Below are 56,322 nucleotides of genomic sequence, written 5' to 3'. Positions count from 1 at the left end.
TAAAAAGCCCAAAAAACTTAGTCGAATAGCTCTGGGGATCGCGGTCAGCCTAGGAGGCCTCATGTCCACTCCCGCCTTGCGTGTCGTGCACGAAACCGGGCCTGGACCGGACCTGGAGGCCGCCGAAGCGGCGGCCGCGAACCTTCTCACCGCGCTGGGCATCTCGCTGGATTCCGAGAGCCTCCGCGGCACCCCCGGCCGGATGGCGCGCGCGTACGCCGAGCTTTTCACCCCGCGATCGTTCGACCTCACGACCTTCCCCAACGACGAGGGCTACGACGAACTCGTCCTCGCCAGGGGCATCCCGGTCCGGTCCGTCTGCGAGCACCACCTGCTGCCGTTCGTCGGGGTGGCGCACGTCGGTTACCTGCCCGGCGAACGGATCCTCGGCCTGTCCAAGCTGGCCAGGATCGTCGAGCACTTCGCCTGCCGTCCGCAGGTTCAGGAACGGCTCACGAAGCAGGTCGCCGACTGGCTCGACGAGCAGCTCCAGCCGCGCGGGGTCGGCGTCGTGATCGAGGCCGAGCATTCGTGCATGACCCTGCGCGGTGTCCAGGCCGTCGGTTCGAGCACCGTCACCTCCACCCTGCTCGGCACGCTGCGCGAGGACGCCCGTTCACGCCAGGAGTTCTTCGCCCTCACCGGTATCAACGGCTGACAGCGGGTTCCTCCGCGTAGGCCGCGGAAATGACGGCGCGGTCGAATACCCGCCAGGTGACCGCGGAAACGATCATCGCCACCACGAAGCCCACCCAATACGGCGTCGTCAGGCCGAATTCGGACGCCACCACGCCGCCGAGCAGCGCGCCGAAGCAGGTCCCGCCCGCGATGATGAACAGGCTGGTACTGCCGACCCGGCCGAGCATCTCCGGCGGAGTGAGCCGCTGGCGCAGGGAGCTGGCGACGATGCCCCACAGCGCGCCGTGCACCCCGAACAGGAACAACACCACCCCGACCACCGTCGCGCTCGTGCTCGTCGCCAGCACCAGGTGCGTCCCGGCCTCGATCAGCAGGCCGATCCGCAACGTCCAGGTCGGTGTGCACCAGGCGATCAGCCGGTCGCCCGCGATCGAGCCGAGCAGGCCACCCACCGCCATGCAGGTGAAAAGCAAGCCGTAGCCGACGGCCCCCAGGTCGAGCCGTTCCTTCGCCAGCAGGACCAGCACCGAGGTGGCCGCGACGAGTGTCAGGTTCAGCAGGCCGATCAGCCCGACCATGGTCCGCAGCAGCCGCTGGCCCGCGAGCCAGCGGAACCCTTCGGCCGCCTCCGACCGGATCGAGCGCCGCTGCACCGGCTCGCCGTCGGGCCGGGACCGGTAGGCACCTCCGATCAGGCCAAGCAGCAGGGCGCTGACGGCGTACGTGCCGGCGTTGACGAAGAACGGGATGCTCGCCGCGACGCCGAACAGAAGACCGCTCAACGGCCCGGAAAGCATGCCGTGGGACAGCGTCGTCCCGGCGTACAACCGGCCGTTCGCCCGCTCCAGCAACGTCTTCGGGACGATAGAGGGCAGCATCGCGCCGCTCGCCGTCCGGAACACGACCTCGCCCGCATTGATCACGAAGAGGACGGCGTACAGCAAGGCGACGCTGACGTTGCCCGTCGTGATCGCGACGGCCAGCAGCGCGACCGCGGGTACGCGGATCCAGTCGAGGGCGATCATCAGTTTCCGCCGGTCCACCCTGTCGACCAGCACTCCGCCCGGCAAGGCGAAAAGCAGCCAGGGCAGCCACGCCACCGCGAACCCGCCGGACACGACGAGCGGGTCTTCGGTGCGGGAGGCGATCAGCAGCGGTGCCGCCACCGTCGCGAGCCTACTGCCCAACGCGGAGGTCGTGCTCGCCGCCCAGATCTTCGCGTACCTGCTGTCGAGCTTCTCCCCAGCCATGAGATCCAACGTAGCGATCGGTGACCGAGCGGATGCGGAGTTTCACCCAGAGCTGAGAGGGGGCCCTCTAGACTGCCCTTCCGTTCGGCCTTGGGAGGGGAGCACGGATGGTGCTGGTGCGCGACGTCGATCCGTCGATTCTGCTGGTGGGCAAGAAACCAGGGGAAAACCCGGGCCCCTACCTTCCCCGGGACATCGACCGGCCGCTCGCCGAGGCGCTCCAGACCGTGCAGTTCACCCTCATCGTCTACGAGGTCTATTCAGGTGCCAGGCGGTCAGCCTGGGAAGCCTTGAGCGCCACGCATAGCCGAACGGAACTGGTCATCGAGCCGGAGATCGACGATCTCACGACGGACCAAAGCGACGGCCCGGCGGTGCTCTGGCTCGACAGGAAGCTGCCTCAAACACTCGGACGCGACCCCGCCGCAGTGGCCAAATGGCTGGCCAGGGATCCTGCGCGCCGAGTTCTGGGCCTCGTCGGCGACAGCCAGTACGAGCACCCAGGCCTGCGTGCGGCGATTGACGAACTTCGGCCGTTTGTTCTCCGGGTGAACCCGAAACTCTCGGATCGGGAGCGCGAGTTAGCCGACGCGATGTTCCCCGGCCTGAAGCCTGTCCACGCGATCGACGAAATCGCCGTCGTCCTGAACAGTACCGTCTACCATAGTGTCCGGACTCCAGACCCGTTCGCCTCGCACGTCGCCGATTACCGGCCCGACACCGACGACGGCGTCGACCGTCTCGGCATCGGCACCGACGTCCGCATGCTCGCCGACCTGGTGGTCTCGCGGATGATCACCCCTCCCCTGTCGATCGGCCTGTTCGGCAGCTGGGGTTCCGGCAAGAGCTTCTTCATGCGCCAGATGCAACTGCGCGTCCGCGACCTCGCGGATTCCGCGCACGAGGCCGAGATCGCGGCCGACGAGCACGGGAAGTCCGTGTCGTCCTACTGTTCCAGCGTCCGCCAGATCAGCTTCAACGCCTGGCACTACAGCGAAGCGAACCTTCTCGCCAGCCTCGCCACCCACATCTTCGACAACCTCGCCGCGAGCGGTGCCGAGAACGACCTTCAGCGCCAGGCCGACGCGCTCGCGGAACGCCGCAAGACCGAGAAGACCCTCCTCGGCAGGCTCAGCGCGGTCCGCCTCGAACGCAGAACCCTGACAGCGCAACAGAAACAAGCGAACCGCAGGAGGCGTAAACCGCGTGAGTACGTCCGCGCGGTCTTCGACAGCCTCACCGAAACGGACAAGGCGTGGATCGCGTCCAGGCTCGGTGTCGACCGGCCGACGGCCGAAGATCTCGAACGACTGGCGCAGGAGACCGGTGGATTGCGTTCGGACGTCGCCGAATTCTGGCGGCGGCTGCGCCAGGATCCGGTGCCCCTGCTGGTCCTGATCGGCGGGCTGGTGACGGTCCTGGTCGTCACGCTGCTCGTCGGCCGGTCGCAGGTCTCCGGCGTGCTCGGCGGGCTCACCCTGGTGAGTTCCGCGCTCACCGTGGTCCTGCGGATGCGCGCCAGCGCGGGCCGGATCCACGAGGCGCTCGACAAACTCGGCGGCCCGTCCGACGAAGACGAGGAGACCGAGCGGCGTCTGGCCGAACTGGACGCCGAATCCGAACGGCTCGAAAAGGCCGTCACCGAGCTCGCGCCGGGGCTGGACCTCGTGTCGTTCGCCGAGTCCCGGGTTTCGGACTACGTCGAACATCTGGGCGTGGTCTCGTTGCTGCGCAAGGATCTTGAAACGTTCGCGACCATGCTCGCCGAGGTGCCGCACGGTTCCGGGAAGATCGAACGGACCGTCCTCTACATCGACGACCTCGACCGCTGCCCGCCCAAGGTCGTCGTCCAGGTCCTGGAAGCCATCCATCTCCTGCTGGCGCTGCCGGTGTTCGTCGTCGTGGTGGGCGTCGACCCGCGGTGGCTCAAGAAGGCCGTCGAGCAGCACTACGAGCAGATGCTCGGCGACGACCCGGAAACCTTCGCCGAGAACTACCTCGAGAAGATCTTCCAGGTGCCGTTCACGTTGTCCCCCATGGACGATCCAGGGTTCGCGGGGCTCGTGCGCGGGCTCGCCGCCAGTGAGGTTCAGGACGCCGCACCGGAGCCCGCGCCCGCCCGGACGGATCAGGCCACCGGCGACCGCGCTCCGGTCGCGGTGGAGCCTCCTCGTCGCGAGGAAGCACCGCCACCGTCGTCCGGACAGTCCACAATAGACCTTCGACCTCCTAGGCTGGTGGTCTCGCCGGCGGAACTGGATTTCCTGCCGACGCTGGCCCCGCTCATCCGTTCCCCGCGGGCCGCGAAAAGGCTCCTGAACCTGTATCGCCTCCTGCGGGCTCGCCTCGCCGGAGAGGATCTGGCCGAATTCCTCGCCGACGGCAGCCGCGAGGCGCCGTTCCGCGCGGTGATGGTGCTGCTGTCCGTACTGGTCGGGTATCCGGAGGCGGTCTCCTGGTTCTTCGCCGTCCTCGAAGGGGCAGACCCCGACGACAACGCGCTCGACGTCGTGTCGGGACTGAACGACCACGAACTGCGGCCGAAGCTCGAACGCGGCCTGTCCGGCGGATCGTGGCCGGAGCGGGCCGCGTCCTATCAGCGCTGGCTGCCGCTGGTGAACCGGTTCTCGTTCGCCCGCGACGACTGATTCCGCGACCGCTCGATGTCGGGCCCCCGGTAGAGCCGCTCCGGGATCTTCGCCAGCGTCGACGGGTGGACCTGCGGGCCGAGGCCGTAGAGCTTCTGGAAGCTCATGATCAGCGGCCGCCAGCGATCCGGGTCGATCCGGTCGTCGGTGCCCGGCATCCGCACGTCGTCGTGGACGTGAACGCGCTGCACGCGGACCTCGAACACGAGGATCCCGCCGCGTTGCGCCGCGTCGTCCTCGGCGAGAGGGTGCACGGCCTCGACGACGGCCTCCATCGTCACCGGACATTCCGCGACCCGCGGCGGCGCGACCGTTTCCGACGCGACGGGAGTGAGCCCGGCTTTGCCGAACTTGTCCGCTTCGTACCGATAACCCCGCTCGTACTTGCGGTCCGGGACGGGATCCGAGCCGGTGGTCAGCGCCAGCCTGTCGACGGCGGCCGCCATGGCGTCGGAAGGGAGATTCAGAACACATTCACGGTTGCGCATGAGATTCTGCGCGGTCTTGGATTTCGCGCCCAGTCCGAGCATGCCGCGCCACCCGAGCCAAAACGCCGATGACATCGGAGCGAGGTTCGGGGTACCCGCCTGGTCGACCGTCGAGAGGAGCACCACAGGGGTGCCGAAATAGAGAATTCCGGGCTCGATACGGGTGTGCGCGGCCTCGGCCGCCGAGGTGGTAACTGTCACGTTCGCCAGCTTCGCCGGGTCTCGCCCGAGAGGCTGGCGTGAATCGGACGTCGCGATCAACGCTTTCGCCAGACGGCTTCCCGCCGCCCGAGCGCTTACCCTTTCCGAAGTGGTTCCCTTGGGCGAGCGCGAACCCGCGATCGTTCGGAGTATTGCGTTCGGCCGATTGCTGGTAAGTTCGCCGAACTCGAACGACGAAGGAGGCGCCGGCAGCTGCCCGGTCAACACCCGAACGCGCGTGGTGAGGCGAATCGCATGCGAGACGATGTGGTCCAGGCGAGCTCGATTCTCGGGCATGCTCCCGGCCAGGTTTGGGAAGTCATCGGCGATCCCGAGTCCTACTCGAGGTTCGTCGCGGAGGTCAGCTGGTGCGAGATTCAGCAGCCCGCCGAACGCGGACGCGGTCCGAAGTGCCTTGTCCGGCTGGAACCGCGGCCGGGCACGCTGGTCGTCGGCGACATCGAGGCCCGGGTCTGGCGGCCGGGTGAGCACGTCGTCTGGTGCGGCGTCGAGGACGACGGGAACTGGGTCTCGATCGAGCTGCGGCAGACCGCCGAGGGCGGTACGGAACTCCTCGCGCAGCTGATGCTCCCGGCGAAGCATTCGCATCTGGTGTCCGCCTCGTCGTTCAAACGCGGCGTCCGCGCGATGGCCAGGCGGATCGATCTGCACCTTTCGGGGCGGGCGGCGTCACCCCAGGAGGAACCGGCGCCCACCAAGGCGACCACGCTGCACACGGCGAGCACGCTGATCAAGGCCGGGGTGATCGCGGCCGCGCGGCCGGACAAGATCGCCCGTCAGCTGACCTCGCTGTCGCAATGGGGTGCCACCGTCGCGGGCGGCTACGGCGCCAACGCCGCCCGGGTGCCCGACGACGTCGCGCTGCACGACGAACGCAACGTCCGGACGTTCAAGCAGACGGCGGATCGCAGCAACCAGCTCGCGAACGCGCTCGCGGCGCGCGGGGTCCGCTCCCGCGACCGGATCGCCCTGTTGTGCCGCAACCACGCCACGATGGTCGAGGCGCTCATCGCGTGCAGCAAGCTCGGCGTGGACGCGATCCTGCTCAACACCGGGCTTTCCGCCGGCGCCGTCGCGGACGTCGTCGGCCTGCACAAACCGGTCGCGGTGCTCGCCGACGACGAGTTCTCACAGGTCATCGCGGGGATCCCCGGCGACTTCCTGAGGCTGTCCACGTGGCCGGAAACCGAGAACGGCTACCCGACGGTCGACCAGCTGATCGCCGGGGTGCCCGCCACCAAACTCAAACCGGCGGACCGGATCGGCAGGCTCGTCGTCCTCACCTCGGGTACCACGGGCACCCCCAAGGGCGCACGTCGTCCGACGCCGAAGGGCCTCGCGACGTCGGCCGCCATGCTGGACCGCATCCCGCTCCACAGCGGAGACCGTTTCGTGGTGGCCGCGCCCCTGTTCCACAGCTGGGGGCTGGCCGGGATGCAGATCGGGATGGCCGTCCGCGCGTCGTTGTCGCTGATCCGCCGCTTCGACGCCGAAGAGATCCTGAGGACCATCGCCGAACACCGCTGCGGCGTGCTGTTCGCCGTCCCCATCATGTTGCAGCGCATCCTCGATCTGCCCGAACGGATCCGCACCCGGTACGACCTGTCGTCGCTGCGGATCGTCGCCAGCAGCGGATCCGCGTTGCCGGGGACGATCGTCACCGAGTTCATGGACACTTTCGGCGATGTGCTCTACAACTTCTACGGCTCGACAGAGGTTTCCTGGGCCAGCATCGCCACCCCCGAGGACCTCCGCGCCGCGCCGACCACCGCCGGCCGCTGCCCGCCCGGCACCCGCGTCGCCATCCTCGACGACGACCACAACCGGGTCCCGCCGGGCTGGGAAGGACAGATCTTCGTCGGCAACGACATGCTGTTCGAGGGCTACACCGACGGCGCCAGCGTGCCGCGCGCGGAAGAGCTGATGGCGACCGGCGACGTCGGCTACCAGGACGCCTCGGGGCGCCTCTTCGTCACCGGCCGGGCGGACGAGATGATCGTGTCCGGCGGGGAGAACGTGTCCCCTCGCCCGGTCGAGGAAGCCATCGTCGCGCTGCCCGGCGTCCACGAAGCTGCCGTGATCGGTGTGCCGGATCGCGAGTTCGGGCAACGGTTCGCGGCGTACATCGTCCCGAAACGGGGTGCCCGGATGAGCGCGGAGGACGTCCGCGCGTACATCCACCGGCGGCTGGCCCGCTTCGCGGTGCCGCGGGACGTGTACTTCGTGGAGGAACTGCCGCGCAACGCGACCGGGAAGGTGCTCAAACGGTTGCTGAAGGACGAGACCTGGCCGATCGACCAGTAGCGTCCTTTGTGGACTCAGCCCGCGGGAACCGGCGAAACCGAGGAGATGCAGTACTTGTCGCCCGCCTCCCGCCGGACCTCCATCGTCCCGGTGAACTCCGACTCGTAGTTCAGCGTTCCGGACATCGTCACCACGATCAGGTCCGGACTCGCCTCACGCGGGTCTTTCGCGGTGAGCGACGCGTTGCGATCGCCGTACTCCTTCGCCGCCTGACGGACCTTGTCCTTGGCGTCCGCGCAAGCCGACTCGGCGGCCTTGTCGGGCTCGTCGCCGAACACCGCGAGCATGAACTTGCCCGCCAGCACCGGCCCCCAGTCGAGGCTCAGCGGGGTCTGCGTCGCGCTCGCGGTCTTCGAGGACTTGCTGTCGCTCAACAGGAAACCGGGTGCCACGAACGCGAGGATCACGAAGACGACCACCACGAGCGCGGCACCGCCGCCGATCAGCCCGATCAACAGGCCGTTGCCCTTCTTCGGCGGCTGCTGACCGGGGAACTGCGGCGCGCCGTAGCCCGGTGGCGGGTAACCCTGCTGGGGGTACTGCTGCTGCGGGTACTGCTGGGGTGGCGGTTGCTGGGGGTAGCCCTGCTGCGGTTGACCCTGGCCCCACTGCGGTCCTTGCGGTCCCTGTGGATACGACATCGATGATTCCTTCCCCGAGCAACCTGTGCGCCGGAAATCTACCGTCCCCTTCGGACAGTCGAAAACCAGCTCCAGACACGGAGGTGCGAAGGGCGAGTTTCCTCGGCTAAGCCGAGGGAAGGGGGCCTTCACGCGCAGCCCTTGTGACTACTGGTGCGGCTGGGGCGTTCGCGGCGATCGCGAGGGCAGTGAAGGCCTCCTTCACTACCCTCAGGGTAGGCAAGGAGACCTTCACGGACCCGGACCCACGCTCGGCCGCGACGACCACCCGCACCGAAAGCCACCTCGCCTATCCCTCGAAAAGCGTCATGTCCACTCTCGACGGTCTTTAGAATCGGGCCATGAGACGGCTGGCGGTGGTGGTCTTCAACGGGGCGTCGCTCGGCGCGATGTCCTTCGCGTTCGGGGTGTTCGAAATGGCCTCGGCCTTCGGGGAGCTGCCCGACCTCGAACTCAAGGTCGTCGGCGGCGAACCGGACGCCGCGCTGCGGGGTGGCGGCCTGACCGTCCCGGTCCCCGAAGACCTCGACGCCGTCCGGGACGCGGACCTGGTGCTGGTCCCGAACTGGCGGTCGCCGATGGAGGATCCGCCGGAAGCGGCGTTGGAGGCGCTCCGCGCGGCCCATGACCGGGGTGCCCGGGTGGCCGGACTGTGCAGCGGCGCCTTCGTGCTCGCCGCCGCCGGGCTGCTCGACGGGCGCCCCGCGACCACGCACTGGGCGATGGCGCCGCTGCTCGCCGCCCGGTTCCCCGCCGTCCGGCTCGACGAATCGGTGCTCTACATCGACGACGGCGACATCCTGACCGCGGGCGGTGGCGCCGCCGGGATGGACCTCGGCCTGCACCTCATCCGCTCGTGGTGCGGCGCTGAGGTGGCGAACCGGCTGGCGAAGGGCATGGTCGTGCCGCCGCACCGGCCCGGCGGGCAGGCCCAGTACATCGAATCGCCGATGCCGGAACTCGACGAGGGCGACCCGGTGTCGGAGACGATGGCCTGGGCGCTCACCCGGCTCGACGCCGCGCTCCCGGTCGAGGAGCTCGCCAGGCGGGCGCATATGAGCAGGCGCAACTACGACCGCCGGTTCCGCGAGATCACCGGCGCCGCGCCCGGTACGTGGCTCACTCACCAGCGGGTCATCCGCGCACAGCAGCTGCTCGAATCCACCGACCTGCCGGTCGACGAGATCGCCAGGTACTGCGGGTTCTCCTCCTCCGCCGCGCTCCGGCCGCACTTCCGGCGGCAGGTCGGGGTGACCCCGGTGGCCTACCGGGAGACGTTCGGGACCAGGCTGGGGGTCCTCGAACCGATGCTGTCCTGAACGGACTGTCTCAAAACCGACCCCCGTTGGCGAAAACACCGCTCACGGCCGGGCACCGCGGCGGGCCACGATCAACGGCATGACCGAAAACAGCCGTTCCTTCCTCAACCGCCGGTCCATGCTCACCCTCGGCGCGGGTGCCGCGGCCGCGCTGGTCGCCTCGGGCGGCATCGCCGAGGCAGCCCAGGCGGGTCAGCCCGGCACTCCCGGCGACGCGGAACTCGCCCGGTCCCTGCCCGGCGGGTTCCGCAGCGAGTACGCCCAGGTCAACGGCGTCCGGCTGCACTACGTCGCCGGCGGCCGGGGCGAACCGCTGATCCTGGTGCCGGGCTGGCCGGAGACCTGGTGGCAGTACCGCAGGATCATGCCGACGCTGGCGAAGCGGTACCGCGTGATCGCCGTCGACCTGCGGGGCATGGGCGGATCGGGCAAGCCGCAAGGCGGCTACGACAAGAAGACGATGGCTCGCGACATCTTCGAGCTCGTCCGGTCGCTGGGCTACCGCAAGGCGCACATCGCCGGGCACGACATCGGCGCCATGGTCGCGTTCAGCTTCGCCGCCAACCACCCCGACGCGACCAAGACCGTCACGCTCATGGACGTCTCGCATCCCGACGAAAGCCTGTACCAGATCCCGATGCTGGCCCCGCCCGGACAGCCGGTGAACGTCTGGTGGTTCGCCTTCAACCAGGTCGCCACGCTGCCCGAACAGCTGCTGGCCGGCCGCTCGCGCTTCCTCATCGACTGGATGCTCGATCACCTGACGGCCGATCCGGCCTCGGTCGGCGACCGGGACCGGGCGATCTACGCCGCCGCGTACGACCGTCCGGATGCGATCCGCGCCGGGAACGGCTACTACCAAGCGTTCGGCAAGGACATCGAGGACCAGAAGGCCTACGGGAAGATCACCGCGCCGATGCTGGGGTTGGGTTCGGAGTTCAACTACGACTACCTCGCCGCGGTCCTGCCGTCCAAGGCCACCGACGTGCGGGTGCGGAAGATCTCCGGTTCCGGCCACTTCGTCGCCGAAGAGCAGCCGAAGACGGTCATCGACGAACTGCAAACCTTCCTCGGATGAGGCCTATACCCCGAACGGGTCAACGGCGCGCTCCGAACGGCTCAATTCACTCGGTCAGGTGAAAGACGCGGCCAGGCGTCATTCTCGCGACGGGACCCCCTCTTCTCTGGTGTGTCGGTACCGGCCGGGCAGCCCCCCGAACGGCCGGTACCGACATGGAAGTACCGATCAGGAAGTACCGCTCAACCGATCCACCAGCGGGCCTTGTAGATCCACGCGCCGTGCAGCGCCAGCTCGGCGCGTGGAAAGGCCAGCCGGACGGTGTCCGTGCACCAGGTGCACAGGTGCCCGTCCTGGATCGAAGCCGTCAGGATCTGTCCGGTCCGCGGGTTCGTCGAGACACTCTTCACGTGCGGCCGGTCGATCTCCCGTGCGCCCGCGAAGCGCTGGGTGAACCCGCCGCTCGTCTTCGAGAACTGGTAGACGCCCGCTTCCGTGGTCACCCACAGCAGGTCCGGCCGGTGCGGGACCAGCTGGAGGTCGTGCCCGCCCTTGCTCGGCACCGGTACGCGCCGCTGCTCGGTGATCACCGGCGCGGCGGGGGTGCCGCCGACGCTCACCGCGACCAGGGCGTCGGTGCCCAGCGCCCACAACACGTTCCGGCCCGCGTCCCATACGACGCCGTGCGCCCCCACCAGCGGGTACTCGGCGTAAGTCGTCGAGCGCTGTCCCTGCGAAGCGGTGTAGATCCGCACCCAGCCACCGGTGCTGGCCGCCACCGCGACGTTGCCGTCCGGCAGCAGCTCGATGCTGTGAGGGTTGGCGGACCCTCCTACGTTGGCGGCCCAGTACGCCCGGTCCCCCGCCGGGTAGGGCACGACGGCCGCGAAGCCGCCCGAAGCCGAGGTGAGCAGGTACTTCTCGCCCTGTCGTTCGGCGAGCTTCGCGTCGCTCGGGTTGCTCCACGATCCGGCGAGGTCCGCGAGCCCGTTGGCGGCGTTCGGCGCCCACGACCAGCTCACCTTCCGGTCCTGCCAGGAGGCCCGGTCGGCGGGCAGGACCAGGATCCGCTTCGACGCCTGCTCGGTGATGACGATCGAACCGCGATCGCGTGCGGCCGCGTCCGCCACCGCCGGCGCGGACGCCGCGACCGAAAGGCCCACGACGGCCAGCGCCGTCAAGGAATTCCTCATGATCTTCATACGGAGACTGAATCCGGCCGGTCTTGCGGGCGATGCGTGCCCCCAATGTGGCATTGGGGGCGCTCAACGTCCCCAATGCCACATTGGGGACGGGAGAGCCGACCACTCGCGAGGGGGAGGTGGAAGGGCCAGTCAGAGGATCGCCTCGGACCTCCTCAACAGGACGTCGCCGACCTGACGTCGGGCCGTCATCGGCATCGGGCGGCCGTATCCGAGGCGCACCACCGCGTGGGGACGGCCGAGGTCGGCGAAGATCCGGTCCATCGCGATCCGCGTCTCCGGGGTTTCGAACGGCCTGCCGACGAACGACGTCGCCAGGCCTGCCGCCGTCGCGGTCAGCAGGACCCGTTGCAGCACCATCCCGGCCCGAAGGTCGGCGGTGGGGCCGTCGTCCGCGGTCAGGATCGCGCCGAGCACCGGCTCACCGCCTTCCGTGGCGGCCGAGAAGAAGGACTCCTGCGCGGGGATCCCGTGTGGTGACGGCGGTTTCGTCGGCGCCGGGACGCCGTCCGGGGCGTTGGCCACGCGCCGGGTCCACAGCGCGACCTCGGCCTGGAACGCGCCGTTGCGCGCCTGCGCGGCTTCGGCCCGGTGCAGCACGCGCGCGACAGCGTTCGCCCGATCGCCTCGGCCGAACAGCTCCAGCAGCCCGCCTTCCACCAGTGCGGCCGCCCGCAACGTCGTCCGTGCCCACGCGGGCACCGGCCGGTCGAGGAACGGGCGGCGGTTCGTGTGACGACGGAAGACGGCTTCGGCCAGTTTCCGCTCCTCGGGTGAGGAGAACCGATCGCCGTCGACCAGGAGTTCGGCGAGCAGGCCGGGCTCGTCCGGCGACGGCAGCGTCCGGAGCGAGAGCGTCTTCCCGTTGGAGCGCAAGGAGACGACCAGGTTGAAGATCGCGGCACCGCAGGAAAGACGCGCCTCTCGGGCCTCCGGGTCCGCGAGCCGGAGCACCCGCGCGCGGTCGAGCCACACCTCGATCCGGTCCCGGTCGGCGACGAATCGCCAAGGCTGGGTGTTGAGCGGGGACGGCGCGCGGACGGCGGCCGCGACCGCCTGGTCGACATGGTTCGGCAACGGGATCTTCATCGTGGGCTCCGATGGAAGGGGATTGATCCACCTTCGGCCGGGGTATCCGGCGACCGCAGCGGCCGCCGGTCACGAATCCCGGGGACTTTCGCCCCCGATTCCGGGGAGCGAGGACTTAGGACCCTGTGCCCTGAACGGCCGCGATGGGAGTCTCGATGACCGGAACGGAGCCGACGATGACGGACAAATGGACCATTGACGTTTCCCTGCGCCACGAGCAGTACCGGGTACGCGCGGAGGCGTTGCTCCGTCTGGAAGACGGTGGTGAGTTCGTCGGTGTCGGACTGGCGGAAGCCGGGCTGAGAGAAAGTTCGAACTCCCAGATCGGCGCCTATCTCGCGGTGACGCGGGCGCTTTCGGATCTCACCGCGGAGCTGCTGGAGACCGTCGCCTCCGACGTCGCCCGCTCGATCGAGGCCGGCGGGCTCCTCGCCGGGCAGTCGGCGAACTGACCGCGGTCACCGCAAGGGGGCGGACCACTCGATCCTGGTGCCGCCCTCTTCCCGTGTCTCCACCAGGAACGTCCCGCCCGCCTTTTCCGCGCGGTCACGGAGATTCCGCAACCCGCCGACCGTGCCGGGCGCGCCGACGATCCCGCCGCCGTCGTCGGTGACCACGATCCGCAGGACGTCGTCCTTCACGGCGACGCTCACCGAAACACCGCTCGCACCCGCGTGCCGGACGACGTTGCCGACCGTCTCCCGCACCACGGCTTCGGCGTTTTCGGCGAACAGGAAGGGAATCGAGTCGAGCGGTCCGGATAGGCTGACCGTCGGGTGGATCGAGGTCTCGTCGGTGAGTTCGGTGATCGAGTCGTAGAGGCGATGCCGCAGCCGCACCCCTTGCTGGCCTGCCTCGCCGCCGTGGAGGTCGAAGATCGCCGTGCGGATCTCGTGCACGATCTCGTGCATCTGGTCGATGCTGTCGCCGATCCTCCGCTGCAGTTCCGGCGAGTGCGTACGGCGGTGCGTGCTCTGCATGGCGAGACCGACCGCGAACAACCGCTGGATCACGTGGTCGTGCAGATCCCGCGCGATCCGGTCCCGGTCGGCGAGCACGTCGAGTTCCCTTGCCGTGCGCTGCTGCGCGGCCAGCTGGAGCGCGAGCGCGGCCTGGTCGGCGAACGAGGCCACCACCGGCAGCTGGGCGAGCTCGAACGGGACCGCGTCCGGGTTCCGCACCGCCATCAGCACGCCGGACGTGCGTTCCCGTGCCCGGAGCGGCACGACGAGCGTCGGGCCGAAGCTCAGTTCTCCCTCGGGACCGAGCACCAGTTCCGGCACACTGCGCGGGGTCCGGTCGCGATAGACCGCCCCCGGCAACGAAGCGGCGACGCTGATCCTCACCCCGGTCAGTTCCGCCGCCCGCGCGCCCGCGCAGACGGCGATGGTGAGTTCGTCGGCCTCCTCCTCACCGTCCGGGCTGACGTCTAGCCTGCCGGAACCGGGCAGTGCCAGCAAAGTGAGGTCGGAGCAGGTCAGTTCCAGTGCCCGGCTGGCGATCAGGTTGAGCGCCTCGACGGGGTCGGTGCCGCCCAGCAGTTCCGTGGTCACCTCACTGGTGGCGGCCTGCCACTGCTGGCGGATCCGCGCCTGCTCGTAGAGATGGGCGTTCTCGATCGCGATTCCGGCCGCGGCGGCGAGCGCCTGGACGACCACTTCGTCGTCGTCGGTGAAACTCTCACCACGTTTTTCGGTCAGGTAGAGATTTCCGAACACCTCGTCGCCTACCCGGACCGGCACTCCGAGGAAGGACCGCATCGGCGGATGGCACGGCGGGAATCCGACCGACGCGGGATGCCGCGAGATGTCGGCCAGCCGCACCGGTTTCGCCTCGTCGATGACGAAACCCAGCAGTCCGTGGCCTTTCGGGAGATGCCCGATCTGTTGCTTCGTGTCGCCATCGATACCGAGATAGACGAATTCGGCGAGCGAACCGTCGTCCGCGATCACGCCGAGCGCGCCGTAGGTGGCCTCGCCGAGGTCGATCGCGGCCTGCACGATCCGGTGCAGCGTCGCGTCCAGTTCCAGGCCCGACGCGACGGCCAGCACCGCTTCGAGCAGGCCGTCCATCTTGTCGCGGGTGCCGATGAGCCGTTCGATGCGGTCCTGGAGATCCCGCAGCACCTCGCGAACGCGCAGCTGGGAAAGCGCGCCGGTGACCCGGTCGTCACTTCCGCCGAGCCGGTCCTGACCCGACATCCTGCTGCGCCTCCGAAGATCGGGACAACCACGGCCGTGGTGACTTTCTCCTCTTACGTCCTCGCACCGCGGGCGGGGACCGTCTCATCGAGACAACCGTATGCCCGTGGCGCAGCGACGGGGGAAACCATGACCATACAAGTCACCGGGGTCGGGCGTTTGAACTCCGAACAGGTGAATTCCGTGCTCCGGTCGGCCACACTCGCACCGTCGACGCACAACACCCAGCCATGGCTCTTCCGGTGCGCCGGCACCGGAATCGAACTCCACGCCGATCCGCGCCGTATCCTCCCCGCCACGGATCCGGACGGGCGTGAACTCGTCCTTTCGTGCGGCGCCGCCCTTTTCACCCTCCGGACCGCGATTCACGCACTGGGCTTCCATCCCGCGACGACGCTCATGCCGAGCCGCGCCGACCCCGATCTGCTCGCGGTCGTCCGCCCGGTCGCGGAACGCACGCCCGATCCGAAGGTCTCCCGGCTCGCCCGCGCGATCACCCGCCGCCGGACCAACCGGCGGCCGTTCCTGCCCAGCGCGGTCCCGCGGTCCACGCTCGCCACCCTCCGCCACGCCACCGAACTGGAGCACGCGTGGATGCCGAGCCTCGACGCCGAACAGTGCGGTCATCTCCGTGATCTCACCTCTCGCGCCCGCCGGGTCCAGCTCGCCGATCCCGATTTCGTCGCCGAACTCGCCCGCTGGACCGGATTGGGCGCGGGGGCTCGCGACGGGGTCCCCTCCTACGCGACCGACGGCTCCCCCGCCGACGAAAGCTGGCTACTGGACGGATTCGGCGGCGCCGGCAACGGTTCGCGACCGGATCCACTGGTGGTGGTGATCGGGTCGCTGACCGACGAACGGCTCGACCGGCTCCAGGCAGGCCAGGCACTGCAACGCGTGCTACTCACCGCGACGGGCGCGGGCCTCGACGCGTCGTACATCTCGCCGCCGGTCATGGTCCGCGCCGCCCGCGACGAACTCCGGAGGCTGCTCGGTTGCGGGGTGTGGCCACAGGTGCTGCTGCGCGTCGGCTACGGCCTGCCGCTGCCGTGGACCCCGCGCCGCCCGCTGGACGACGTCCTGCTCGAAACGCTCGTTTCCGCCTGAGCCGGCGGAACTCTCACTGCCGTCGCAGTTCCGTGGCGAGCACGGCCGCCTGGGTGCGCCGCTGCATGCCGAGTTTCGTCAACAGCCGGGAGACGTAGTTCTTCACGGTCTTCTCGGCGAGGAACATCCGTTCCGCGATCTGCCGGTTGGTCAGCCCCTCGCCGATCAGCTCCAGCAACGTGCGTTCCTGTTCGGAAAGCCCTGCCAGCGGTCCCTTCTTGGCGGCGTCGTCGCGGAACTTCGCCATGAGCGTCGCGGCGGCCCGCGTGTCCAGCAGGGACCGGCCGAGACCGACCTCCTTGACCGCGGCCACCAGGTCCATCCCCCGGATGTCCTTGATCACGTACCCGCTCGCGCCGGCCATGATCGCGTCCAGCATCGCCTGTTCGTCGGTGTAGGACGTGAGCATCAGGCATTTCAGCTCGGGGATCTTGGATCGTAGTTCCCTGGCGAGTTCCACGCCGTTGCCGTCCGGCAGCCGCACGTCGAGCACCGCGACGTCCGGTCGCAGCGCCGGGATCCTCGCCAGCGCCTGGGAAAAAGTGGCGGCCTGGCCGACAACGCACAGTCCAGCGTCCTCCTCCAGCATGTCCGCGACCCCTCGACGGACCACCTCGTGGTCGTCGACCAGAAACACCCGGAGCATTCCGACCTCCACGGTTTCCCTCCTCGAAGGAAGAGCGTACGGCGCACGGCCGGTCACTGCGACAGGCCAAAGGGCCCTGTTAGGCACCCGTTCGAGTGGCTGCCGCCGACCGGACCAGGTTCATTTGCATCATTCGAGTCAGGACGTTCTGTTCTTCCCGGAGCAGTTCCGCCGCTGCGACGATCACGTCATGTCCGAGACCACGCTTTCGCCGGCCGCTTCGTCCGGCTCTCCCGACCCGACCGACGACGTCGCGGCCATGCGCAACCGTCTCCGCTTCTACCGGACCCGGGCCGAACAACTGCAGTACGCGCTGGACCACCGCCTGCCCATCGAACAGGCCAAGGGAATCCTCGCCGAGCGTTACCAAATCGACATCGACGCGGCGTTCGAGCTGCTGCGTTCGTTCTGCCGCAACAACAACATGAAGATCCACGACGTCGCCAGGACGCTCGTCGAGCAGCCGAGCGAGGGAGACCGACGAATCTCTTGCTGAGCCACGCCATGCTCGGAGGGGGGCCCGCGACCGCCACCGGCGCCACCGACAGCGCGGGCACGGATTGGGTGATGAACCGAACGCCGCCCCCCAGACTCCGGGTGCTCGTCGCGGACGACAACCCGGTCATCGGCGATGCTTTGCGCGCTCTTCTGGAAACCGAGCCGGACATCGACGTGGTCGCCGTCGCGCTGAACGCGGGAGAAGCGGTCGCGCTCGCGGAACTGCTGGTCCCCGAGGTCGCCGTGCTGGACGTGCGGATCCCCGGTGGGGGCGGCGCGTGGATGGCGAGGGAGCTCAGGCGCCGGGTGCCCCAGACTCGGTTGTTGGCGTTCTCCGCGCACAGTGATACCCGGTCCATCGCCCAGATGGCGTCCGCCGGCGTCACCGAGTACCTCGTGAAGGGCAGCCCGAACACCGAGATCGTCGCGGCCATCCGCCGCCTCTGCGCGAACAGCGCCAACGGGACGGAGTAGCCCGGACGTCAGCCGCGAGCCAGCGTTCCATACAAGCCAGCAGTTCCTCCGCGTTCACGGGTTTGGTGACGTAGTCGCTCGCCCCGGCGGCGAGGCTCTTCTCGCGGTCCCCTTCCATCGCCTTCGCGGTCACGGTGATGATCGGCAGGCTGGCGAACTTCGGCATCTCGCGGATCGCCGCCGTCGTCGCGTGGCCGTCCATCTCCGGCATCATCACGTCCATCAGGATCAGGTCGATGTCGTCGTCGGACAGCAGTTGCTCGATTCCCTTGCGGCCGTTGGGCGCGTGCACGACCGACAGGCCGTGCAGTTCGAGCATGCCCGAGATCGCGAACACGTTGCGGGCGTCGTCGTCGACCAGCAGGACCTTGCGTCCTTGCAGACGCGGCGGTCCGGCAGGCGGATCGGCGGCGTTCGCCGTCTCCTCCAGGGTCGCCGGAGGCCCTTCGGGTTGATGCATCAGCGGGAGGATGCCTTCGAGCTCGCTGGCCGAGATGTGCAGCATGATGCGCTCCCGCAGCGTGTCCAGTGACGGCAGCAGTTCGACGGGATGGACCCGCGCGTGGCTGTGCAGCAGCCGGTCCTGCGCGGCGCTGAGCTTGCGCGTCGCGTACGCCAGCACCGGAACCTCGACAGGATCCGGCCCTTCGGCGAGCCGTTTGAGGAAGGTCAACGCACTCGTTCCGGGGATGCTGGTGTCCAGCACGACGCAGCGATAGCTGTCGCGCTTCAATTCCTCGAACGCTTCCGCCGGACTGGCCACCGCCCGGACCTGGACGGACCCGTGACTGTCCGCGACATCGGCCGCGACCCCGCGGGCGAGCAGGGTCAGCAGGCTGTTCTGCTCGCTTTCCACCACCAGGACCCGCCGCTCCGCCTCGGCGTTGTCCGCACTGGGCTCGCCGCCAGGGCCCGGGTGCGCGGTGAACCGGGCCACCGGTAGGTAGAGGGTGAACGTACTGCCCGTCCCCAGCACGCTGTCCGCCCGGATCTCGCCGCCGAGCAGGTACGCGACCTCGCGGCTGATCGACAGGCCGAGCCCGGTCCCGCCGTACTTGCGGCTGGTGGTGCCGTCGGCCTGCTGGAAGGCGCCGAAGATCGAATCGAGGTTCTCTTCGGCGATCCCGATCCCGGTGTCGATCACACTGAAGGCCACCAGTGACTCGTGCGGCGACCCGCTCGCCGACCAGACGATGGTGTCGACCAGCTTGACCCGCAGCTCGACGCTGCCGTCTTCGGTGAACTTGACCGCGTTCGACAGCAGGTTCCGCAGCACCTGCCGGAGTCGCTGCTCGTCGGTGAACAGCAGTTCCGGCACGTCGGGCTCCACCGTGACCTGGAAGTCCAGCCCTTTCTCCGCGGTCAGCGGGCGGAACGTCGTGCCGACGTAGTCGAGCAGCTGGCGCAGCGGGAACGGCTCGTGGTGGATGTCCATCTTGCCCGCCTCGACCTTCGACAGGTCGAGGATGTCGTTGATCAGTTGCAACAGGTCGGTGCCCGCGGACTGGATCACCTTGGCGAACTCGACCTGTTTGGGAGTCAGGTTCTGGGTCGAGTTCTGCGACAGGACGCCGGCGAGGATCAGCAGACTGGTCAACGGCGTCCGGAGTTCGTGCGACATGTTGGCCAGGAACTCCGACTTGTACTTCGACGCCAGCGCGAGCTGCTGCGCGCGTTCTTCGATTTCCTGTCGCGCCTGCTCGATTTCGAAGTTCTTCACCTCGATGTCTCGGTTCTGCTGCGCGAGCAGTTCGGCCTTCTCCTCCAGCTCCGCGTTGGACACCTGGAGTTTCGCCTGCTGCGCCTGGAGTTCCTCCGATCGCGCTTGCAGTTCCTGTGCCAGCCGCTGGGACTCCTCCAGCAGCGAGTCTGTCCGCGCGTTGGCGATGATGGTGTTGACGTTGACGCCGATGGTCTCCATCAGTTGTTCGAGGAAATCCTTGCGGACGGCGGTGAACTCCCCGAACGACGCCAGTTCGATGACGCCGAGCACCTGGTCCTCGAAGACGATCGGCAGCACGATCAAGGTGACCGGCGGGGCGGAGCCGAGGCTGGACGAGATCTTCACGAAGTCCGGTGGCGTCCGGTCCACCACGATCGGTTTCTTGGTCTGCGCGGCCTGCCCGATCAGCGACTGCCCCATCGCGAAGTCCGACGGTGAGCCCGGGTCCTCGCTGTGCCCGTAGCTGGTGATCAGCCGCAGCCGCATGCCGTTCTCGCCGGACTCGGTGAGGAAGAACGTCCCGTGTTGCGCGCCGACCAGCGGGGTCAGCTCGTTCATGATCAACGTCGCCACCACCCGCAGGTCCCGATGCCCCTGCATCAGGCCCGAGATCCGCGCGAGATTGGTGTTGAGCCAGTCCTGTTCCTCGTTCGCCCGCGTGGTCTCGCGCAGCGACTGCACCATCGCGTTGATGTTGTCCTTCAGTTCCGCGACCTCACCCTGTGCCTCGACGGAGATCGACCGCGTCAGGTCACCGGTGGCCACCGCGCTGGTGACCTCGGCGATCGCGCGGACCTGACGTGTCAGGTTCCCGGCCAGCTCGTTGACGTTCTCGGTCAGCCGCTTCCAGGTGCCCGAAACACCTTCGACCTCGGCCTGCCCGCCGAGCCGTCCCTCGCTGCCGACCTCACGGGCGACCCGCGTGACCTCCGCGGCGAACGCGGAGAGCTGGTCGACCATCGTGTTGATGGTGGTCTTGAGCTCCAGGATCTCGCCCCGCGCGTCGACGTCGATCTTGCGGGAAAGGTCGCCCTGGGCGACCGCGGTGGTCACCTGGGCGATGTTGCGGACCTGGCCGGTGAGGTTGTTCGCCATCGAGTTGACGTTGTCGGTGAGGTCCTTCCAGGTACCGGCGACGTTCGGCACCCGCGCCTGCCCGCCGAGGATGCCTTCGGTACCGACCTCGCGCGCCACCCGGGTGACCTCGTCGGCGAACGCCGACAGGGTGTCGACCATCGTGTTGATCGTCTGCGCGAGTGCCGCGACCTCGCCCTTGGCCTCGACGGTGATCTTCTGGGACAGATCCCCTCTCGCGACCGCGGTGGCGACCTGGGCGATCGAACGCACCTGGTCGGTCAGGTTGTCCGCCATGACATTGACGGACATGGTCAGGCCCTTCCACGTGCCCGACACACCCTTGACGTCCGCCTGACCACCCAGCCGTCCGTCCGTCCCCACCTCACGCGCCACCCGCGTCACCTCGTCCGCGAACGACGACAACTGGCCGACCATCGTGTTGATCGTGTCCTTGAGTTCCAGGATCTCGCCGCGCGCGTCGACGCGGATCTTCTGGGACAGGTCGCCCTTCGCCACCGCCGTGGTGACTTCGGCGATGGAGCGGACCTGGTCGGTCAGGTTGTCCGCCATGACGTTCACGGACTCGGTCAGGCCCTTCCACGTCCCCGACACACCCTTGACGTCCGCCTGACCACCCAGCCGCCCCTCCGTCCCCACCTCACGCGCCACCCGCGTCACCTCGTCCGCGAACGACGACAACTGGTCCACCATCGTGTTGATCGTGTTCTTCAGCTCCAGGATCTCGCCCCGCGCGTCCACCGTGATCTTCTGTGACAGATCACCCTCTGCCACCGCCGTGGCCACCTGGGCGATGGACCGCACCTGCGCGGTGAGGTTGCCGGCCATGAAGTTCACCGACGTCGTCAAATCCCGCCAGGTCCCCGCCACCCCCGGTACCTGGGCCTGTCCGCCGAGCGCGCCCTCGGTCCCGACTTCCCTGGCGACCCGGGTGACCTCGTCGGCGAACGACGACAGCTGATCCACCATCGTGTTGATCGTGTTCTTCAGCTCCAGGATCTCGCCCCGCGCGTCCACCGTGATCTTCTGCGAGAGATCACCCTTCGCCACCGCCGTGGTGACCTCGGCGATCGACCGCACCTGGTCGGTCAGGTTGCCCGCCATGAAGTTCACCGACGTCGTCAAGTCACGCCAGGTCCCCGCCACGCCGGGCACTTCCGCCTGGCCGCCCAGCCGGCCTTCGCTGCCCACTTCGCGGGCCACCCGGGTGACCTCGTCCGCGAACGACGACAACTGATCCACCATCGTGTTGATCGTGTTCTTCAGCTCCAGCATCTCGCCTTTGACGTCGACGGTGATCTTCTGCGACAGATCACCCTTCGCCACCGCGGTCGCGACCTCGGCGATGTCGCGGACCTGGCCGGTGAGGTTGCCCGCCATCGCGTTCACCGAATCGGTGAGGTCCTTCCAGGTTCCCGAAACCGAGGGCACCGCCGCCTGGCCGCCGAGCTTTCCTTCGGTCCCCACCTCGCGCGCCACCCGGGTGACCTCGGAAGTGAACAGCGCCAACTGGTCGACCATCCCGTTGAAGACGACCGCCATCTCATCCATCAGGACGTCGTCCACCTGGGGCAACCGGGTGCTGAAATCGCCGTCGCGAACGGCTTTCAGCCCCTTCAACAACCGCTGCAAGCCTTCGTCGTCGATCGCTCCGCGCTTGTTTCCTGGCTCCGGCATCGAGGTGCCTCCTTTGTTCTGGTTCCCCCGCGGGTCCAGAGGGATACCGTCAATTCCGCGCGGACCAGGGAGGCCCCAGCGGAATCCAGAAGGCCACGGACGTACCTTCGCCGGGTCCGCTGGAAATCCGGAACCATCCTTGCGCCGCTTCCGCGCGCTCACGCATCGACGCCATTCCGATGTGTTCGCCCGAGACCACTTCGCGAGAACCCTCGACGTCCGCCTTCATCCCCTCGCCGTTGTCGGCCACCTTCACCAGAAGGCCGCCGTCCTGCCCTGTCAGTGAGACCTCGACCGCGGTGGCGTTCGCGTGCTTTCGCACGTTGACCAGCGCCTCCTGCAGGATCCGGAAGGCCGTGACGACGATGTCGGGCGGTGGTTTGGCGGTGAAATCGTTTCGCAGCGTGCACTCCAGGCCCCAGCCGGTGACGACGTCGTCGAGGTACTCGCGGACCGAGGCGACCAGATCGTCGTCGTTCAGCGCGGGCGGCCGCAATTGGGCGACCAGGATCCGCAAGCGCCGGATCGCCCCTTGAATCGCCTCGTCGAGTTGTGCCAGCGCGGAATCCCGCCGTTGCGCGGCGAGCATCTGCAACCGCATGCTCACCGCGATCATCGACTGGATGGAATCGTCGTGAACATCCCACGCGATACGGCGACGTTCGGTTTCCTGTGCCCGGACGAAATGCGCGAAAGCCCGTCGCCGCCCGGTCGTTTCCTCCTGCGATTTCCGGTGTTCGGTGAGATCACGGGTGACTTCGCCGAAACCGACGAGAGCGCCTTCCCGGTCCCGCAAAGCGGTGATCACGGTGTTGGCCCAGAACTTCTCACCGCCACGGCGGAGCCGCCAGCCCTCGTCCTCGTGGCTCCCCATCTCGGCCGCGATCAGCAGTTCCTCGGCCGGTTTTCCGTCGGCGATGTCCCTCTCGGTGTAGAAAACAGAGAAATGACGGCCGAGGATCTCCGCTTCGGAATACCCCTTGATCCGCTCCGCCCCCGTGTTCCAGCTGATCACGCGGCCGTCCACGTCCAGCATGTAAATGGCGTAGTCGACGACGCTGTGCACGAACAACTCGAAGAGCACAGCGTTTCGGTGATCAGGCGCCTGTTCCGATGGCAGCATGGCCATAGTGCAGCTTGGCACTCGGATACCTGTCACCGCTACGGCCGTTCGAGGAGGCCATTCTTCCGCGCGTGCGCGACGGCTTCGAGTTTCGAATGAGTGCCGGTCTTCACCAGGATCCGCTGCACGTGATTTCGCACGGTATTCCGCGCGAGCCGCAACTCCTCGGCGATCCGGTCGGTTCCCGCGCCGTCGGCGATCAGCCCGAGCACCTGCCGTTCCCGCAGGGTCAGCACCGGGCCGAGCCTGCCAGTGTTCCCGGCCAGCATGGCGAGGGCACCGCTGAGCAGTTCCGGCTCGATGACCACGTCGCCCGCCGCGACAGTCCGGATCGCCGTGACCAGCTCGTCGAGGAGACCCGATTTCAGCAGCAGACCGGCCCCGCCGACCTCCAGGATCCTGGCGGCGATGGCGCTGTTCGCGTCGCCGGTCAGCACGAGCACCCGGCTCGACGGCGAGATCGCCCGGAACCCTGCGATCGCCTCGATCCCGTCGCCGTCCGGGAGCCGCCGGTCGAGCAGGACGATGTCCGGCAGGTGCTCCCGCGCCGCGATCATCCCGTGGGAGAGGGACTCCACCGAGGCCACCAGATGGATTTCCGGGAATTCCTCGAACGCCGCGCCGAGCGCCTCGGCCACCATCTTGTGGTCTTCGACGAGCAGCACCCGGATCGGGGCCGCGGCCGGGGGCATGGGCCGCGGAAAGGTCGGGTTCGACATGCACCTTCTCCGTGTTCGTGGTCTCGCCGGGACCATTGTCCGGCAGATTCCCGGAAATCAATCCTGCCCACGGCCGCATTCACCCGGGTGCGGTTCCACCGACCAGCGCGACCGGGCACCGCGCGCGGCCCAACAGCCCCTGCGCCGTGCTTCCGAGCCCGCCGCCGGCCGAGCCGATGACGATCAGCCCCGCGTGCGGGACCGCCCGGATGAGGGCACGGGCCACGTTGCGGTCGCGGACGACCACCAGCCGGAAGACGACTCCGGGATACTTCTCGCGCCAAGCCGCCACCCGGTCCGCCAGCGCGCGTTCCTCAGCCGCTTCGACACTCGCCAGTTCGGCTCCGGCATCGAGGACGCTGTCGTGCCAGGCGTGCACGACGACCAGGGCGGCATTCCGCGCGGAAGCGCTCTCGAGCGCGAAACCCAGGGCACGTTCGCTGTCGCCGGACGGATCGACGCCGACGACCACCTCGCCCCGATGGGGAGCGGTGAGGCCGCGGACGACGACCACCGGGCATCTCGCGTGTCCGGCCACCTCCGTGGCGACCGCGCCGATCGGCGCTCCGCGCAGGGCCCCGAACCCGTGGGTTCCCAGCACCAGCAGCGACGCCGACCTCGACGCCGCGACCAGTTCGTCGATGATGCCGCCGGGTTTCACCTCGTGTTCGGTGGCCACCGCCGGTTCGGCTTCCCTCGCGACACTCGCGGCGGCGAGGTTGTCCTGCGCGGCGCCACCTTCCCAGCGGCGGCCGTCGATGTGGAGGAGCTTCAGCGTGCTGTCCCGTCTCGCCGCTTCACCCGCCGCCCAGCGCACCGCCGCCCGGGACGACTGCGAGGCGTCCACGCCGACGACCACGGCGGTGCGCCGCTGGATCCCGGTCATCACCGGCCTCCCGTCCCGCCGCCGGAACCGGCGGACGTCCGCCGACAGCCTGCCCTCCGGCGCGGCGCCGGCACAGGGCATGAAGTCCTTTTCCCAGAACGAGGACGGAAGTTCCGGCGGGCATTGTCCCACCGCCCCCGCCGGTCCTGCCGGTTCGACGCCAACCCGTGACCCGGGGTACCCGTCCGGCGACCGAGAGGGGTCTTTGTGCCCTCGATGGCACAACCTTCGGCGCTGACCGCGACGGCTCGCGATACCGCATCGTCGAAGGTGACGAACAGTCGGAATCCTCGCGCGGAAAGGGTGATCGGGACGTGACCACGAGAATCGCCGAGACCCGCCGCCGTCCCGGCACGCACGCCGGCACCACTTGGCCGCTGGTCTCCGCCGAACTCGAAAAGCTGCCGCGAGTGGTGGCTCGACCCGAGACCCACGTTCCGCCACTCGACGAGGTAATCGCCGCTGTCCGGCGTCTCGAGGACACGGCGCCCGCCACCCGGCGCCGATACCACGTCCTGCGATGGACCACGCGGGACCGGCGCGTCCAGCGGCTACGCGGCTGGCTCAGCGGCGTAGCCGGCTGACCGGGCGGGCGTCCGTCACACCGGACGCCACCGGCCGATGTCGGACTCCATCGGCACGATCCGGATCAGCGACGAGCGGATCTTCAGTTCGATCGCGCGATCCCGGCCGCGGGTGCCGCGTGGGGCATAGGGGTAGAAGGTGCCGCGTTCCCGTCGGTAGACCATGGTCAGCCTCGGGTGACGCATGTCCCGCAACTCGGCGAAGTCGACCGTCGTGTGCAGCAACCAGGACGCGAACCCGGCCTGAGCCAGCCTCTCGTTGACGTCGACGAGATCGTCGAGGAGCCAGCCCAGATCCCCGTTCTCCCGCCAGCAGCGCACGATCGTCCGCCCGTGCGCGTCGTGGGTGACCAGGTTGCGGCGGGCCGAGTCCCCGGCGAGTCCGGCGACGATCTCCGCCTCCGTCCCCTCGCCCGGCCGGCCTTCGGCGACGAAACAGACCGTCCCCGACCCGGTCGGCGCCAGCCCGTACCCGGACCGCAGCGTCAGCACCGCCGACCTCAAATCCAGCAACGGAAGCAGGCTCGGCCGCACCGAACGACTCTTCCCGAGTAGGCTTGCCAGCAGCGCCATGACCTCACGCATCCTTTCCTCTGCGTGAAGCTTTTCCGATCGGGCCCTCGCGCCCTAGGGCCGCACGGTCGCGCGTTCACCGGGACAAGTCCCCGGTTCCGGTGACCAACGGCCCTACCAGCGATTGCCGGGGTATTTCCCGGCAATTGTCACCGGTTCCGGCGCCGAAGAAGTTTCTCGCTGTCCAGCGTACCCGCCACGAACTCGCGCGCCACCTCGGAAACCTTCCTGTTCGAACTCCGGGCGAAGGCTCGCAGGCGTTGAAAGGCGGCTCCGAGGTCGACACCGGCGCGCTCGGCGAGCATTCCTTTCGCCTGCTCGATGATCACCCGGCTGTCGAGCGCGTTCTGCAACTGCCCCGAAAGGGTCCGGTAGTGGTGCAATTCCCGCTGTTGCAGGAGACACAGGGCGGCGACGTCGGCGAGCGCCTGGCCGAGCCGGCGGTCTTCGGCGCTCAGAACCGCGGTTTCGGCACTGAGCAACGCTATCGAACCGATGGTTTCCTCCATCGCGCGCATCGGGATCGCGGAAACCGCGGTATAGCCCTGTTCCACCACTCTCGCCACGTAGCCGGGCCAGCGCCGGATCTCGGCGGGAAGGTTCTCGACGGCGACCTCACTCCCGGTCTCGAAGGACTCGAGCGCGGGCCCCTCCTCGACGACCGGGGGACAGCGTTCCAGTTTCAGCCCCGGCAAGAAGACTTCCATCGAATCGATCGGCAGCAGCCGCACGCATTCGCTGGACAGCGTGTCCACGACCCGATCCGGCCCCAGATCCTCCGTGACACTCACGGTCAAACTCGCGAATGCCGCGCAGACCGCGGATTCCCTGTCCACCCCAGAGGCGATCTGCTCGCGCCAGCTGTTCACCAATGCGATTCTGGCCCGCACCAGGAGACCCGGCAACGACCAGATGGCCGATCCTGTCAGGCGACCACGAAGGTTATCTCGGATGGGTAACGATCACGGAATTCACCGGTTGCGCCGCAACGAAATCGGCGGCACGGTGTTCGCCCTCAGCGCGTCTTCGTCCATAGTGGACTCTCCGATTCCGGCCTTGCCGATCCTCTCCGCGACCAGGGCGCCGGGATCGTCGAGCGCGTCGGCCCTGCCGCTCAGGAAAGCCCACTCGTGCTCGTCCGAGCCGTAGTAGAGAACGGTCCCGAACGACTCGGTGAACCGGCGCCACGACGCGACGAGCGTCTGGTTGCGCCACAGCGTCGGGCAGCCGCCCTGGCAGCCGACCACTCCCCCTTCGGCGAGCAGCTCCGCGCACCTGGTCAGGAAGTCGGTTCCGTACAACCGGTTGTGCTGCGCCGCCGGATCGTCGTTCTCGTCCGGCAGGTCGATCACCACCACGTCGTAGGTGTCGCCGCGTTCGCGCGCCTCGGCGAGGAACTCCCAGCCGTCGCGGTAGTGGACGCGGATCTCGCCCTCGCCTCGCTCGGCACGGGCCAGATCGTCGAGCGTGTAGCCGTAGGGAAGATGCTCGGCGCAAGCACGCACCGCCTCGGCGTCGATGTCGACGTGGTCGACGACCTCGGCCCCCGCTGCGACCGCGAGCTCGGAGGCGACCCCTTCGCTGGAGCCGATGATCAGCACCCGCTCGACGCGTTCGGCGAGCAGCAGCGACGGGACCATCAGCGCCTCGTGGTAGACGAGCTGGCTCAGCTCGGTGCTCTGCCGTTCGTCGTCGCAGAACAGGGATATCCCCTGCGAGGTCCGTCCGATGAGGACGTTCTGGAACGCGGTCCTGCCCTCGAACAGGACCTCCTCGACGTCCCAGTTCCGGGTGAGCCCCGCGCCCATCGGCTCGACGATCACTCGTGGCGCCATCAGTTCTCTCCTCGTTCCACAGTGGACATCCGGACGGTGCCGGCGCCCAGCATCTTCGCCAGCAGCGTGACCGCCCGCTCCGGATCCGCCCGGTCCCCGCAGGTGAACACGTCCACGAACACCGACCCGATCTCCGGATAGGTGTGCACGGACGCGTGCGACTCGGCCAGCAGCGCGAGCGCGGTGACCCCTTGCGGGGCGAAGGAATGCGACACGACCTCGCAGACCGTCGCCCCCGCCTCGGTGACCGCGTCGGCGAGGGTCTTCTTCAAGAGTTCGGCGTCGTCGAGCAACGACGGCTCGACCCCCTCGAACTCCGCGAGTACGTGGCGGCCGGCGAACCGGCCGACGAGCGGCTCTTCACCCGGCATCGGCGAACCTCCCCACACAATAGGTGCGCAACGGCTCGATTCCGTTGAAAGCGACGGAAGAATAGCTGGCGGTGTACGCCCCGGTCCCCGGGATGTCCAGCCGGTCTCCCGCCTTCAGCGACATCGGCAGCGCGCACGGCGTCCGCTGGTACAGCACGTCGTCACCATCGCAGGTCGGCCCCGCGAGGACCACCGGCCCTTCCGGACCTTTGACGCCGACGGGCTCCAGTCGATACGCGACAGCTTCGTTCTCGCACTCCGCCATTCCGTTGTACCTGCCGACGTCGAGATAGACCCAACGGCGTTCGTCGGCGGCGGCGCGAGTGGTCACCAGGACGACCTCTGTCCGGATGAGTCCCGCGTCGGCGACGATCACCCGGCCCGGCTCCAGCAGCAGTTCCGGTCCCGGCAGGTGCCTTTGGAGGGCGGCGTGGACCACCGCCGCGTAATCGGTGAGCGACGGCACGGACTCGCGGTGCTCGGTGGCGAACCCGCCGCCGATGTTGAGCCGCTCCAAGCCGACGCCTGCTTCGGCGGCGACCTTGGCCGCGGTCGCGATCCCGATCTCCCACGCCGCCGGATCCGGCTGCTGCGAACCGACGTGGAACGCGATTCCGGGTCGCAGCCCGGCTTCCACGGCCTGCCGGAGCAGCGTGGCGGCCACCGCCGGTTCGCAGCCGAACTTGTGGCCGAACGGCGTCACCGAGTCCGGGCCGCCGGTCAGCAGGCGGACCGACACGAGTGAACTGGGCGCGTGCTCGGCCAGATTCGCCAGATCGCCCGCGGAATCCGTGGTGAATTCACGGACGCCGCGCGCGTACGCGGCCGCGATGTCCGCGGGTTTCTTGATCGTGTTGCCGTAGGCCAGTTCCGCCGCTCGCGCGCCGCGGGACAGGCACAGCGCGATCTCCGCCGTGCCCGCCACGTCGAACCCGGCTCCCGCCGACAGCACCGCGTCGAGCACTTCGGGAGTGGGATTCGCCTTGACCGCGTACCGGATCAGCGCGTCCGGGAACGCCGCCGAGACCGCGGCCGCCCGGTCCGCCACCAGGTCGGTGTCCACGACCAGGCACGGTGTCGGCGGTTCACGGTCCGCCAGGAAGGCGCGGATCCGGTTCAGGCTTTCGGTCACACGCCCCAGGGTGTCAAAGGCCGATCACCGGCACGGAACCCGGGGTCACGCCCGGGCGTCGTCCGAGGCCTGCTCCGGCAGGTCCACGCCGTGCTCGGCGGCCAGCCGCTCCAGGTTCGCCAGATCGGCGCCGACGGCCGAGGCACGATCGTCGTCCGAGTCCCGCCTGGCGATCCGGACGTCTTCCCTCGCCTGCCGTACCCGGTCCCGCAGATTCACCGCGAACTCGCTCATCGTGCACCCCCGATCTTTCGCACCTTGTCTGCTTTCACCCTAAGACCCTCCGAATCGGTCACCGACGTGATCTGTGTCATCACGGGTTCGTTCGTGTCGGAGTGAAGCAGTATGACGGCACGACCCGGGTTTCGCAGATCAGCGGAGCCCGGCTTTTTCAACGGGTTCGGCCACCCCTGCCCGGCGGCCGATCACCGCGAGCGGGGCGAGGGCGCACAGGCCACCCGCGACGGCGACCAAGACGTATCCGCCGAGGCCGAACAACTGCCCGGCGAGCAGGCTCGCCGCCGCGGAGGTCCCCCAGACGAAGGCGTCGACAGTGCCCTGCGCCCTCGCTCGCGGAGCGGGCGGGAGATCGCGGCTGAGCATGCCGCTACCGCCGACGAACACCAGGTTCCAGCCGTAGCCCAGCAGGAACATCGCGACCGGGATTCCCACGTGATGCGAATCGGGCGCGCCGATCGCGGTGACCGCCGCGACGGTGAGGGTGCCGATGCCGCCGAAGATGGTCGCGCGGCCGCCCCAGCGGTCGGTGATCCAGCCGGACAACGGCGCCAGCGCGAACATCCCGATCAGATGGGCGCTCAGCACCCAGCCGACGACGTCGAGCCCCTGGCCGTGCTCGTGCAGCTGTACCGGGGTCATCGTCATCACCGCCACCATGGCCAGTTGCGCGCCGACCATCGCCACGAGCGGCCCGAGGATCACCGGGTTCCGCACGGACATCCGTTCCCGCCTCGGCGCCCGCTCCGCCGGGGCGGCGAGATTTCGCGGCAGAGTGACGACGGCGACCACGGCGATGGCCACGACGACCGCGCCCGCCGCGATCGGGCCGGACAGGGCGGGTAACTCGGCGGCTTCCGCCCGGGCCGCGGCGGGCGCGATCAGGGCGGGCCCGGCGACCGCGCCGACGGTCCCCGCCCAGACCATTGTGGACAGTGCGAAACCCTTGCGGTGCTCGGGCGCCAGGTCGGCGGCCGTGTATCGCGACAGCTGCGCCCCGCTGTTGCCGAAACCGATCAGCGGCATCCCCGCCACCAACGCGAGCACGGATCCGCCGAGCACGCCCGCGAACGAGATCAGCGCGCCCGCCACCGCCGCCCCGTACATCAGCGCCAGGACGAGCCGCCTGCCGTAGCGGGCGGCCAGCGCGCCCGACGACAGCGAACCCACTGCGGAACCGAGTACCAGCACGGCGTTCGGCAGCCCGCTCCACGCGGCACCGGCGTGCTCGACCACGATCAGCGCCGCCGTGGTGGACAGGCCGACGACCGCGGTGCTGAGACAGGCGACGCCCATGAAGAGCGCGAACATCGGTTTCATGATTCAAACCTAGGGATTCCGGCCGCTCCGGCGAATAGGCTGGCGAAGGCCTCGCGGGGGTGCGAGGCCCATTATGAAAGGAATCCGGGCTCGATGACCTTACGATCGGAAAGAGCGCTGGACGACCTCGACTGGCGGCTCCTCGAAACGCTCCAGAGCGACGGGCGGCTCTCCTTCAAGGAGCTGAGCCGCCGCGTGAACCTCTCCGCGCCGGCGGTCGCCGAACGGGTCCGGCGGCTGGAGGAGGCGGGCGTCATCACCGGGTATCGCGCCCAGGTCGACGCGCGCCGGGCCGGGTACGACCTGCAGGCGTTCGTCGAGATGCGCTGCTCGCTCGGCAGCTGCCTGCTGCGCACCAGCAAGTCGGAGGATTATCCGGAGGTGGTCGAGCTGCACCGGCTCAGCGGAGACCGCTGCACCATGCTGAAGGTGCGGGCGGTGTCGCTCGAACACCTCGAAGGCCTCTTCGAACGGCTGGGCAAACACGGCGAGATCAGGTCGTCGGTGGTGCTGTCGACCCAGTACGAGGGCAGGCCGGTCGGGCCGCCGGTCGAGGACTACCTGAAGGCGACCAAGAGCGAGGGCTGGAGCGTCTGAATACTGGTCACCATGACTTTGCTCTTCGTCGACGGGTGGTTCGGTCCCGAGCCCGGGGACTGGCAGTCCGTGTGGTGCGACCGGTACCCGGGTTCCAAGCGCTTCGCACAGGACGACTGGGACGAGCCCGTCCGCGAAGACTGGGTCGCCAACCTGGACGAGGCGCTCGTGGAGACCACCGCGCCACCCGTTCTCGTCGCGCACAGCCTCGGCTGCCTGACCGTGCTGCACTGGCTCGCGGGCGGTGGGGACCGGCCCGTGCGCGGCGCGTTGTTCGTGACACCCGCCGACGTCGAAGAGAACCCGGAGCCCGCGTTGGCCGGATTCGCCCCGATCCCCCGCCTCACCCTCCCTTTCCCCGCCGTCGTGGCCGCCAGCGCGAACGACCGCTGGATGACCCCGGCCCGCGCGCGGTCCTTCGCCGGGATCTGGGGCGCCGAGTTCGCCGACATCGGCCCCGTCGGGCAACCTCACCGGTACCCACGGTCCGTGGCCCGAAGGCGAGAAGCTGCTCGCCACCCTGCTTTAGGCGCTGTCCGGTCAGGAATCGAGAAGCGACGGCGGCCCGGCTTCGCTTAGCGTGATCACCATCGCGGGCGCACCACGCGAACGACGAGGAAAAACGGCTCGAAGCTGGTTAGATCGAGCCCGGAAAGGCTGACGGACCGTACACGCGGCCGGATCAGGATGGAGACACGATGCGCAAGACCACCAGGCCGCAGCCACCCGAGGAACACCCCGCGGACAGCCACGATCTGATCCGCGTACTGGGCGCGAACGAGAACAACCTCCAGAACGTCGCCGTCGAACTGCCGAAGCGCCGGCTGACGGTGTTCACCGGTGTCTCCGGGTCGGGCAAGAGCTCGCTGGTCTTCGACACGATCGCGGCCGAGTCGCAGCGGCTGATCAACGAGACCTACAGCACCTTCGTGCAGGGTTTCATGCCGACGCTGGCCCGGCCCGAGGTCGACGTCCTCGACGGCCTGACCACCGCGATCATCGTCGACCAGCAGCGGATGGGGTCCGACCCCCGCTCCACGGTCGGCACCGCCACCGACGCCCACGCGATGCTGCGCATCCTCTTCAGCCGGATCGGCAAGCCGCACATCGGCTCCCCGCAGGCCTTCTCCTTCAACGTCGCCTCGATCTCCGGAGCGGGCGCCGTGACCCTCGAAAAGGGCGGACGGACCACGAAGGAACGCCGCGAGTTCAGCATCACCGGCGGTATGTGCGCCCGGTGCGAAGGCCGGGGCAAGGTCAACGACATCGACCTCACCGCCCTGTTCGACGAGACCAAATCCCTCAACGAGGGCGCGCTGACGATCCCCGGTTTCTCCATGGAGGGCTGGTACGGCCGCATCCTGCGCGGCTGCGGTTTCTTCGACCCCGACAAGCCGATCAAGAAGTACACGAAGCGGCAGTTCGACGACCTGGTCTACAAGGAGCCGGTCAAACTCAAGATCGAAGGCATCAACCTGACCTACTCGGGTCTGATCCCCACGATCCAGAAGTCGTTCCTGTCCAAGGACCGGGAGGCGATGCAGCCGCACATCCGCGCGTTCGTGGACCGGGCGGTCACCTTCACCACCTGTCCCGAATGCGACGGCTCCAGGCTGAGCGAGCTCGCGCGCTCGTCGAAGATCAAGCGGATCAACATCGCCGACGCCTGTTCGATGCAGATCAGCGACCTCGCCGACTGGGTCCGCGGGCTCAAGGAGCCGTCGGTCGCGCCGCTGCTGGAGAAGCTCCAGCACACACTCGACTCCTTCGTGGACATCGGACTCGGCTATCTCTCCCTCGACCGGCCGTCCGGCACGCTCTCGGGTGGCGAGGCCCAGCGCACGAAGATGATCCGGCACCTCGGTTCTTCGCTCACCGACGTCACCTACGTCTTCGACGAACCCACCATCGGCCTGCACCCGCACGACATCCAGCGGATGAACAACCTGCTCGAGCAGCTGCGCGACAAGGGCAACACAGTGCTGGTCGTCGAGCACAAGCCGGAGACGATCGCGATCGCCGACCACGTCGTCGACCTCGGCCCCGGTGCGGGCACCGCGGGCGGGACGATCTGCTTCGAGGGCACCGTCGACGGCCTGCGCGCCAGCGACACCATCACCGGCAGGCACCTCGACGACCGGGCGTCGCTCAAGGACAGCGTCCGCGAGCCCACCGGCAAACTGGAGATCCGCGGCGCGGACCGGCACAACCTGCGGAACGTGAACGTCGACGTCCCGCTCGGCGTCCTCTGCGTCGTCACCGGTGTCGCGGGCTCCGGCAAGAGCTCGCTGATCCACGGATCGATCCCGTCCGCCGAGGGCGTGGTTTCGGTCGACCAGACGCCGATCCGCGGCTCGCGGCGGAGCAACCCGGCCACCTACACCGGCCTGCTCGAACCGATCCGCAAGGCGTTCGCCAAGGCCAACGGTGTGAAGCCCGCGCTGTTCAGCGCCAACTCCGAGGGCGCCTGCCCGAACTGCAACGGCGCGGGCGTCATCTACACCGACCTCGGCATCATGGCGGGCACCGCGACCACCTGCGAGGAGTGCGACGGCAAGCGGTTCCAGGCCTCGGTGCTGGAGTACACCTTCGGCGGCAAGAACATCAGCGAGGCACTCGCGATGCCGGTGTCCGAAGCCGTGGAGTTCTTCTCCGAGGGCGAGGGACGCGTCCCCGCCGCGGCCGCGATCCTCGCCAGGCTCAACGACGTCGGGCTCGGCTACCTCAGCCTCGGCCAGCCGCTCACCACGCTGTCCGGCGGTGAACGGCAGCGGCTGAAGCTGGCGACGCACATGGGCGACAAGGGCGGTGTCTACGTCCTGGACGAGCCGACCACCGGTCTGCACCTCGCCGACGTCGAGAACCTGCTCGGCCTGCTGGACCGGCTCGTGGACGCGGGCAAGTCCGTGATCGTGATCGAGCACCACCAGGCGGTCATGGCACACGCGGACTGGATCATCGACCTCGGTCCGGGCGCCGGTCACGACGGCGGCAAGGTCGTCTTCGAGGGCACGCCGTCCGACCTCGTCGCGGCGGGTTCGACGCTGACCGGTGAGCACCTGGCGGCCTACGTCGGCAAGTGACCCCCGGCAAGCCCCGCGTTTAGTCCTCTGGATGCGGGAGGCGGGGCGGTCTTGGGTCGGGCTGGTCGTGAGTGGCGATTCGGGTTATTGAGGGTAAGGCAAATGTGGCGTGTTGTGTCGCTCGTCCGTACGTCGGCCTCGGGTGTCGCGAAAGCCGCTTTCGGGACATCAGGTGTCCTGAAAGTGGCCCTCGCGACACCTCCGGGCCTCCGTCGCCCATTACGACCGCACGCCCCGAGGCGAAGGGGACTTTCCGCTCATGCGATGCGAGGAAAGTCCCCTTCGCCTCGGTCGTCACCGTCGGGCGTCAGGTCCGTGAAGGCCTCCTTGAGGGACCCTGGGTCCCTCAAGGAGGCCTTCACGGACTTGGCACCCGACGGGACACCTTTGCCTTACCCCTCAATAACCCTATTTGCCGCTCACGACCACCTGTACCGACGCTTTCCGGCACCCCACAGCGTTGCGAAAGCCACTTTCGCAACCTTCAACGTTGCGAAAGTGGCTTTCGCAACGTCCCCTTCGCCTAGCGCTTCCCTGCACGTCCCCTGCGATTAGTCACCTGATTGCGGTCCGGGTGGCGGGCCGGCCGGCCGTGAATCACAAGTGCCCCAGGAACCTCAGCCGTCACCACCGGACCGCGAAAGTACATGATGGCCTCCTTCCTTGCGCTAGACGCAAGGAAGGAGGCCATCATGTACTGCGGGTCTGCGCGAGGCTGAGCACCACTCCCGCAATTAGTCCTCTGAATGCGAAGGGGGACGTCACTCGCCTTCGGTTTCGAGGCCGTCCCGGTCGGCCCATTCCAGCAAGGTGTCGAGCGAGTAGGCCGTGTCGTCGATGCCCGCGTGCAGGTCGCCGAGTTCGGCGAAGCGCGCGGGCACGGTGGCGATGGTGAACTCACGCGGTTCGACGTCGTCGATCTCGTCCCACCTGATCGGCGTCGAGACGACGGCTTCGGGCACGCCGCGCACCGAGTACGCACTCGCGATCGTGTGGTCGCGAGCGTTCTGGTTGTAGTCGACGAAAAGTTTCGACGGGTCACGATCCTTGCGCCACCAGGTGGTGGTGACCTCGTCGGGCAGCCGGCGTTCGACCTCGCGCGCGAAGGCGAGCGCCGCCCGGCGGACCTCCTGGAAACCCCACCGCGGCTCGATCCGGACGTAGACGTGCAGGCCGTGCCCGCCGGAGGTCTTCGGCCAGCCGGTGATGCCGAGTTCGTCCAGGATCTCGCGGACGGTGTGGGCGACCTTCCGCACGGTCGAGAACGGGCAGTCCGGCATCGGGTCGAGGTCGATCCGCCACTCGTCGGGGCGTTCGGTGTCCGCGCGACGGGAGTTCCAAGGGTGGAACTCGACGGTCGACATCTGCACCGCCCAGATCACGTCGGCGGGATGCGTGACGCACAGCTCGTAGGCGTGCCTGCCGGAGGGGAAGTCGACGCGGACGGTCTGGAGCCAGTCCGGGGCCCCGTTCGGGACCCGTTTCTGGTGGACCTTGTCCCCCGACACCCCGGACGGGAACCGGTGCAGCATGCACGGCCGCTCCCGCAGCGCCCGCACGATCCCGTCGCCGACCGCGAGGTAGTACCGGACGAGATCGAGCTTGGTCTCACCCCGCGCCGGGAAGTAGACGCGATCCGGGCTCGAGAGGCGCACCGTCCGGTCGCCGACCTCGATCTCCACCGCCGAGCTTTTCGCCATACAGGCAAGCTATCCCGAAAGCGGCCGATCCGCGTCCGCTCGCTCCTGCCAGGATGACGGCATGGCACAACGGACCCGCGCGGACGCGCTCTCCCGCGAGCGCATCGTCGAGGCCGCCGTCGAACTGCTCGACGCGGACGGCGAGCGCGGGCTGACCTTCCGGACGCTGACCGAACGCCTCGCCACCGGCCCCGGGGCGATCTACTGGCACGTGCCGAACAAGGGCGAACTGCTCGCCGCCGCGACGGCGTCCGTCATCGGTGACGCTTTGACCGTCGCGACCACGGGCTCACCCTGGGAAGAGATCCGCGCCCTCGGAATCGGCCTGTTCGAAGCGATCGACCGGCATCCGTGGCTTTCCGCTCAGCTCGCCGTCCAGCTTTCCCGCAGCCCCTGGAGCTCGGTGACGCCGCGGATCTTCGACAGCATCGGACGCCGGGTCAGCGCGCTGGGCGTCCCCGAAGCCACCTGGTTCACCGCGACCTCGGCGCTCGCGCACTACATCTTCGGCGCCGCGGGCCAGAACGCCGCGAACGCCCGGGTGCTCCGGAGCGGCGGCACGGACCGCGCCGAATACCTTCGCGCCGCGGCGAGCGCATGGGAGGAACTCGATCCCGCCGAGTTCCCGTTCTTGAAGTCCATCGCCGATCAGGTGCGCGAGCACGACGACCGGGAGCAGTTCCTCACCGGGATCGATCTCATCCTGACCGGGATCACCGCTCAGGGACGAACCTGAGCTCGACGCCTGGCCTTGTGGATCGTCGCGACCATGATGGCGAAGACCAGGCCGAGGAAGGTCCGGTCCGTCGCGGGCACCCAGCGCACCTCGCCGCCCTTGAGGACGTACGCGCCGACAGGCCGCGCGGCGAGCATGAACCCGCCGCCCTCGCCTTCTTTGCCTTGTTCGGTGCCGTGCCCGCCGCCTCCGCCGCCGATGATGCTCGCGGCCGGGATCAGCACCACGCCGTCCTTCTCGACGGGCTCGCCGTAGACCCGCCGGACGGTCAGGTTGTCCCGCATCGTGCCGACGATCTTTTCGAGCCCCATTCAGTCCCCCACTCTGTCCAGTTCCAGCGCGATCGCGCCCCGCAGCAGGTCCCGCGCCCGGTCCAGGTCCATCGAACCAGAAAGCCACCGCTCACTGAGTCCTTCGACCAGGCTGGTGAGCCGTTCGGCGGCGTCCTCCGCCTTGACGCCGTCGCCGCCGACGCGCCGGATCGTGTCGGCGACCTCGTCCACCCAGACCCGTGTCGACTCCGCCAGCGGTTCGCGCAGTTCGGGGGCGAAGACGGCACTGGCCCGTAGCTCGCCCCAGGCCGTGCTGTTCTCCCGCACCGCCTGGGAGTCCTGAAGCTCCCCGAACAACATGAGCTCCAGTTCGGCGCGGGGATCCGCCGCCTCGGCCGCGGCCTCTTCGGTGTAGGCGGCGGCGCGATCGCTGACGAACTCCAGCGTCTTGCCGAGCAGCCCGGCACGGTTGGTGAAGTGGTAGTAGATCAGCGACGTCGAGATCCCGGCCTCGGCCGCGATCTTCTCCACCCGCAGGCCCCGCACCCCGCTGCGCGCGATCACCCGCACGGCCGCTTCCAAGATCTTCTGCTGACGTTCGAACACGGGTGTTCACCCTAGCGGTCTCGTCCTGACTGAATTTTCAGTCAGGATGCTATCGTGTCCTCACCGGTCCAGCCAAGGAGTGCACAGTGTTCGATTCGTCCCTGCCCCGCCGCACGGTTCTACGTGCCCTGACCGCGGTCGGCGCCGTCGCCGTCGGAACCGCGGCGTGTTCCGAACCGGAAGGAAGCTCCTCGGCGCCCGCTCCGGAGACCGGTTCACCGGAGCCCGCCGCGGCGGGGGTTCGCAGGCTGGGCGCCGAGTGGGAAAGCCACGCGCGCACCTACCTGTCCTGGCCGGCGTCGAAGTCCATCTGGGCGGAAGACCTGCCCGCCGTCCGCGAGGAGATCGCAGGGCTGGCCAAGGCGATCGCCGCCTTCGAACCGGTGGTGCTCCTCGCCCGGCCCGAGCACGCCGATGCCGCTCAGCAGGCGTGCGGCGACACCGTCGAGGTCGTCTCGATCCCGGTCGACGACCTCTGGGCGCGGGACACCGTGCCGGTGTTCGTCGAGGAGGCGGGCAAGGTCGGGGGTGTCGACTTCAACTTCAACGGCTGGGGCGGCAAACAGAACCCGCACGATAAGGACAACGCCGTCGCGCGCTCCGTGCTGGGCAAGTACGGCCTGGCCCGCACCGAAACCTGGATCACCGCCGAGGGCGGCTCGTTCGAGACCGACGGCGCGGGCACGCTGATGGTCACCGAAAGCTCACTTGTCAACGACAACCGCAACAAGGGCAAGAGCCGCCAGGAGATCGAAGACGAACTGAAGAAGGTCCTCGGCGTCCGGAAGGTCATCTGGTTCGCGGGCGTCCGCGGCGAGGACATCACCGACGCCCACGTCGACTGCCTGGCCCGGTTCACCGCGCCCGGCGTCGTCCTCCTGGACAAGGCGGCACCCGGCACCCCGCCCGACTCATGGTCCCGCGCGGCCGATCAGGCGAGGTCGGTACTCGCGAGCGCCACCGACGCCGATGGCAAGCCCTTCAAGGTGATCGACCTCGTCCAGCCGGATCCGGACAAGGTCGAAGGCTATGGCGAGGACAGCGTGATCTCGTACGCCAACTTCTACGTCGCGAACAAGTCGGTCTTCGTGCCGAAGTTCGGCGACGCGGAGGCGGACGAGCGCGCGCAGCAGGTCCTGCGAGACCAGTTCCCCGGGCGGGAGATCGTGCCGGTGAAGATCTCGACCATCGCCTCGGGCGGCGGCGGGATCCACTGCTCGACGCACGACCAGCCGGGTCAGCCTTCCTGAGGCAGCACCGACATCACTTCGGACACCGGGCGCAGATGCTGCTCCAGCAACCGTGACGCCTCTTTCACGTCATGGTCGTTCAGGGCGGCGACCAAGGCCCGGTGTTCGTCGTTGATCACCGTCAGCCGCTCAGGGCGTGCCTCCAGCGCACGGACCGTGACCCGCTGCTGCCGCGAACGGAGCGTGTCGTACAACTCGGTCAGCACGGTGTTGCCCGCGGCGTTCACGATCGCGCGATGGAATCGGCGGTCCAGCCCCGACACCGCGAACCAGTCGCGTTCGGCGCCGGAGCGCACCATCCCGTCGATCAGTTCCGTCATTTCGGCGGGCGCGCCCGCCTTGTTCGCGCAGAGCGTCGCGATCGCGTGGCCTTCGATCAGCCGCCTGCTCTGGTAGACCTCTTCCAGTTCCCGCGAGGTGACCGTGCGCACCTGCGCGCCCTTGCGTGGCAAGAGACTGATGAACCGTTCGGCGGCCAAGCGGTGGAACGCCTCGCGCACCGGTGTCCGGGAGACACCGACGACGCCGGAGACCCACATTTCGTCGAGGAAGCGGCCGCCTTCCAGTTCGCCCGAGATGATGCCGTCGCGCAGCCACGTGTAGACCCGCTCGCGCGCCGGGCCGCCCCCTTCGGCGGTCACAGTCATCTCGTTCCCCCTCTATGCCGTTACTTTCCGCGGCAGACACTACACCTGGACCAGCCAAGTATCCATCATGTATACAAGAGTTCCACTGATTGGAAGGGGTCCCATGGTGCACGTCGCGGTGGCGCAGTTCGCGCCCGGCAACGACAAAAAGGCCAACCTCGCCCGCGTCGCCGCCCTCGTCGGCGAAGCGGCGGACCGCGGCGCGCGGGTGGTCGCACTGCCCGAGTACTCGTTGTTCACCGTACCGACGATGAGCCGGGAATTCGTGACCTCGGCCGAAGAACTCGACGGACCGTTCGTCACCGAGCTACGAGGTCTCGCGAAGGACCGGCAGATCACCGTCGTCGCGGGTATCAACGAAGCGCTCCCCGGCGGGGAACGGATCTCGAACACGCTCGTCGCGGCCGGTCCCGACGGGGCGATCACCGCGCTGTACCGCAAGCTGCACCTGTACGACGCCTTCGGCTTCCGCGAATCGGAACTGGTCCGGCCCGGCGACATCGAAGCACCGGAGACGTTCGAGGTCGACGGGATCACCTTCGGCCTCCAGACCTGCTACGACCTGCGGTTCCCGGAGGTCACCCGCCGTCTGGTCGACGCGGGCGCGGACGCCGTACTGCTCCCGGCCGAGTGGATGCCCGGCCCGCTCAAGGAGGACCACTGGACCACGCTGGTCCGGGCGCGGGCGATCGAGAACACGATCTACCTCGTCGCGGCGGGACAGGCGGCACCGGCGGGCTCGGGACACAGCATGATCGTCGACCCGATGGGCGTCGTCGTCGCCTCGCTCGGGGAGCGCACCGGGACCGCGACCGGCGAGGTCTCCGCCGAACGGATCTCCGAGGTGCGCGCCAAGAACCCGGCGCTGGAGCTGCGCCGGTTCGCCGTCACTCCCAGGTCCTGAGTATCTTCTGACCCGGAGGTCCGTTCGTGAAGACACGCCCTCGGGCGTGGTGACGCGGCTTCCGTTCGCCTGGGTGCCGGGTGGCCGCCCGGCACCCAGGCTCTTACGTCACGGAACCAGCAGTCCCCAGTGCACGGCCCAAGGCACGAACAGCACGGCTCCGGCCAGCAGCAGCCCGACCCGCACTCCCCCGCTCGTCTCGTTCCGCCGTCGCCACCACGAAACCGCCGTGACCACCCCGGCGGCGACGACACCGACCGCGCCCAACTGCAACGCGAGCCACGGCAACGTCCGTCCGAAAAGGACCGGCCCCGGCGCCATCGCCGCCCCCGTCGTCAGCACGACGTAGTAAGCGAGGAACCCGACAGTGGCGAGCAATCCCGTCGACGCCAGCCAGCGCGCGGGCCGGGCGAGCGGAACGTCCTTGCGGCGGCGGAACAACGCCGTCACCGGATAAGCCGCGAACGCCAGCAGCGCCAGCGCCCATACGCCGATCTGCAGCCACGGCGCCTCGTACCAGGCCAGTGGCGCCAGGGCGACGCTCTGGCTCGCCTGCACCGGTGGCGGATCGGCCGACGGGCCGTTCTTCGGCCCGTTCACCCAGTTCGCGACGAGGTCGAGGTAGCCGGGAGCGAAGCCGTCGAGCTTGTCGAAACCGTCCGTGGTCCGCCGAAGCCCGTGCTGCGCCTGCGGGAACACCTTCAGCGTGTACTGCCGGTTCCCTGTTCGTTCCAGCGTTTCCCGGAAGATCCGGACCGCCTCGCCGGGCGGGGTGAGCCGGTCCTGCTCGCCCCACAGCCCGAGCACCGGCTGCCGTACCTTCTCCAGCACCGGCACCGGGTCGTACCCGGCCTCGGGGAACGCGCCGGCGCCCGCGAGGGTCCGCATGTTCGTCGACGCCACCAGGTCCACCATCGAGCCGGTGACCCCGCCGTGCCGCAGGTAGGTCTCGAAGGCCCACGACTGCTGACGGTCGGGCGACACCCCGTTGGCCCCGACGGTGACCACGAAGGCGACGTCCTTCGACTTCGACGCCGCCAAGGGCGCGACCCAGCCCCCTTCGCTCAAACCCCATACCCCGACGCGGGCCGGATCCACGCCCGGACGCGAACGCAGTGCTTGAACCGCGGCGAGCGCGTCGTCGGCCAGGACCGAGTAGTCCCGCTCGAACAGCGAGTAGCCTTCGGTCCGTTTGTCGTAGATCAGGGTCGCGATCCCCGCCTTGGCGAAGGCTTCGGCCTCGGCCCGGTAGTCGTCCCGGTCGTGTTCGCCCGAGCCGTGCACCATGACGATGCCCGGCGCCGGGCCGCCGCCTTCCGGCGCGACCACGGTTCCGCGCAAGGTCACACCGTGGCTGGTGAACGAGACTTCGCCGTCCGGAGCGGCCGCGGGCACCGGCGACGAACCCGCCACCACCGCCGCCGCGAACAGTGCCCCGATCATCGCCTGCTCACCCGGACCACCTCGAGCGACGGCGACGCGAGGATGTCCTTCTCGCAGTACCGTTCGGTGACCCACCGCTTGCGCGAGTACAGCTCCGTCTGGTCGCTGTGATGCGCGGACTCCGGGTTCGCGGACTGCGAGTAGGTCAGCAGCGTCGTCGTGTCCGGGCAGCCGGTGCCGTTGAACGCGACGACGTGCAGGTACGTCCCGCCGTGCACGATCTCGGTGTAGCCGCGGGCCGGATCCCACGGTCCGCCCAGGGAGTCGTAGACGCCACGCCCGGCGGTCCCGCCTCCGAGCGGGATCTTCTTTCCGCCGCGAACGACATAGTGGTTGTCGCCGTAGGGCGCGTCGAGCGGGATGTTCGCCGCTTTCAGTTCCGCCACGGCGCCGGCGAGCGCCTTGCGAATCGCGGCGTTGCCGGTGTCGAGCGTGTTCGGGGTATCGACCGGATCCTGGACGGCGAAGGGCACCTTCCAGATCCCCGGCCCCATTCGGTCCACTGTGGACCAGAACCGGTCGAACAGCAGCGCGCCCCGGCTCTCGGCGTCGGAACGCCCGTCCCAGTTCGCCAGCGCGGCGCAGGCACCTTCCATCCCCGGCATCGTGCGGCACATCCCGACGACGTCGGCCCGGACGAGCTCGGCGGCGTGGTCCCGGTGCGAGAACATCAGGTCCCGCATCGCCTGCCCGGTGAAGCCGCCCTTCGCCAGCTGGCCGGCGATCTCGGCGAAGCCGCCGCGTGTGCGCATGTTCTGCTCGTACCGGACCGGGCCGACGATCCGAGGGAAGCCGGTCTTCGGCTCGGCGGGATTGAACAGCCAGTAACTGTCGTTCGAGTTCGCCAGGTAATCGTCCCGGCTCAGCGTCGGCAGGCTGGAGGGCCCGAAGACGCCGGGGCGCAGCGCGTCACGGTCGCGGCCCCAGGCACAGGCCGTCCGGGAGCCGTCGAGCACCGCGATCCCGTTGGCGTCGAACAGTTCCTTGCCCAGCGGGGTGTTGCAGCGCGCCGCCTTTTCGTCGGTCACGTGCGGAACCCCGTGAATCTGGCTGGACTCCACCCGGCCGCGGTCGTCGGTGGCGATGATGTTCATCCACGGCAGCCCTTGGGTCCGGCGGACCGCGCCGATCATCTCCCCCGCCGTCCGGCCGCGGGCGATCTCGAACATCGAGTTCGTCATCGAAAGGTTCCCGGCGTTGGCGTCCGCGATCGCGAAGGCACTCGACGCCGTCCACGGAAGCTCTCGTTGCCCGAGCCGGGTCGTCACCGGACCGTATCTGGTCGTCCACTGTGGACGCACGACGCGTTCGAGACCCCCGTCCGCCTTGCGGGACAGGACGCTGACGTCGGTGCGCCGCATCCGCTCGGGCTTGCCATCGACCAGGTAGGTCGTCGGCGAGCCGGGCACGAGCTTCAGTTCGAACAGGGTGTACGTGCGGGTGGTGTCGGTGGCCGTCCCGCTCCAGGCTGCGGTTTCGTTGTGGCCCAGCCACATCAGCGGGATACCGGGGATTCCGGCGCCACTGACGTTCAGCTTGCCCGGCAGGCTCAGCTGCGACTGCCACAGCCTGGTCCCGCTCAGCTGCCACGGCAGGTGCGGGTTGGCCAGGGAGACCCCTCGGCCGTTCGCCGAGGCGGCCTTGCCGACGGCGATCGCGTTGCTGCCGATCCCCGTCCCGCCGGTCATCTGTTCGCGACCGGCACCGGCGGGCGGCGCTCCGGGCAGGGACGCGGTGATCGAGTCCGCGACCCCACCCTGCCCGAAGATCATCCCGACCGCGTGGGCGTGCCGGTAGACGTCGAGTTCGGTGATCGGCTTCAGCCAGCCCGCCCCACGGCAGGCCGGATCGGTGATCTCACCGGTGCGCAGGTACTTGTTCACGCCCTCGACGTAGCCGCGGATCAGTTCGCGGACCTCTCGGTACGGCCCGCGCGGCGCGGGTTCCGCGAGCAGCCGCTCGACCGCGCCACTTTCGTTCAGGCCTTGGAAGTACAGGTCGCTCGCGAGGTTCGTGCTCGCCTGGCTCACCCCGCTCGTCGGCGGCGCGTCCGGACCCAGCCGGCGGGACCGCTCGGCCCGCGTGGTGACCGCGACGTCCACGATCGCGCAGACGTTGTCCTTGGCGGCGGCGTAACCCTGTCCGAAGCCCAGACCCACCCAGTCGTTCGCGACGATGTGCGGGACGCCGTATTCCGTGTAGCGGATGGTGGCGTCCGCGCGGGATGCCCCATCCGGCGGTTGCGCGGCCGTCGCGGTCCCCGCCGCGAGCAGGCTCGTCACGGCACCGACGGCCGCGATTCTCTTCCAGAGCAGCATGCTGCTCCCCCTTTGTGTGAAGTCGTTCGTGAAGACACGCCGTCCGGCGTGGTGACGCGATCCCGGTGATCGAGTGGCCGCTCTCCCACCGGTCTTCTCAGCTCCCTTCCCTCACTCCTCGTCCGGATCCGGGAACGCCGTCCAGCGCACGTACACCTTCCGCACGTCCGGTCCGGGTTCCGGCCGCCAGTAGCGGCGCAGGAGGTCCAGGTACTCCTCCCAGAACTGCTTGAGCTCTTCGAGGTTCACGTGCACGGCGCCGCGCGAGAAGACCAGCGCGTCACCCCATTCGCCCAGTTCGTCGCGACGCCGCAGGAAGCGCGCCATCTGCTCCAGGTCCTCGGCGAACGCGGCACGATGCGCCTCGTCGAACACCGCCCGCATCTCTTCGCTCTGTTCGCTGTGCCGGGGCCAGCGGATGTCACGATGCCTGGCTCGCCACCAGCGTTCCTTGCCGTGCGCGAGTTCCGGCGCCTCCTCGATGAAGTCGTATCTCGCCAGCTCACGCAGGTGGTAGCTGGTCGCGCCCGAGCTCTCCCCCAGCTGCTTGGCCAGCTTCGTCGCTGTCGCGGGCTCGCGGCCCAGCGACTCCATGATCCGGCGGCGCAAGGGATGCGTCATCGCCTTCAGCACGGCGGGATCGGTGACCTCTTCGGGCGTCGGCGGACCGGTCATGACACCAAGGTAGCCGTGCAAAGAAGATTGTGCAAAGACGCCTTTGCACGCAGGCGGGATCATCTCCGCGAAGCGACCGAGGATTCTGCTGACGTTTCGGTGAACTCAGCGTGAAATTGACAACTTCAGTACGAAGGTCTTGTGCCGGGCGGACGAAAACTCGACAGGTTCGCGGCTTTTTCGTTGTGTCCTCCCCAGAATTCGGTTGTATCGGATAGTTTTGCCCGGAGTCGACCTTGCGGGAGAGAACATGCCGAAGCACCGCCCTCGACAGACGGACAAGTTGTCCGCCCGGCACCGGACGGCCTTCGCGCTCGCCGGTGGCGCGCTCGCCGTCCTGCCCGCGGTCACCGCGTCGGCGGGTCCCGACGCCCCGATCGCCGCGCCGAAGCCCGCCGTACCGCAGAACCAGGCCGCCGCCTGGCAGCCGCCGGTGGGCACGGTCCCGGAGATCGCCGTCGACGGCAGTCTTCCCGAGCCGCCCAATCCGGATCCGCTGGTCGTCCCCGGCGGCACCGGCAACACCGGCGGCTCGTTCGCGCCGTCGGGCGCGCTCGGCATCCCCGCGAGCATGATGAAGGCGTACAAGAACGCGGCCGACATCCTCGCGAAGGAACTGCCGGGCTGTCACATCGACTGGGCGCTGATCGCCAGCATCGGCCGGATCGAGTCGAACCACGCGCGCGGCGGTTACGTCGACGCGAAGGGCAACACCCTCGAACCGATCCTCGGCCCGCAGCTCAACGGCGCCGGACCGTTCGCAGCAATCCGGGACACCGACGGCGGCAAATACGACGGCGACACGGTCTGGGATCGCGCGGTGGGCCCGACGCAGTTCATCCCGTCGACGTGGAAGGGCTACGCCTCCGACGGCAACGGCGACGGCGAGTCAAACCCCAACAACATCTACGACGCGACGCTGGGCTCGGGCCGTTACCTCTGCTCCGGCGGCGTCGACCTGACGTCCGAGCAGACGCAGCGCGTGGCCGTCTACCGCTACAACCACTCACTGTCCTATGTGGACACCGTGATCCGCTGGGCGGTCGCCTACCGCGGTGGTGTCGCGACGTTCCCGGACAGCCAGGTCCCGGTCGGCGCACCCGACTCCTCGAACATCGCCGCCGACACGCCCGGCGGCCAGCTCCCGGTCCCGACGCTGCCCGACACTCCCCCGCCCGGCACGACCACGCCGCCGACGACCCCGCCGCCCAGCTCGTCGCTCCCGCCGAGCAGCAGCACGCCGCCGAGCAGCTCTTCGCCCTCGAAGCCGAGCAGCACGCCGCCGTCCTCGACGCCTCCCTCGTCGACTCCGCCGTCGAGCACGCCGCCGTCGTCGACGCCTCCGCCGTCCAGCACGTCTTCGGCGCCGCCGTCTTCGACCCCGGCGGGCGACACCGGCTCGACGAGCCCGACCACCTCCACCTCGACCAAGCCCTGACCACCGCCCGGAGCGCATTCAGAGGACTAAACGCGATGCCCGGAATGTCCTGAACCCGGCCCGCGTTGTCGCTTCTCGTAGATCGTCAACCGAGAGAAGCGAGACACGGATGTCGTCTTTCGTCATGACCGCCGCAGAACGGGAAGCCTTCCTGAGCGAGGTCCACATCGGGGTCTTGGCCGTGGAGCGGGAAGGCCGGGCCCCGCTGGCCGTACCGGTCTGGTACGACTACGAGCCCGGCGGGGACCTCCTGATCTGGATGGACGGCGGTTCGGTCAAGGACAAGGCGATCAAGAAGGCGGGCAGGCTCAGCCTGGTCGCGCAGTCGGAGACCTTGCCGTACAAGTACGTGACGGCCGAGGGACCGGTCGTCGCCAACGACGCTCCGCCGACCCGGGAGCAGGCGCTGAAGATCGCGCACCGCTACCTGCCGGAGGAAGAGGGCACGAAGTACGTCGACGGCGCGCTCAGCGACAACTCCGTACTGGTCCGCGTCCGGCCCGAGAAGTGGCTGAGCAACGACCAGGGCAAGGCCTGACGAACCGACGGTGCCCCGGTCGCCGCAGGGCAGCGGCCGGGGCACCGTTCCTTCAGCTCGCGATCGGCTCGAACTCGACGACGCTGTCGAGCGCCTTGCCCATCGCGGCGTTCCCTTCGCGTTCGATCATGATCTCCACCAGCACCGGCCGCGAAGTACGCTCGGCCTCCTTGCGCGCCCATTCCAGTGACGTCCGGATCTCGCCCGGCTCGGTCACCCGGGTCCCGGAGCAGCCGTAGGCCTCCATGACCTTCACGTTGTCCGTGCCGTTCTTGTCGTAGTGGATGTCGACCTCGAAGTTCATCTCGTAGCCGGTCTCGGCCTGCCGGATGAGCCCGAGGTACTCGTTGTTCAGCATGATCAGCACGAATCCGACGTCGTACTGCGCGGCCACCGCCAGCTCCTCCACCAGGAACTGGAACGAGTAGTCCCCGACGACGCCGACGACCTCCGCCTCCGGTTTCGCCTTCTTCACGCCGATCGCCGCCGGGATCTCCCAGCCGAGCGGGCCCGCCTGGCCGCACACCTGGTAGTGCCGCGGCTTGTGCGCGCGCTGGAACTGCCCGGACCAGATCTGATACAACCCGATCGCGGTGACGAAGTAGGCGTCCTCGCCGTAGAACTCGTTGATCTCCTTGAACACCCGGGGCGCCTTGATCGGCGTGTCCTCGAAGTCCTCCCGGCGCGGCAGGCTCTCCTTCAGCTCGCCGATCCGCCGCGGCCAGGCGCGATCCCGCGCCGGGGAACGCTTCGACGCCGCCTCGATCAGCGCGTCCAGGAACGCGCCGGTGTCCGACACGATCCCGAGATCCGGCCCGAACACCTTCCCCAGCTGCGTCGGCTCGATGTCGACGTGGATGAACTTCCGGGTCCCGCGGTAGACGTCGAGGTCACCGGTGTGCCGGTCACCGAACCGCGCGCCGAGCGCCAGCACCAGATCCGCTTCGAGGAAGGCCGCGTTCGCCCACCGTTGGGAAGTCTGGATGCCGGCCATCCCGGCGAACAGTTCGTGGTCCTCCGGGAAGGTCCCCTTGCCCATCAGCGTCACCCCGACCGGGACGCCGAGCAGCTCGGCCGCGGTCCGCAACCGGTCGCTCGCGCCGCCGAGCACCACGCCGCCGCCCGCGAGGATCAGCGGCCGTTCGGCGGCCAGCAACAGATCCAGCGCCCGCTCGACCCTGGCCGGCGACGGCGCCGCCTTGGTGACCGGCAGCGGCGAGTCGATACTGGAGTCCCATTCGATGTCCTGCCGCTGGACGTCGATCGGCAGGTCGATCAGCACCGGGCCGGGGCGGCCCGACCGCGCGATCCGGAACGCCTCCCGGAACACCCACGGCAACTGGGCCGCTTCCTTGACCTGCACCGCCCACTTCGTCACCGGTTTGGCGATCTCGACGATGTCGACGGCCTGGAAGGCCTCGGTGTGCAGTTTCCGCGAGTCGGCCTGCCCGGTGATGCACAGGATCGGGATCGAATCGGCCTGGGCGGTGTAGAGCCCGGTGATCATGTTCGTCCCGGCGGGCCCCGAGGTGCCGATCGCGACGCCGACGTTGCCGGTGGTCCGCGCCCAGCCGTCGGCCATGTGGGTGGCGCCCTCTTCGTGGCGCACGATCAGATGCTCGATGCCGCTGTCCTGCATCGCGTGGTACAGCGGGAGGATCGCGGCGCCGGGGCAGCCGAACGCGGTGTCGACGCCTTCACTGACCAGGACGTCGACGACGGCCTGCATGGCGGGGATTCTGGGCATTCCTCACTCCTTGCTTTCCGCGCCGGACAGCGCTTCGACGACCTTCAGCAGGGCGGAGTGGTCGAGCGAGCCGTGGCCCATCGCCCGTCCGGCGGCGACGAGCTGGGCGACCAGCCCGGTGAGCGGCAGCGCGACGTCGGCCTGCCTGGCGGCGGCGAGCGCGATGCCCATGTCCTTGTGGTGCAGGTCGATCCGGAAACCCGGGGCGAATTCCCGCGCCACCATGGACTTCCGCTTGAGTTCGAGGATCCGGCTGCCCGCCAGGCCGCCCGCGAGGACGTCCAGCCCGACTCCGGCGTCCACGCCCGAGGCCTCCATCAGCACGATGGCTTCCGCGATCAGGCCGTAGGTCCCACCGACCACGAGCTGGTTCGCGGCCTTGACCACCTGACCGGCGCCGTGCGGCCCGACATGGACGATCGTCTTGCCGACGGCCTCCAGAATCGGGAGCGCGGCGGCGAAGTCCTCGCCGTCGCCACCGGCCATAATGGACAATGAAGCCTGCTCGGCACCGGCCTGACCACCGGAGACGGGCGCGTCGAGCACCCGGATCCCCCGTTCGGCCGCCCGCTCCGCCACCTCGATCGAGGTCTCCGGCCGGATCGTGCTCATGTCGATCAGCAGCGTGCCCGGTTTCGCCGACTCCAGCACCCCGCCCGCCGCCAGCACGACGGCCTCGACCTGCGGATGGTTCGGCAACATGGTGATGACGACCTCGGCGCCGGCCACGGCGTCCGCCACCCCGTCGGCCGCCCGGCCACCGGCCGCTTCCAGCCTCGCGAGCGCCTCCGCGTTCGTATCGAATCCGCTCACTTCATGGCCGGCGGCGACGAGATGCCCCGCCATCGGCCCGCCCATGATCCCCAGGCCGATGAATCCCAGCTTGGTCATGCCAGTCCCCTTCGTTCGAAAGGCAGCCACGACAGCGAATCCGCGCTCGGGCCGTCGGGTTTGTACTCCACGCCGACCTGCCCGCGGTAGCCCGCCGCCTGCAGCTTTTCCAGGTAACCCTCGATGTCCAGCGTTCCGGTCCCCGGCTGGTGGCGCCCTGGGGCATCGGCGATCTGGACGTGACCGATCCGTCCGGTGTGGACGGTCGTGACCGTGTCGAGGTCGTCACCGTTGACCGCCAGGTGGTAAAGGTCGGCCAGCAGCTTCACGTTGTCCCGCCCGAGTTCGTCGAGCACGTTCAGGACGTCGACCGCGGTCTTGAGCGGGTATTTTTCCGCCCCCGACAGCGGTTCCAAGACGATCTCCGCGTCGATCCGCGCGGCCGCGTCCGACGCGAGCGCCAGATTCGACAGGCCGAGCTTGTCCTGCCCGGCCGGATCCGCGCCGTCGATCCGGTTGCCGTAGAGCGCGTTGAACCGGCGGCAGCCGAGCCGTTCGCCGAGCTCGATCGCGGACGCGACACCGCGGGTGAAGTCGTCCTCGCGGCCGGGCCAGGTGACCAGGCCGCGATCGCCGCCCGCCATGTCGCCGGGGAAGAAGTTCAGCCCGGTCACCGCGACACCCGCCCGCTCGACCGACGCCACGAAAGCGTCGACCTCGGCGGCGTCCGGCGCCGGCGTCTCGAACGGCCACCAGTACTCGACCGCGGTGAAGCCCGCCGCGCGCGCCGCCTCCGCCCGGTCGAGCAGTGGCAACTCGGTGAAGACCAGCGACAGGTTCAGCACGTAGGGCAGTGCGTGACGCGAACCGGCAAGTTCAGCCATCGAAACCTCTGTAATTTCGCTCTGCGGAAACTTTCTTTCGTATATCGAGAATAGCCCGCTGACCTGTCATCGGTCAACGGGCGGTATACCAACCAGCCGCAAAGGGTGCCCCCGTGCCCGTGTGCCCCATGCCTGCCGCAGACGTCGCGAAAAGCCACTTTCGGGACATCAGATGTCCTGAAAGTGGCTTTCGCGACCACGACACACATAGCGAGAGGCAAGGCAAAGGTGTCGGGTCGTTGTTGCTGACGAGAGCGTGAGCTGTCACTCAGAGTAAGGGGTGTGTGGTAACAGGGACGTTGAATGTCCCTGTTACCACACACCCCTCGAGCCTTTCGGGCCTCCTGGCCGTGACCGGTCCGGTCACGCGGGACTGTGTGGATTTCTGAGCGTCCAACGCACCAAAATCCACACAGTCGGCGCCCGAGGTCCGGTGGCGCGCAGAGTCACTGACCCGTCCGCAGATACGCCACAGTTCCCTTACCCCTAAATAACCCGAAACACCACTCACAACCCCCTAGCGGACAGCCTCATATGGCCATGAATCGAACGCTCGGTTGTCGCTGAACGTCTCATGTGGACACTCGGGTACGCCTGGTCGCCGTCCAGTCCGGAACCATGTCCTCGAGCAGCGAAGAAGGCCTTCGCGGCAGCACCGACCATGCCATATTTGGCTTATCGCACAAATAACTCGGCGCGAATATCCACAGTGGACACTCGCGCCGAGCCGGCCCTCAGTCGATGCCCAGTACCGGGAGAGATTCCTTGACGCCGACCAGTTCGATGTCGTCGCGCCGCTGCCGGTCCCAGGTCTCTCTGGTCAACCGCCAGCACTGGATCAACCCGACCTCTCCCCGCCGGGTCTCCCAGGTAGTGCCGTTCTTCTCGTAACCCAGCGCTCGCGACACCCCGTTGGACGCTTGGTTGTCGGCGAAGGCGTCGCTCGAAGCCTCCCGAGCGCCCAGCCCCGCGAAGGCCAGATGCAACACGGCCGCGCGCATCTCCCGCCCGAGCCCGCGTCCGCGCTGTCCCGGCGCCAGCCACGAAAAGCTCGACACCGTCCCGAATTTGGCGAAATCGGTCCCGATCAGGTCCTGCATCCCGATCGCTTCGCCGTCCAGCAACACGACGAAGTACAGCCGCCAGAAGCTCGGATCCACCCGGGCGCGCCCCGCCCAGATCCCCCGCAGCCACCGCCATTCACGATCGGGATTGTCCGCGTACAAGGAAATCGGGTCGTCGAACGGCCAGGGCGCGGTTTCGGCGACACCGGCGCGGACGGCCGGGACCAGCCGCTCCAGCAACTCGTCCGTCGCCCCGGCCAAGGTCAGCCGCGGCGTCCGTACCTCGATGTTCAAGGGAGGGTAGGTGTGGCTCATCCTCGGACGGTAGGCGGACGGGAGTGACCGGCGCACCGGATTATTGTCGGACCCTCTCGTTAACGTCGGCGGGCATGGAGACCACGCCCTTCCGAGCCCGGATCCCGGAGGCCGACCTCGAGGACCTCCGCGCCCGGCTCCGCCGCACCCGCTGGCCCGAGGACGAGACCGTCGACGACTGGTCGCAAGGTGTGCCCGCCGCGTATCTGCGCGCGCTGTGCGCGTACTGGGCGGACACCTACGACTGGCGAGCCGCGGAGTCCCGGCTCAACGCGATCCCCCAGTTCCGCGCCCGGATCGACGGGCTCGGCATCCACTATCTGCACGCCCGCTCCCCGCATCCCGGCGCGCTGCCGCTGATCCTCACCCACGGCTGGCCCGGCTCGATCTTCGAATTCCTCGACGTGATCGGCCCGCTCACCGATCCCGTCGCCCACGGCGGCGACGCGGCAGACGCCTTCCACGTCGTCGTGCCGTCCCTGCCCGGGTACGGCTTCAGCGACAAACCCGCGAAGACCGGATGGTCGATCCAGCGGATCGCCGACGCGTGGATCCACCTCATGGACGGCCTGGGTTACGAGCGCTTCGGAGCCCAAGGCGGCGACTGGGGCACGAGCATCACCACGCTCATGGGGCGGACGGCACCCGGGAGCCTGGCCGGGATCCACCTCAACCCTCCGCTGGCGGCACCGGATCCGGCGACGTTCGGCGACCTCACCGAAGCCGAGCGGGCATCGCTCGACGACCTCGAACGCGGCAACGCGGACGGTTCGGCTTACGCGAACCTGCAGAGGACGAAGCCGCAGACGATCGGCTACGCGCTGAGCGATTCACCGGCCGCCCTGTGCGCGTGGATCGTCGAGAAGTTCCAGGCGTGGACGGACTGCGCCGGAAATCCGGAGAACGCGCTGAGCCGGGACGCGATGCTCGACGACATCACCCTCTATTGGCTGACCGGGACCGGCGCCTCGTCCGCGCGGTTGTACTGGGAGAGTTTCGCCGAGGTGTCGAGCTGGTTCACCGAATCCACTGTGGACACCATCGCCGTGCCGACGGGCTGCTCGATCTTCCCGCGCGAGTCGCCGCGCCCGTCCCGTCGCTGGGCCGAGCGCCGGTTCACCGACATCCGGTACTGGAACGAACTGGAGCGGGGCGGCCATTTCGCGGCCTTCGAACAGCCTGCCGTGTTCACCGAGGAGGTGCGGTCGTTCTTCCGGCTCGTGCGGTGACAGCTTGACTGTGACACCGTGTCAGGCTGTCGAGTGGGAGGCGTCATGTTCAGTATCGGAGACTTCGCCAAGCACGGCCGGGTGTCGGTCCGGATGCTGCGTCACTACGACGCCATCGGGCTGCTGCGGCCCGCCCACGTCGACCCGTTCAGCGGCTACCGGTCCTACACCGGCGACCAGCTGGCCCGGCTCAACCGGGTGATCGCGCTCAAGGATCTCGGCTTCACGCTCACCCAGGTGCAGGAGATCCTCGACGCGGAGATCGGCGCCGACGAGTTGCGCGGGATGCTGCGGCTGCGCCGGGCCGAACTCGAAGCGGCCATCGCGGCCGACGAGGCGCGGCTCACGGCCGTCGAAGCGAGGCTCCGGTCGATCGAAAGCGAGGGAAGAATGCCTTCCGAAGACGTCGTCGTCAAAAGCCTGCCCGCGGTACGCGTCGCCGAGCTGACCGGGACGGCGAGCGGATACGTGAACGAAGAGATCGGGCCGGTCGTGCAAGGTCTCTACAAGGAACTGTTCGGGGCGCTCGGCCCGATCACTCCGTCGGGGCCGCTCATCGCCTACTACGAGGACGACGCCGACGGCGAACGCGTGCTGATCCACGCCGCCGTCCCGATCGCGGCCGAAACCGACGGCTCCGAAGGGTTCTCGACGGTGAGCCTCGCCGAAGTGGCGACAGCGGCGACGATCCTGCACCGGGGCTCGATGGAGACCGTGCTCTCCAGCTACCAGGCGCTGGCGAAGTGGGTCGACGCGCACGGGTACCGCGCGAACGGCCCGGCGCGGGAGTTCTACCTCGATTGCCCGGCCGACGGGGACAAGTGGGTCACCGAGCTGCAACAACCGATCACCATGGCCTGACGTGTGTCATGAGGGGTCCCCATGAGACGAAATACGTCTCATGGGGACCCCTCATGACACGCCGCCGTGCCGCACCAGGAAGTCGGTCACGGCGGCGCGGAACGCGTCCGGCGCCTCCAGCCACGGCACGTGACCGACTCCCGGCAGCCGCACCCGGGTCACCGAAGGCAAGGCCTGCTCCAGCGAGTCGACGGCCCACCGGGGCCGGTTGTCCGCCGTCCCGTCCACGATCAACGTCGGCACCCGCAGCGACCGGCAGGCCTCGACGAGCTCGGACTCGGGCACCGCCCGCATCTCCTCGCCCAGCGCGGCGTTCGCCTCGTAGTTGATCGGGAACCATGGTGTCGCCATCGCCTCGGCGTGGCGCGCCCCCTCCGTCACGAAGTCTGCCGTCCATTGCAGCACCGCGAGTTCACGTTCTTCGGCCCCATCGCGGTCCTTCGCGCGAAGTTCGGCCCACCGCGGATGCCGTTCTCCCAGCACCTGCTCGAAGTTCCGCTTGAACTCCGCGTGCCAGCCGTCCCCCAGCCCGACGCCCGACACATAGACGAGCGCGCTGACCCGCTCCGGACGCGCGAGGGCGTAGAGAAGACCGAGATGCGCGCCCCACGAATGCCCGAGCACCGGGACGCGGTCGAGTCCATGCCACTCACGGACGGCGTCGACGTCGGCCACCATCCGGTCGAGCGTGTACGGGCCGCGCGGATCCGAGCGGCCGGCACCGCGCTGATCCCAGCGGATCAGCCGGAAACCCGGACCGGGATCGAGCGTGCCGAACATGTCCCACAGACCCGGACCGCCGTGGCAGCACAGGATCGGTTCGCCCCTGCCGGTCGCCGAGGTCCACAGCTCACGGCCGTCGTCGGTGATCACCCCGCGATTATCCGGTAGGCGCGATCGCCGCCGTTGGTTATCTTCCGCGGCATGACGACGTACACGCCGCCGCAGCGGGCGGCCACCCTCGCCGACGCGCCCGCCATCGCGGCGCTGATGCGGGCCTCGGTGCTGGAGTTGTTCCCCCGGTTCTACGACGAGCGGCAGACCGCGAGCGCGGCGGAGCACATCGCGGCCATCGATCTGCGGCTGATCGAGGACGGCACCTACTTCGTGCACGAGGCCGACGGCGAGATCGTCGCCTGCGGAGGCTGGAGCAGGCGCAACAAGACGCACGCCGGCGCGGGCGACGCGGAGGACGACGAACGTCCACTCGACCCGGCCACCGAACCGGCGCGGGTGCGCGCCATGTTCGTCCGCGGTGACTGGACCCGGCGCGGCCTCGGGCGCGCGATCCTCGAATCGTGCCGCCTCGCCGCGAAGGCCGAAGGGTTCACCTCACTGACGCTCACCGCGACCCTGCCCGGTGTCCCGCTGTACCTGTCGTTCGGCTTCACCGAGGTCGAACGGGTGACGGTGACGACGCCCGACGGCGTCGATCTTCCGGGCGCCGTCATGGCCCGGGACGTCGAAAAGCCGGATAGGATCGGCGAATGATCTCCGGGGCCACGGCACTTTCGTTCGTCTTGATCTGCCTGCTCGGCGCGATGGCACCCGGCCCGGATTTCCTGGTGGTGACCCGCAGCGCGATCCTCGGCGGGCGCAAGGCCGGGATCGCCGCCGGACTCGGCATCGCGCTCGGCGTGTTCGTCTGGGTGGTCGCGATCGCGCTCGGCGTCGCGGCCATCCTCACCGTGTCGGCGATCGCCTTCACCGCCGTGAAGCTGATCGGCGCCGCGTACCTGGTCTTCCTCGGGGTCAAGGCGTGGCTGGCGGTGCGCCGCGGTGACTACAGCGACCTCAAGGACAAGGTGGCGCCCGTCGTCGCGCCCAAGGAGACGTTCCGGCAGGGACTGCTCACCAATCTGCTCAACCCGAAGGTCGCGGTGTTCTTCCTCGCGCTGATCCCGCAGTTCCTCCCGCATTCGGCCTCGACCGCGCAGACGCTGCAGCTGGCGGTGCTGGCCACGACGGTGGCGGTGGTGTGGACCTTCACCCTGGCGACGCTGGTCGGTTCACTGCGGCGGTTCTTCAGCTCCGGCCGGGTGCGTCGCGCCATGGACGCGGTGATGGGCACCTTCCTGGTCGGGCTCGGCATCAAGGTCGCCGTCCAGAACTGACCGAACGCGCGTGAAGGACTCCTTCCCTCGGCTCAGCCGAGGGAAGGAG

Annotated in this window: 52 protein-coding genes; 22 read left to right on the top strand and 30 right to left on the bottom strand. The window is 68.7% G+C overall.

Translation table 11 applies throughout. The annotated features are described in order from the left end of the window. The first annotated feature begins 61 nt into the window (after window positions 1–61). Window positions 62–658 (top strand): GTP cyclohydrolase I FolE, encoded by a 597-nt coding sequence (gene folE, locus CFP71_RS21950; protein ID WP_093935789.1) that lies wholly within the window; start codon window positions 62–64, stop codon window positions 656–658. Here the strand turns inward: folE and CFP71_RS21945 are convergent. Next, window positions 648–1,889 (bottom strand): MFS transporter, encoded by a 1,242-nt coding sequence (locus CFP71_RS21945; protein ID WP_093935787.1) that lies wholly within the window; start codon window positions 1,887–1,889, stop codon window positions 648–650. The two genes, folE and CFP71_RS21945, sit on opposite strands and share 11 nt — an antisense overlap. 107 nt (window positions 1,890–1,996) lie before the next feature. Here CFP71_RS21945 and CFP71_RS21940 point away from each other — a divergent pair, with 107 nt between their 5' ends. Beyond that, window positions 1,997–4,537, top strand: coding sequence for a P-loop NTPase fold protein (locus CFP71_RS21940; protein WP_093935785.1), 2,541 nt, complete (start codon window positions 1,997–1,999; stop codon window positions 4,535–4,537). On the opposite strand, the gene CFP71_RS21935 is transcribed toward CFP71_RS21940, so the two are convergent. Further along, window positions 4,486–5,226 (bottom strand): flavin reductase family protein, encoded by a 741-nt coding sequence (locus CFP71_RS21935; protein ID WP_244199780.1) that lies wholly within the window; start codon window positions 5,224–5,226, stop codon window positions 4,486–4,488. The genes CFP71_RS21940 and CFP71_RS21935 overlap by 52 nt on opposite strands. A 255-nt stretch (window positions 5,227–5,481) precedes the next feature. Here CFP71_RS21935 and CFP71_RS21930 point away from each other — a divergent pair, with 255 nt between their 5' ends. Then, entirely contained in the window at window positions 5,482–7,551 is a 2,070-nt protein-coding gene (locus CFP71_RS21930) for an AMP-binding protein (protein ID WP_093935783.1), read from the top strand. A 14-nt stretch (window positions 7,552–7,565) separates the two neighbouring features. Here CFP71_RS21930 and CFP71_RS21925 read toward each other — a convergent pair whose 3' ends face one another. Then, window positions 7,566–8,192 carry a hypothetical protein gene (locus tag CFP71_RS21925; RefSeq protein WP_093935782.1) on the bottom strand — a complete coding sequence of 209 codons (627 nt, stop codon included), beginning with the start codon at window positions 8,190–8,192 and terminating at the stop codon, window positions 7,566–7,568. A gap of 341 nt (window positions 8,193–8,533) precedes the next feature. On the opposite strand from CFP71_RS21925, the gene CFP71_RS21915 reads away from it, so the two are divergent. Further along, window positions 8,534–9,511, top strand: coding sequence for a GlxA family transcriptional regulator (locus CFP71_RS21915; RefSeq protein WP_093935778.1), 978 nt, complete (start codon window positions 8,534–8,536; stop codon window positions 9,509–9,511). Between the two features lie 79 nt (window positions 9,512–9,590). After that, window positions 9,591–10,589 carry an alpha/beta fold hydrolase gene (locus tag CFP71_RS21910; protein ID WP_093935776.1) on the top strand — a complete coding sequence of 333 codons (999 nt, stop codon included), beginning with the start codon at window positions 9,591–9,593 and terminating at the stop codon, window positions 10,587–10,589. A 182-nt stretch (window positions 10,590–10,771) separates the two neighbouring features. Here CFP71_RS21910 and CFP71_RS21905 read toward each other — a convergent pair whose 3' ends face one another. Further along, entirely contained in the window at window positions 10,772–11,731 is a 960-nt protein-coding gene (locus tag CFP71_RS21905; RefSeq protein ID WP_093935775.1) for a DUF6528 family protein, read from the bottom strand. A gap of 132 nt (window positions 11,732–11,863) precedes the next feature. Continuing rightward, window positions 11,864–12,820, bottom strand: a complete 957-nt coding sequence (locus CFP71_RS21900) for an Acg family FMN-binding oxidoreductase (RefSeq protein WP_093935774.1) — start codon at window positions 12,818–12,820, stop codon at window positions 11,864–11,866. A 155-nt stretch (window positions 12,821–12,975) separates the two neighbouring features. Between CFP71_RS21900 and CFP71_RS21895 the strand changes: the two genes are divergently transcribed. Continuing rightward, the gene (locus CFP71_RS21895; protein ID WP_093935826.1) at window positions 12,976–13,272 is read left to right on the top strand and encodes a dsRBD fold-containing protein; all 297 of its coding nucleotides are present in this window, start codon (window positions 12,976–12,978) and stop codon (window positions 13,270–13,272) included. Window positions 13,273–13,278: 6 nt separating this feature from the next. Here the strand turns inward: CFP71_RS21895 and CFP71_RS21890 are convergent, their stop codons facing one another. Then, window positions 13,279–15,021, bottom strand: a complete 1,743-nt coding sequence (locus CFP71_RS21890; RefSeq protein ID WP_093935773.1) for a GAF domain-containing sensor histidine kinase — start codon at window positions 15,019–15,021, stop codon at window positions 13,279–13,281. Between the two features lie 129 nt (window positions 15,022–15,150). Between CFP71_RS21890 and CFP71_RS21885 the strand changes: the two genes are divergently transcribed. Then, window positions 15,151–16,128 (top strand): Acg family FMN-binding oxidoreductase, encoded by a 978-nt coding sequence (locus CFP71_RS21885; RefSeq protein WP_093935772.1) that lies wholly within the window; start codon window positions 15,151–15,153, stop codon window positions 16,126–16,128. A 13-nt stretch (window positions 16,129–16,141) separates the two neighbouring features. Here CFP71_RS21885 and CFP71_RS21880 read toward each other — a convergent pair whose 3' ends face one another. Further along, complete coding sequence (locus CFP71_RS21880) at window positions 16,142–16,774, bottom strand: response regulator (RefSeq protein ID WP_167406224.1); 633 nt, start codon at window positions 16,772–16,774, stop codon at window positions 16,142–16,144. 190 nt (window positions 16,775–16,964) lie between these two features. Between CFP71_RS21880 and CFP71_RS21875 the strand changes: the two genes are divergently transcribed. Further along, a complete protein-coding gene (locus tag CFP71_RS21875; protein WP_093935825.1) occupies window positions 16,965–17,270 on the top strand; it encodes an ANTAR domain-containing protein in 306 nt (101 codons plus the stop codon). A gap of 101 nt (window positions 17,271–17,371) precedes the next feature. Beyond that, window positions 17,372–17,746, top strand: a complete 375-nt coding sequence (locus tag CFP71_RS21870) for a response regulator (RefSeq protein ID WP_093935824.1) — start codon at window positions 17,372–17,374, stop codon at window positions 17,744–17,746. On the opposite strand, the gene CFP71_RS21865 is transcribed toward CFP71_RS21870, so the two are convergent. The 4 genes from CFP71_RS21865 to CFP71_RS21850 all read right to left on the bottom strand — a co-directional run bounded on the left by CFP71_RS21865 (window position 17,655) and on the right by CFP71_RS21850 (window position 25,050). After that, on the bottom strand, window positions 17,655–22,241 hold the full coding sequence (locus CFP71_RS21865; protein WP_244199778.1) for a HAMP domain-containing protein: 4,587 nt from the start codon (window positions 22,239–22,241) through the stop codon (window positions 17,655–17,657). The genes CFP71_RS21870 and CFP71_RS21865 overlap by 92 nt on opposite strands. 49 nt (window positions 22,242–22,290) lie before the next feature. Further along, entirely contained in the window at window positions 22,291–23,325 is a 1,035-nt protein-coding gene (locus CFP71_RS21860) for a PAS domain-containing sensor histidine kinase (protein WP_093935770.1), read from the bottom strand. A gap of 77 nt (window positions 23,326–23,402) precedes the next feature. Beyond that, the gene (locus CFP71_RS21855) at window positions 23,403–24,083 is read right to left on the bottom strand and encodes a response regulator (protein WP_093935767.1); all 681 of its coding nucleotides are present in this window, start codon (window positions 24,081–24,083) and stop codon (window positions 23,403–23,405) included. A gap of 79 nt (window positions 24,084–24,162) precedes the next feature. Further along, window positions 24,163–25,050, bottom strand: coding sequence for a universal stress protein (locus tag CFP71_RS21850; protein ID WP_244199777.1), 888 nt, complete (start codon window positions 25,048–25,050; stop codon window positions 24,163–24,165). 233 nt (window positions 25,051–25,283) lie between these two features. On the opposite strand from CFP71_RS21850, the gene CFP71_RS21845 reads away from it, so the two are divergent. After that, on the top strand, window positions 25,284–25,553 hold the full coding sequence (locus CFP71_RS21845) for a hypothetical protein (protein WP_093935765.1): 270 nt from the start codon (window positions 25,284–25,286) through the stop codon (window positions 25,551–25,553). A gap of 15 nt (window positions 25,554–25,568) precedes the next feature. Here CFP71_RS21845 and pspAB read toward each other — a convergent pair whose 3' ends face one another. The 7 genes from pspAB to CFP71_RS21810 form a co-directional block, all read right to left on the bottom strand. Next, window positions 25,569–26,138: a PspA-associated protein PspAB gene (pspAB, locus tag CFP71_RS21840; protein WP_244199776.1), complete on the bottom strand. Its 570-nt coding sequence runs from the start codon at window positions 26,136–26,138 to the stop codon at window positions 25,569–25,571. Between the two features lie 137 nt (window positions 26,139–26,275). Beyond that, window positions 26,276–26,995 (bottom strand): GAF and ANTAR domain-containing protein, encoded by a 720-nt coding sequence (locus tag CFP71_RS21835; protein WP_244199775.1) that lies wholly within the window; start codon window positions 26,993–26,995, stop codon window positions 26,276–26,278. 102 nt (window positions 26,996–27,097) lie between these two features. Then, on the bottom strand, window positions 27,098–27,961 hold the full coding sequence (locus CFP71_RS21830) for a spermidine synthase (protein ID WP_093935763.1): 864 nt from the start codon (window positions 27,959–27,961) through the stop codon (window positions 27,098–27,100). After that, window positions 27,961–28,332, bottom strand: coding sequence for an adenosylmethionine decarboxylase (speD, locus tag CFP71_RS21825; RefSeq protein ID WP_093935760.1), 372 nt, complete (start codon window positions 28,330–28,332; stop codon window positions 27,961–27,963). The genes CFP71_RS21830 and speD overlap by 1 nt, the downstream gene beginning before the upstream one ends. After that, on the bottom strand, window positions 28,322–29,464 hold the full coding sequence (locus CFP71_RS21820) for a type III PLP-dependent enzyme (RefSeq protein WP_093935758.1): 1,143 nt from the start codon (window positions 29,462–29,464) through the stop codon (window positions 28,322–28,324). Before CFP71_RS21820 ends, speD begins: the two co-directional genes overlap by 11 nt. Before the next feature lie 45 nt (window positions 29,465–29,509). Then, on the bottom strand, window positions 29,510–29,698 hold the full coding sequence (locus tag CFP71_RS21815) for a hypothetical protein (protein ID WP_093935756.1): 189 nt from the start codon (window positions 29,696–29,698) through the stop codon (window positions 29,510–29,512). 138 nt (window positions 29,699–29,836) lie between these two features. Beyond that, entirely contained in the window at window positions 29,837–31,021 is a 1,185-nt protein-coding gene (locus tag CFP71_RS21810; protein ID WP_093935755.1) for an MFS transporter, read from the bottom strand. Window positions 31,022–31,114: 93 nt separating this feature from the next. Here CFP71_RS21810 and CFP71_RS21805 point away from each other — a divergent pair, with 93 nt between their 5' ends. The 3 genes from CFP71_RS21805 (at window position 31,115) to CFP71_RS21795 (ending at window position 34,701) form a co-directional block, all read left to right on the top strand. Continuing rightward, window positions 31,115–31,618 carry an Lrp/AsnC family transcriptional regulator gene (locus CFP71_RS21805; protein ID WP_005158937.1) on the top strand — a complete coding sequence of 168 codons (504 nt, stop codon included), beginning with the start codon at window positions 31,115–31,117 and terminating at the stop codon, window positions 31,616–31,618. A 12-nt stretch (window positions 31,619–31,630) separates the two neighbouring features. Next, entirely contained in the window at window positions 31,631–32,197 is a 567-nt protein-coding gene (locus CFP71_RS21800) for an RBBP9/YdeN family alpha/beta hydrolase (RefSeq protein WP_093935753.1), read from the top strand. Window positions 32,198–32,316: 119 nt separating this feature from the next. Then, complete coding sequence (locus CFP71_RS21795) at window positions 32,317–34,701, top strand: ATP-binding cassette domain-containing protein (protein ID WP_093935750.1); 2,385 nt, start codon at window positions 32,317–32,319, stop codon at window positions 34,699–34,701. 761 nt (window positions 34,702–35,462) lie between these two features. On the opposite strand, the gene ligD is transcribed toward CFP71_RS21795, so the two are convergent. Beyond that, window positions 35,463–36,401, bottom strand: coding sequence for a non-homologous end-joining DNA ligase (gene ligD / locus CFP71_RS21790; RefSeq protein ID WP_208636004.1), 939 nt, complete (start codon window positions 36,399–36,401; stop codon window positions 35,463–35,465). 61 nt (window positions 36,402–36,462) lie between these two features. Here ligD and CFP71_RS21785 point away from each other — a divergent pair, with 61 nt between their 5' ends. Next, window positions 36,463–37,137 carry a TetR/AcrR family transcriptional regulator gene (locus tag CFP71_RS21785; RefSeq protein WP_093935746.1) on the top strand — a complete coding sequence of 225 codons (675 nt, stop codon included), beginning with the start codon at window positions 36,463–36,465 and terminating at the stop codon, window positions 37,135–37,137. Here CFP71_RS21785 and CFP71_RS21780 read toward each other — a convergent pair. Together CFP71_RS21780 and CFP71_RS21775 are read right to left on the bottom strand one after the other, a co-directional pair. Beyond that, complete coding sequence (locus CFP71_RS21780; protein ID WP_093935745.1) at window positions 37,122–37,448, bottom strand: sporulation protein; 327 nt, start codon at window positions 37,446–37,448, stop codon at window positions 37,122–37,124. The two genes, CFP71_RS21785 and CFP71_RS21780, sit on opposite strands and share 16 nt — an antisense overlap. After that, the gene (locus tag CFP71_RS21775) at window positions 37,449–38,015 is read right to left on the bottom strand and encodes a TetR/AcrR family transcriptional regulator (protein ID WP_093935743.1); all 567 of its coding nucleotides are present in this window, start codon (window positions 38,013–38,015) and stop codon (window positions 37,449–37,451) included. It abuts the gene before it with no gap. Between the two features lie 86 nt (window positions 38,016–38,101). Between CFP71_RS21775 and CFP71_RS21770 the strand changes: the two genes are divergently transcribed. Beyond that, window positions 38,102–39,265, top strand: coding sequence for an agmatine deiminase family protein (locus CFP71_RS21770; RefSeq protein ID WP_093935742.1), 1,164 nt, complete (start codon window positions 38,102–38,104; stop codon window positions 39,263–39,265). Here CFP71_RS21770 and CFP71_RS21765 read toward each other — a convergent pair. After that, complete coding sequence (locus CFP71_RS21765) at window positions 39,253–39,912, bottom strand: GntR family transcriptional regulator (RefSeq protein ID WP_208636003.1); 660 nt, start codon at window positions 39,910–39,912, stop codon at window positions 39,253–39,255. The two genes, CFP71_RS21770 and CFP71_RS21765, sit on opposite strands and share 13 nt — an antisense overlap. Window positions 39,913–40,015: 103 nt before the next feature. Here CFP71_RS21765 and CFP71_RS21760 point away from each other — a divergent pair, with 103 nt between their 5' ends. Then, a complete protein-coding gene (locus CFP71_RS21760) occupies window positions 40,016–40,816 on the top strand; it encodes a carbon-nitrogen hydrolase family protein (protein ID WP_093935740.1) in 801 nt (266 codons plus the stop codon). Window positions 40,817–40,924: 108 nt separating this feature from the next. Here the strand turns inward: CFP71_RS21760 and CFP71_RS21755 are convergent, their stop codons facing one another. The 3 genes from CFP71_RS21755 to CFP71_RS21745 all read right to left on the bottom strand — a co-directional run bounded on the left by CFP71_RS21755 (window position 40,925) and on the right by CFP71_RS21745 (window position 45,252). Then, window positions 40,925–42,259: an alpha/beta hydrolase family protein gene (locus CFP71_RS21755; RefSeq protein ID WP_093935738.1), complete on the bottom strand. Its 1,335-nt coding sequence runs from the start codon at window positions 42,257–42,259 to the stop codon at window positions 40,925–40,927. Beyond that, on the bottom strand, window positions 42,256–44,577 hold the full coding sequence (locus CFP71_RS21750) for a penicillin acylase family protein (RefSeq protein ID WP_093935736.1): 2,322 nt from the start codon (window positions 44,575–44,577) through the stop codon (window positions 42,256–42,258). Before CFP71_RS21750 ends, CFP71_RS21755 begins: the two co-directional genes overlap by 4 nt. Before the next feature lie 111 nt (window positions 44,578–44,688). After that, window positions 44,689–45,252 carry an ArsR/SmtB family transcription factor gene (locus tag CFP71_RS21745; RefSeq protein WP_093935734.1) on the bottom strand — a complete coding sequence of 188 codons (564 nt, stop codon included), beginning with the start codon at window positions 45,250–45,252 and terminating at the stop codon, window positions 44,689–44,691. Window positions 45,253–45,502: 250 nt separating this feature from the next. Between CFP71_RS21745 and CFP71_RS21740 the strand changes: the two genes are divergently transcribed. Together CFP71_RS21740 and CFP71_RS21735 are read left to right on the top strand one after the other, a co-directional pair. Further along, a complete protein-coding gene (locus tag CFP71_RS21740; protein WP_093935732.1) occupies window positions 45,503–46,690 on the top strand; it encodes a lytic transglycosylase domain-containing protein in 1,188 nt (395 codons plus the stop codon). Window positions 46,691–46,799: 109 nt separating this feature from the next. Beyond that, entirely contained in the window at window positions 46,800–47,228 is a 429-nt protein-coding gene (locus tag CFP71_RS21735; RefSeq protein ID WP_093935731.1) for a pyridoxamine 5'-phosphate oxidase family protein, read from the top strand. 52 nt (window positions 47,229–47,280) lie between these two features. Here CFP71_RS21735 and gcl read toward each other — a convergent pair whose 3' ends face one another. From gcl to CFP71_RS21715, 4 genes are all read right to left on the bottom strand, one after another. Continuing rightward, window positions 47,281–48,975, bottom strand: a complete 1,695-nt coding sequence (gene gcl, locus CFP71_RS21730; protein WP_093935729.1) for a glyoxylate carboligase — start codon at window positions 48,973–48,975, stop codon at window positions 47,281–47,283. Window positions 48,976–48,978: 3 nt separating this feature from the next. After that, complete coding sequence (locus CFP71_RS21725; RefSeq protein WP_093935728.1) at window positions 48,979–49,866, bottom strand: 2-hydroxy-3-oxopropionate reductase; 888 nt, start codon at window positions 49,864–49,866, stop codon at window positions 48,979–48,981. Then, the gene (locus CFP71_RS21720; protein WP_093935726.1) at window positions 49,863–50,690 is read right to left on the bottom strand and encodes a hydroxypyruvate isomerase family protein; all 828 of its coding nucleotides are present in this window, start codon (window positions 50,688–50,690) and stop codon (window positions 49,863–49,865) included. Before CFP71_RS21720 ends, CFP71_RS21725 begins: the two co-directional genes overlap by 4 nt. A gap of 734 nt (window positions 50,691–51,424) precedes the next feature. Further along, entirely contained in the window at window positions 51,425–52,069 is a 645-nt protein-coding gene (locus CFP71_RS21715) for a GNAT family N-acetyltransferase (RefSeq protein ID WP_093935817.1), read from the bottom strand. Window positions 52,070–52,143: 74 nt separating this feature from the next. Between CFP71_RS21715 and CFP71_RS21710 the strand changes: the two genes are divergently transcribed. Further along, window positions 52,144–53,298, top strand: coding sequence for an epoxide hydrolase family protein (locus CFP71_RS21710; protein WP_093935724.1), 1,155 nt, complete (start codon window positions 52,144–52,146; stop codon window positions 53,296–53,298). Window positions 53,299–53,343: 45 nt separating this feature from the next. Beyond that, window positions 53,344–54,159: a MerR family transcriptional regulator gene (locus CFP71_RS21705; RefSeq protein WP_093935723.1), complete on the top strand. Its 816-nt coding sequence runs from the start codon at window positions 53,344–53,346 to the stop codon at window positions 54,157–54,159. Window positions 54,160–54,210: 51 nt separating this feature from the next. Here CFP71_RS21705 and CFP71_RS21700 read toward each other — a convergent pair whose 3' ends face one another. Beyond that, the gene (locus tag CFP71_RS21700) at window positions 54,211–55,032 is read right to left on the bottom strand and encodes an alpha/beta fold hydrolase (RefSeq protein WP_093935720.1); all 822 of its coding nucleotides are present in this window, start codon (window positions 55,030–55,032) and stop codon (window positions 54,211–54,213) included. Between the two features lie 51 nt (window positions 55,033–55,083). Between CFP71_RS21700 and CFP71_RS21695 the strand changes: the two genes are divergently transcribed. Beyond that, window positions 55,084–55,650, top strand: a complete 567-nt coding sequence (locus CFP71_RS21695) for a GNAT family N-acetyltransferase (protein ID WP_093935718.1) — start codon at window positions 55,084–55,086, stop codon at window positions 55,648–55,650. Next, window positions 55,647–56,273: a LysE family translocator gene (locus CFP71_RS21690; RefSeq protein ID WP_093935716.1), complete on the top strand. Its 627-nt coding sequence runs from the start codon at window positions 55,647–55,649 to the stop codon at window positions 56,271–56,273. Before CFP71_RS21695 ends, CFP71_RS21690 begins: the two co-directional genes overlap by 4 nt. The last annotated feature ends 49 nt before the right edge of the window (window positions 56,274–56,322 follow it).

Source organism: Amycolatopsis thailandensis, assembly GCF_002234405.1.
GTDB classification, from domain to species: Bacteria; Actinomycetota; Actinomycetes; order Mycobacteriales; family Pseudonocardiaceae; genus Amycolatopsis; species Amycolatopsis thailandensis.
The sequence above is the reverse complement of the archived record's forward strand: the minus strand, read 5'-3'. Positions and strand labels throughout refer to the sequence as shown.

Bases quoted from the DNA above. Each gene is read 5' to 3' on its own strand.
- CFP71_RS21885 (WP_093935772.1), top strand. From the start codon at position 15,151: ATGACCATACAAGTCACCGGGGTCGGGCGTTTGAACTCCGAACAGGTG.
- CFP71_RS21815 (WP_093935756.1), bottom strand. From the start codon at position 29,698: ATGAGCGAGTTCGCGGTGAATCTGCGGGACCGGGTACGGCAGGCGAGG.
- CFP71_RS21750 (WP_093935736.1), bottom strand. From the start codon at position 44,577: ATGCTGCTCTGGAAGAGAATCGCGGCCGTCGGTGCCGTGACGAGCCTG.
- CFP71_RS21695 (WP_093935718.1), top strand. From the start codon at position 55,084: ATGACGACGTACACGCCGCCGCAGCGGGCGGCCACCCTCGCCGACGCG.
- CFP71_RS21890 (WP_093935773.1), bottom strand. From the start codon at position 15,021: ATGTCGGGTCAGGACCGGCTCGGCGGAAGTGACGACCGGGTCACCGGC.
- CFP71_RS21740 (WP_093935732.1), top strand. From the start codon at position 45,503: ATGCCGAAGCACCGCCCTCGACAGACGGACAAGTTGTCCGCCCGGCAC.
- CFP71_RS21830 (WP_093935763.1), bottom strand. From the start codon at position 27,961: ATGGCGCCACGAGTGATCGTCGAGCCGATGGGCGCGGGGCTCACCCGG.
- CFP71_RS21940 (WP_093935785.1), top strand. From the start codon at position 1,997: ATGGTGCTGGTGCGCGACGTCGATCCGTCGATTCTGCTGGTGGGCAAG.
- CFP71_RS21765 (WP_208636003.1), bottom strand. From the start codon at position 39,912: ATGACTGTGACCGCCGAAGGGGGCGGCCCGGCGCGCGAGCGGGTCTAC.
- CFP71_RS21805 (WP_005158937.1), top strand. From the start codon at position 31,115: ATGACCTTACGATCGGAAAGAGCGCTGGACGACCTCGACTGGCGGCTC.
- CFP71_RS21725 (WP_093935728.1), bottom strand. From the start codon at position 49,866: ATGACCAAGCTGGGATTCATCGGCCTGGGGATCATGGGCGGGCCGATG.
- CFP71_RS21755 (WP_093935738.1), bottom strand. From the start codon at position 42,259: ATGATCGGGGCACTGTTCGCGGCGGCGGTGGTGGCGGGTTCGTCGCCG.
- CFP71_RS21930 (WP_093935783.1), top strand. From the start codon at position 5,482: ATGCGAGACGATGTGGTCCAGGCGAGCTCGATTCTCGGGCATGCTCCC.
- pspAB (WP_244199776.1), bottom strand. From the start codon at position 26,138: ATGCGTGAGGTCATGGCGCTGCTGGCAAGCCTACTCGGGAAGAGTCGT.
- CFP71_RS21875 (WP_093935825.1), top strand. From the start codon at position 16,965: ATGTCCGAGACCACGCTTTCGCCGGCCGCTTCGTCCGGCTCTCCCGAC.
- folE (WP_093935789.1), top strand. From the start codon at position 62: ATGTCCACTCCCGCCTTGCGTGTCGTGCACGAAACCGGGCCTGGACCG.
- CFP71_RS21850 (WP_244199777.1), bottom strand. From the start codon at position 25,050: ATGCCCTGTGCCGGCGCCGCGCCGGAGGGCAGGCTGTCGGCGGACGTC.
- CFP71_RS21945 (WP_093935787.1), bottom strand. From the start codon at position 1,889: ATGGCTGGGGAGAAGCTCGACAGCAGGTACGCGAAGATCTGGGCGGCG.
- ligD (WP_208636004.1), bottom strand. From the start codon at position 36,401: ATGGCGAAAAGCTCGGCGGTGGAGATCGAGGTCGGCGACCGGACGGTG.
- CFP71_RS21905 (WP_093935775.1), bottom strand. From the start codon at position 11,731: ATGAAGATCATGAGGAATTCCTTGACGGCGCTGGCCGTCGTGGGCCTT.
- CFP71_RS21910 (WP_093935776.1), top strand. From the start codon at position 9,591: ATGACCGAAAACAGCCGTTCCTTCCTCAACCGCCGGTCCATGCTCACC.
- CFP71_RS21705 (WP_093935723.1), top strand. From the start codon at position 53,344: ATGTTCAGTATCGGAGACTTCGCCAAGCACGGCCGGGTGTCGGTCCGG.
- CFP71_RS21915 (WP_093935778.1), top strand. From the start codon at position 8,534: ATGAGACGGCTGGCGGTGGTGGTCTTCAACGGGGCGTCGCTCGGCGCG.
- CFP71_RS21800 (WP_093935753.1), top strand. From the start codon at position 31,631: ATGACTTTGCTCTTCGTCGACGGGTGGTTCGGTCCCGAGCCCGGGGAC.
- CFP71_RS21925 (WP_093935782.1), bottom strand. From the start codon at position 8,192: ATGTCGTATCCACAGGGACCGCAAGGACCGCAGTGGGGCCAGGGTCAA.
- CFP71_RS21810 (WP_093935755.1), bottom strand. From the start codon at position 31,021: ATGAAACCGATGTTCGCGCTCTTCATGGGCGTCGCCTGTCTCAGCACC.
- CFP71_RS21785 (WP_093935746.1), top strand. From the start codon at position 36,463: ATGGCACAACGGACCCGCGCGGACGCGCTCTCCCGCGAGCGCATCGTC.
- speD (WP_093935760.1), bottom strand. From the start codon at position 28,332: ATGCCGGGTGAAGAGCCGCTCGTCGGCCGGTTCGCCGGCCGCCACGTA.
- CFP71_RS21715 (WP_093935817.1), bottom strand. From the start codon at position 52,069: ATGAGCCACACCTACCCTCCCTTGAACATCGAGGTACGGACGCCGCGG.
- CFP71_RS21735 (WP_093935731.1), top strand. From the start codon at position 46,800: ATGTCGTCTTTCGTCATGACCGCCGCAGAACGGGAAGCCTTCCTGAGC.
- CFP71_RS21795 (WP_093935750.1), top strand. From the start codon at position 32,317: ATGCGCAAGACCACCAGGCCGCAGCCACCCGAGGAACACCCCGCGGAC.
- CFP71_RS21710 (WP_093935724.1), top strand. From the start codon at position 52,144: ATGGAGACCACGCCCTTCCGAGCCCGGATCCCGGAGGCCGACCTCGAG.
- CFP71_RS21720 (WP_093935726.1), bottom strand. From the start codon at position 50,690: ATGGCTGAACTTGCCGGTTCGCGTCACGCACTGCCCTACGTGCTGAAC.
- CFP71_RS21690 (WP_093935716.1), top strand. From the start codon at position 55,647: ATGATCTCCGGGGCCACGGCACTTTCGTTCGTCTTGATCTGCCTGCTC.
- CFP71_RS21780 (WP_093935745.1), bottom strand. From the start codon at position 37,448: ATGGGGCTCGAAAAGATCGTCGGCACGATGCGGGACAACCTGACCGTC.
- CFP71_RS21760 (WP_093935740.1), top strand. From the start codon at position 40,016: ATGGTGCACGTCGCGGTGGCGCAGTTCGCGCCCGGCAACGACAAAAAG.
- gcl (WP_093935729.1), bottom strand. From the start codon at position 48,975: ATGCCCAGAATCCCCGCCATGCAGGCCGTCGTCGACGTCCTGGTCAGT.
- CFP71_RS21855 (WP_093935767.1), bottom strand. From the start codon at position 24,083: ATGTCGAACCCGACCTTTCCGCGGCCCATGCCCCCGGCCGCGGCCCCG.
- CFP71_RS21895 (WP_093935826.1), top strand. From the start codon at position 12,976: ATGACCGGAACGGAGCCGACGATGACGGACAAATGGACCATTGACGTT.
- CFP71_RS21880 (WP_167406224.1), bottom strand. From the start codon at position 16,774: ATGCTCCGGGTGTTTCTGGTCGACGACCACGAGGTGGTCCGTCGAGGG.
- CFP71_RS21865 (WP_244199778.1), bottom strand. From the start codon at position 22,241: ATGCCGGAGCCAGGAAACAAGCGCGGAGCGATCGACGACGAAGGCTTG.
- CFP71_RS21745 (WP_093935734.1), bottom strand. From the start codon at position 45,252: ATGACCGGTCCGCCGACGCCCGAAGAGGTCACCGATCCCGCCGTGCTG.
- CFP71_RS21900 (WP_093935774.1), bottom strand. From the start codon at position 12,820: ATGAAGATCCCGTTGCCGAACCATGTCGACCAGGCGGTCGCGGCCGCC.